The organism is Streptomyces sp. NPDC093795 (genome assembly GCF_044764665.1).
In the GTDB taxonomy this organism is placed as follows: Bacteria; Actinomycetota; Actinomycetes; order Streptomycetales; family Streptomycetaceae; genus Streptomyces.
In genome coordinates this window covers 171,830-228,076 of record NZ_JBIWIO010000007.1, presented here as the reverse complement: position 1 = coordinate 228,076, position 56,247 = coordinate 171,830, and the positions used below count along the sequence as shown (strand labels likewise).

At 72.8% G+C, this 56,247-nt stretch carries 51 protein-coding genes and 5 tRNA genes (2 of these 56 only partly in view); 39 read left to right on the top strand and 17 right to left on the bottom strand.

Annotated features, from left to right (window positions below; all coding sequences use genetic code 11):
• The 8 genes from rplT to ACIRB7_RS20645 all read left to right on the top strand — a co-directional run.
• Positions 1-250 carry the 3' portion of a 50S ribosomal protein L20 gene (gene rplT / locus ACIRB7_RS20680; RefSeq protein ID WP_351220722.1) on the top strand. 137 nt of this gene lie to the left of the window's left edge, so only the last 250 of its 387 coding nucleotides appear in the window; its start codon lies off the left edge, out of view; the stop codon is at positions 248-250.
• 113 nt (positions 251-363) lie between these two features.
• Positions 364-1,203 (top strand): TrmH family RNA methyltransferase, encoded by an 840-nt coding sequence (locus ACIRB7_RS20675; RefSeq protein ID WP_403600476.1) that lies wholly within the window; start codon positions 364-366, stop codon positions 1,201-1,203.
• Positions 1,204-1,284: 81 nt separating this feature from the next.
• The gene (locus ACIRB7_RS20670; RefSeq protein WP_403600473.1) at positions 1,285-2,457 is read left to right on the top strand and encodes an ATP-binding protein; all 1,173 of its coding nucleotides are present in this window, start codon (positions 1,285-1,287) and stop codon (positions 2,455-2,457) included.
• Positions 2,458-2,601: 144 nt separating this feature from the next.
• Positions 2,602-3,729, top strand: coding sequence for a phenylalanine--tRNA ligase subunit alpha (gene pheS, locus ACIRB7_RS20665; protein ID WP_351220719.1), 1,128 nt, complete (start codon positions 2,602-2,604; stop codon positions 3,727-3,729).
• Positions 3,729-6,257, top strand: coding sequence for a phenylalanine--tRNA ligase subunit beta (gene pheT, locus ACIRB7_RS20660; RefSeq protein ID WP_403600469.1), 2,529 nt, complete (start codon positions 3,729-3,731; stop codon positions 6,255-6,257). The genes pheS and pheT overlap by 1 nt, the downstream gene beginning before the upstream one ends.
• Positions 6,258-6,521: 264 nt before the next feature.
• Positions 6,522-7,589, top strand: coding sequence for a PP2C family protein-serine/threonine phosphatase (locus ACIRB7_RS20655; protein WP_403600467.1), 1,068 nt, complete (start codon positions 6,522-6,524; stop codon positions 7,587-7,589).
• Positions 7,590-7,848: 259 nt separating this feature from the next.
• Positions 7,849-9,186, top strand: a complete 1,338-nt coding sequence (locus ACIRB7_RS20650; RefSeq protein WP_403600464.1) for a transcriptional regulator — start codon at positions 7,849-7,851, stop codon at positions 9,184-9,186.
• A 62-nt stretch (positions 9,187-9,248) separates the two neighbouring features.
• Entirely contained in the window at positions 9,249-9,779 is a 531-nt protein-coding gene (locus tag ACIRB7_RS20645; RefSeq protein WP_403600461.1) for an NUDIX hydrolase, read from the top strand.
• A gap of 109 nt (positions 9,780-9,888) precedes the next feature.
• On the opposite strand, the gene ACIRB7_RS20640 is transcribed toward ACIRB7_RS20645, so the two are convergent.
• Positions 9,889-10,749, bottom strand: coding sequence for a 3-hydroxybutyryl-CoA dehydrogenase (locus ACIRB7_RS20640; RefSeq protein WP_351216355.1), 861 nt, complete (start codon positions 10,747-10,749; stop codon positions 9,889-9,891).
• A 196-nt stretch (positions 10,750-10,945) separates the two neighbouring features.
• On the opposite strand from ACIRB7_RS20640, the gene ACIRB7_RS20635 reads away from it, so the two are divergent.
• A complete protein-coding gene (locus ACIRB7_RS20635; RefSeq protein ID WP_403600456.1) occupies positions 10,946-12,199 on the top strand; it encodes a glycoside hydrolase family 10 protein in 1,254 nt (417 codons plus the stop codon).
• Here the strand turns inward: ACIRB7_RS20635 and ACIRB7_RS20630 are convergent.
• Positions 12,175-12,378 carry a DUF1918 domain-containing protein gene (locus ACIRB7_RS20630; protein WP_403600453.1) on the bottom strand — a complete coding sequence of 68 codons (204 nt, stop codon included), beginning with the start codon at positions 12,376-12,378 and terminating at the stop codon, positions 12,175-12,177. The genes ACIRB7_RS20635 and ACIRB7_RS20630 overlap by 25 nt on opposite strands.
• 67 nt (positions 12,379-12,445) lie before the next feature.
• Positions 12,446-13,414 (bottom strand): DMT family transporter, encoded by a 969-nt coding sequence (locus ACIRB7_RS20625; RefSeq protein ID WP_403600450.1) that lies wholly within the window; start codon positions 13,412-13,414, stop codon positions 12,446-12,448.
• Here ACIRB7_RS20625 and ACIRB7_RS20620 point away from each other — a divergent pair.
• The 4 genes from ACIRB7_RS20620 to ACIRB7_RS20605 all read left to right on the top strand — a co-directional run bounded on the left by ACIRB7_RS20620 (position 13,413) and on the right by ACIRB7_RS20605 (position 17,266).
• On the top strand, positions 13,413-14,849 hold the full coding sequence (locus ACIRB7_RS20620; RefSeq protein ID WP_403600448.1) for a PLP-dependent aminotransferase family protein: 1,437 nt from the start codon (positions 13,413-13,415) through the stop codon (positions 14,847-14,849). The genes ACIRB7_RS20625 and ACIRB7_RS20620 overlap by 2 nt on opposite strands.
• 102 nt (positions 14,850-14,951) lie before the next feature.
• On the top strand, positions 14,952-15,404 hold the full coding sequence (locus ACIRB7_RS20615; protein WP_403600445.1) for a GNAT family N-acetyltransferase: 453 nt from the start codon (positions 14,952-14,954) through the stop codon (positions 15,402-15,404).
• Between the two features lie 69 nt (positions 15,405-15,473).
• A complete protein-coding gene (locus tag ACIRB7_RS20610; RefSeq protein ID WP_403600443.1) occupies positions 15,474-16,049 on the top strand; it encodes a histidine phosphatase family protein in 576 nt (191 codons plus the stop codon).
• 53 nt (positions 16,050-16,102) lie between these two features.
• Entirely contained in the window at positions 16,103-17,266 is a 1,164-nt protein-coding gene (locus ACIRB7_RS20605) for a methyltransferase (protein ID WP_403600440.1), read from the top strand.
• Positions 17,267-17,387: 121 nt separating this feature from the next.
• Here ACIRB7_RS20605 and ACIRB7_RS20600 read toward each other — a convergent pair whose 3' ends face one another.
• The 3 genes from ACIRB7_RS20600 to ACIRB7_RS20590 all read right to left on the bottom strand — a co-directional run bounded on the left by ACIRB7_RS20600 (position 17,388) and on the right by ACIRB7_RS20590 (position 21,166).
• Complete coding sequence (locus ACIRB7_RS20600) at positions 17,388-18,281, bottom strand: sigma factor-like helix-turn-helix DNA-binding protein (protein ID WP_403600437.1); 894 nt, start codon at positions 18,279-18,281, stop codon at positions 17,388-17,390.
• 156 nt (positions 18,282-18,437) lie between these two features.
• On the bottom strand, positions 18,438-19,883 hold the full coding sequence (gene argG / locus ACIRB7_RS20595; protein WP_403600434.1) for an argininosuccinate synthase: 1,446 nt from the start codon (positions 19,881-19,883) through the stop codon (positions 18,438-18,440).
• A 14-nt stretch (positions 19,884-19,897) separates the two neighbouring features.
• The gene (locus ACIRB7_RS20590) at positions 19,898-21,166 is read right to left on the bottom strand and encodes an MFS transporter (protein ID WP_403600431.1); all 1,269 of its coding nucleotides are present in this window, start codon (positions 21,164-21,166) and stop codon (positions 19,898-19,900) included.
• 216 nt (positions 21,167-21,382) lie between these two features.
• Here ACIRB7_RS20590 and ACIRB7_RS20585 point away from each other — a divergent pair, with 216 nt between their 5' ends.
• The 6 genes from ACIRB7_RS20585 to ACIRB7_RS20560 are packed head-to-tail and all read left to right on the top strand — an operon-like array spanning position 21,383 to position 27,307.
• Positions 21,383-22,378: a LysR family transcriptional regulator gene (locus tag ACIRB7_RS20585; RefSeq protein ID WP_403600428.1), complete on the top strand. Its 996-nt coding sequence runs from the start codon at positions 21,383-21,385 to the stop codon at positions 22,376-22,378.
• Positions 22,379-22,425: 47 nt separating this feature from the next.
• Positions 22,426-23,454, top strand: a complete 1,029-nt coding sequence (gene argC, locus ACIRB7_RS20580) for an N-acetyl-gamma-glutamyl-phosphate reductase (RefSeq protein ID WP_403600425.1) — start codon at positions 22,426-22,428, stop codon at positions 23,452-23,454.
• Positions 23,451-24,632, top strand: a complete 1,182-nt coding sequence (gene argJ / locus ACIRB7_RS20575; protein ID WP_403600422.1) for a bifunctional glutamate N-acetyltransferase/amino-acid acetyltransferase ArgJ — start codon at positions 23,451-23,453, stop codon at positions 24,630-24,632. The genes argC and argJ overlap by 4 nt, the downstream gene beginning before the upstream one ends.
• Complete coding sequence (gene argB / locus ACIRB7_RS20570; RefSeq protein ID WP_403600419.1) at positions 24,629-25,567, top strand: acetylglutamate kinase; 939 nt, start codon at positions 24,629-24,631, stop codon at positions 25,565-25,567. The genes argJ and argB overlap by 4 nt, the downstream gene beginning before the upstream one ends.
• On the top strand, positions 25,564-26,769 hold the full coding sequence (locus tag ACIRB7_RS20565; protein ID WP_403600416.1) for an acetylornithine transaminase: 1,206 nt from the start codon (positions 25,564-25,566) through the stop codon (positions 26,767-26,769). The genes argB and ACIRB7_RS20565 overlap by 4 nt, the downstream gene beginning before the upstream one ends.
• Positions 26,770-26,776: 7 nt before the next feature.
• Complete coding sequence (locus ACIRB7_RS20560; RefSeq protein WP_351216320.1) at positions 26,777-27,307, top strand: arginine repressor; 531 nt, start codon at positions 26,777-26,779, stop codon at positions 27,305-27,307.
• An 89-nt stretch (positions 27,308-27,396) separates the two neighbouring features.
• Here the strand turns inward: ACIRB7_RS20560 and ACIRB7_RS20555 are convergent, their stop codons facing one another.
• Positions 27,397-28,014, bottom strand: a complete 618-nt coding sequence (locus ACIRB7_RS20555) for a pyridoxamine 5'-phosphate oxidase family protein (RefSeq protein WP_403600412.1) — start codon at positions 28,012-28,014, stop codon at positions 27,397-27,399.
• 70 nt (positions 28,015-28,084) lie between these two features.
• Positions 28,085-29,356 (bottom strand): hypothetical protein, encoded by a 1,272-nt coding sequence (locus ACIRB7_RS20550; protein ID WP_403600409.1) that lies wholly within the window; start codon positions 29,354-29,356, stop codon positions 28,085-28,087.
• 182 nt (positions 29,357-29,538) lie between these two features.
• On the opposite strand from ACIRB7_RS20550, the gene argH reads away from it, so the two are divergent.
• The 3 genes from argH to ACIRB7_RS20535 all read left to right on the top strand — a co-directional run bounded on the left by argH (position 29,539) and on the right by ACIRB7_RS20535 (position 33,167).
• A complete protein-coding gene (argH, locus tag ACIRB7_RS20545; protein WP_403600406.1) occupies positions 29,539-30,966 on the top strand; it encodes an argininosuccinate lyase in 1,428 nt (475 codons plus the stop codon).
• A gap of 108 nt (positions 30,967-31,074) precedes the next feature.
• Positions 31,075-31,626, top strand: a complete 552-nt coding sequence (locus ACIRB7_RS20540) for a TetR/AcrR family transcriptional regulator (RefSeq protein ID WP_403600404.1) — start codon at positions 31,075-31,077, stop codon at positions 31,624-31,626.
• Positions 31,623-33,167 carry an MFS transporter gene (locus ACIRB7_RS20535; protein ID WP_403600401.1) on the top strand — a complete coding sequence of 515 codons (1,545 nt, stop codon included), beginning with the start codon at positions 31,623-31,625 and terminating at the stop codon, positions 33,165-33,167. Before ACIRB7_RS20540 ends, ACIRB7_RS20535 begins: the two co-directional genes overlap by 4 nt.
• Positions 33,168-33,290: 123 nt before the next feature.
• Here ACIRB7_RS20535 and ACIRB7_RS20530 read toward each other — a convergent pair whose 3' ends face one another.
• Entirely contained in the window at positions 33,291-33,962 is a 672-nt protein-coding gene (locus ACIRB7_RS20530; RefSeq protein ID WP_403600399.1) for a lysophospholipid acyltransferase family protein, read from the bottom strand.
• 221 nt (positions 33,963-34,183) lie between these two features.
• On the opposite strand from ACIRB7_RS20530, the gene ACIRB7_RS20525 reads away from it, so the two are divergent.
• From ACIRB7_RS20525 to ACIRB7_RS20515, 3 genes are all read left to right on the top strand, one after another.
• Positions 34,184-35,362 (top strand): glycerophosphodiester phosphodiesterase, encoded by a 1,179-nt coding sequence (locus ACIRB7_RS20525; RefSeq protein WP_403600397.1) that lies wholly within the window; start codon positions 34,184-34,186, stop codon positions 35,360-35,362.
• A gap of 103 nt (positions 35,363-35,465) precedes the next feature.
• Complete coding sequence (locus tag ACIRB7_RS20520) at positions 35,466-36,083, top strand: sigma-70 family RNA polymerase sigma factor (RefSeq protein WP_403600394.1); 618 nt, start codon at positions 35,466-35,468, stop codon at positions 36,081-36,083.
• 37 nt (positions 36,084-36,120) lie between these two features.
• Entirely contained in the window at positions 36,121-36,612 is a 492-nt protein-coding gene (locus ACIRB7_RS20515; protein WP_403601030.1) for a GNAT family N-acetyltransferase, read from the top strand.
• Between the two features lies 1 nt (position 36,613).
• On the opposite strand, the gene ACIRB7_RS20510 is transcribed toward ACIRB7_RS20515, so the two are convergent.
• On the bottom strand, positions 36,614-37,048 hold the full coding sequence (locus ACIRB7_RS20510; RefSeq protein WP_403600392.1) for a hypothetical protein: 435 nt from the start codon (positions 37,046-37,048) through the stop codon (positions 36,614-36,616).
• Positions 37,049-37,050: 2 nt separating this feature from the next.
• Positions 37,051-37,413: a hypothetical protein gene (locus ACIRB7_RS20505; protein ID WP_403600389.1), complete on the bottom strand. Its 363-nt coding sequence runs from the start codon at positions 37,411-37,413 to the stop codon at positions 37,051-37,053.
• A gap of 565 nt (positions 37,414-37,978) precedes the next feature.
• Between ACIRB7_RS20505 and ACIRB7_RS20500 the strand changes: the two genes are divergently transcribed.
• The 8 genes from ACIRB7_RS20500 (at position 37,979) to ACIRB7_RS20465 (ending at position 49,151) form a co-directional block, all read left to right on the top strand.
• Entirely contained in the window at positions 37,979-39,037 is a 1,059-nt protein-coding gene (locus ACIRB7_RS20500; RefSeq protein WP_403600387.1) for a methionine ABC transporter ATP-binding protein, read from the top strand.
• Positions 39,034-39,702 carry a methionine ABC transporter permease gene (locus tag ACIRB7_RS20495; protein WP_403600385.1) on the top strand — a complete coding sequence of 223 codons (669 nt, stop codon included), beginning with the start codon at positions 39,034-39,036 and terminating at the stop codon, positions 39,700-39,702. Before ACIRB7_RS20500 ends, ACIRB7_RS20495 begins: the two co-directional genes overlap by 4 nt.
• Positions 39,703-39,795: 93 nt before the next feature.
• Positions 39,796-40,650, top strand: a complete 855-nt coding sequence (locus ACIRB7_RS20490) for a MetQ/NlpA family ABC transporter substrate-binding protein (RefSeq protein ID WP_403600382.1) — start codon at positions 39,796-39,798, stop codon at positions 40,648-40,650.
• A gap of 208 nt (positions 40,651-40,858) precedes the next feature.
• Complete coding sequence (locus tag ACIRB7_RS20485) at positions 40,859-41,494, top strand: GNAT family N-acetyltransferase (RefSeq protein WP_403600380.1); 636 nt, start codon at positions 40,859-40,861, stop codon at positions 41,492-41,494.
• 70 nt (positions 41,495-41,564) lie between these two features.
• Entirely contained in the window at positions 41,565-42,791 is a 1,227-nt protein-coding gene (cbiE, locus tag ACIRB7_RS20480) for a precorrin-6y C5,15-methyltransferase (decarboxylating) subunit CbiE (RefSeq protein WP_403600377.1), read from the top strand.
• Between the two features lie 330 nt (positions 42,792-43,121).
• Complete coding sequence (gene cobT, locus ACIRB7_RS20475) at positions 43,122-46,721, top strand: nicotinate-nucleotide--dimethylbenzimidazole phosphoribosyltransferase (RefSeq protein WP_403600374.1); 3,600 nt, start codon at positions 43,122-43,124, stop codon at positions 46,719-46,721.
• A 271-nt stretch (positions 46,722-46,992) separates the two neighbouring features.
• Entirely contained in the window at positions 46,993-48,225 is a 1,233-nt protein-coding gene (gene cobA / locus ACIRB7_RS20470; protein ID WP_403600371.1) for a uroporphyrinogen-III C-methyltransferase, read from the top strand.
• A 107-nt stretch (positions 48,226-48,332) separates the two neighbouring features.
• Positions 48,333-49,151, top strand: coding sequence for a TrmH family RNA methyltransferase (locus ACIRB7_RS20465; protein WP_403600368.1), 819 nt, complete (start codon positions 48,333-48,335; stop codon positions 49,149-49,151).
• Between the two features lie 19 nt (positions 49,152-49,170).
• On the opposite strand, the gene ACIRB7_RS20460 is transcribed toward ACIRB7_RS20465, so the two are convergent.
• Positions 49,171-50,376 carry a serine/threonine-protein kinase gene (locus ACIRB7_RS20460; protein WP_403601028.1) on the bottom strand — a complete coding sequence of 402 codons (1,206 nt, stop codon included), beginning with the start codon at positions 50,374-50,376 and terminating at the stop codon, positions 49,171-49,173.
• Between the two features lie 489 nt (positions 50,377-50,865).
• On the opposite strand from ACIRB7_RS20460, the gene ACIRB7_RS20455 reads away from it, so the two are divergent.
• From ACIRB7_RS20455 to ACIRB7_RS20445, 3 genes are all read left to right on the top strand, one after another.
• A complete protein-coding gene (locus ACIRB7_RS20455) occupies positions 50,866-51,033 on the top strand; it encodes a hypothetical protein (RefSeq protein WP_403600365.1) in 168 nt (55 codons plus the stop codon).
• A gap of 417 nt (positions 51,034-51,450) precedes the next feature.
• Complete coding sequence (locus ACIRB7_RS20450; RefSeq protein WP_403600362.1) at positions 51,451-52,461, top strand: phosphotransferase; 1,011 nt, start codon at positions 51,451-51,453, stop codon at positions 52,459-52,461.
• Positions 52,462-52,507: 46 nt separating this feature from the next.
• A complete protein-coding gene (locus ACIRB7_RS20445) occupies positions 52,508-52,801 on the top strand; it encodes a zf-TFIIB domain-containing protein (RefSeq protein ID WP_266889767.1) in 294 nt (97 codons plus the stop codon).
• A 51-nt stretch (positions 52,802-52,852) separates the two neighbouring features.
• Here the strand turns inward: ACIRB7_RS20445 and ACIRB7_RS20440 are convergent.
• From ACIRB7_RS20440 to ACIRB7_RS20420, 5 genes are all read right to left on the bottom strand, one after another.
• A tRNA-Val gene (locus ACIRB7_RS20440) sits at positions 52,853-52,927 on the bottom strand.
• A 39-nt stretch (positions 52,928-52,966) separates the two neighbouring features.
• Positions 52,967-53,038, bottom strand: a tRNA-Val gene (locus ACIRB7_RS20435).
• A 39-nt stretch (positions 53,039-53,077) separates the two neighbouring features.
• Positions 53,078-53,149, bottom strand: a tRNA-Val gene (locus tag ACIRB7_RS20430).
• Between the two features lies 1 nt (position 53,150).
• Positions 53,151-53,224 (bottom strand) — tRNA-Cys (locus tag ACIRB7_RS20425).
• Between the two features lie 38 nt (positions 53,225-53,262).
• Positions 53,263-53,335, bottom strand: a tRNA-Gly gene (locus tag ACIRB7_RS20420).
• Between the two features lie 232 nt (positions 53,336-53,567).
• Between ACIRB7_RS20420 and ACIRB7_RS20415 the strand changes: the two genes are divergently transcribed.
• The 3 genes in view from ACIRB7_RS20415 to ACIRB7_RS20405 are tightly spaced (at most 42 nt apart) and all read left to right on the top strand, a layout consistent with a single transcriptional unit that may run on beyond the window.
• On the top strand, positions 53,568-54,635 hold the full coding sequence (locus ACIRB7_RS20415; RefSeq protein WP_403600359.1) for a chorismate-binding protein: 1,068 nt from the start codon (positions 53,568-53,570) through the stop codon (positions 54,633-54,635).
• Positions 54,632-55,462: an aminotransferase class IV gene (locus ACIRB7_RS20410; protein ID WP_403600357.1), complete on the top strand. Its 831-nt coding sequence runs from the start codon at positions 54,632-54,634 to the stop codon at positions 55,460-55,462. Before ACIRB7_RS20415 ends, ACIRB7_RS20410 begins: the two co-directional genes overlap by 4 nt.
• 42 nt (positions 55,463-55,504) lie before the next feature.
• Positions 55,505-56,247: the 5' portion of a GNAT family N-acetyltransferase gene (locus ACIRB7_RS20405; RefSeq protein ID WP_403600354.1), read on the top strand. 97 nt of this gene lie beyond the right edge of the window; only the first 743 of its 840 coding nucleotides appear in the window; the start codon lies at positions 55,505-55,507; the stop codon falls past the right edge of the window.

Sequence of the window (56,247 nt, the reverse complement as noted above, 5' to 3'; positions counted from 1 at the left end):
CTACAACGACCGCAAGAAGCGCAAGGGCGACTTCCGCCGTCTCTGGATCCAGCGCATCAACGCCGCTGCCCGTGAGAACGGCATGACGTACAACCGCCTCATCCAGGGTCTGAACGCCGCCAACATCGAGGTGGACCGCAAGATCCTCGCCGAGCTGGCCGTCAACGACCCGAACGCGTTCGCCGCGCTGGTCGAGGTCGCGCAGAAGGCTCTGCCGGCCGACGTCAACGCCCCGAAGGCCGCTGCCTGATCTTCCAGGCCGCAGTACCTCTGCCCGGACCCGCAGGCGCGCTCGCGCCTGCGGGTCCGGGTGCGTAAGCCCCCGGCCCGCCCCCGGCCCCGAAGAGAGAACCGCCGCACCTCATGGTCACCCCCGAGCTGATCTCCCCGCGTTCCCCGCGCGTCGTCGCCGCCCGGCGGCTCGCCAAGCGCAACTTCCGGGGCAAGGACCGCCTCTTCATCGCCGAGGGCCCGCAGGCCGTCCGCGAGGCCGTCGAGCACCGCGGCTCCACCGGTGAGCCGACGCTCGTCGAGCTCTTCACCACCGTCGAGGCCGCCGAGCGCTACGCCCCGATCATCGAGGCCGCCCTCGCCGCCGGCGCCCGCGTCCACCACGCCTCCGACGCCGTCCTCGCCGAGGTGTCCCAGACGGTGACCCCGCAGGGGATCGTCGGCGTCTGTCGGTTCCTGGACTCGCCGTTCGAGGAGATCGTCGCGGCCCGGCCCAAACTGGTCGCCGTCCTCGCCCACGTACGCGATCCCGGGAACGCCGGCACCGTGCTGCGCTGCGCCGACGCGGCCGGCGCCGACGCCGTCGTCCTCACCGACGCCTCCGTCGACCTCTACAACCCCAAGTCCGTACGCGCCTCCGTCGGCTCCCTCTTCCACCTGCCGGTCGCCGTCGGCGTCCCCGTCGAGCAGGCGGTCGCGGGACTGAAGGGCGCGGGCGTACGGATCCTCGCCGCCGACGGGGCCGGGCAGGACGACCTCGACGCCGAGCTGGACGCCGGCACCATGGGCGGCCCCACCGCCTGGATCTTCGGCAACGAGGCCTGGGGGCTGCCCGAGGAGACCCGGGCCCTCGCCGACGCCGTCGTCCGCGTACCCATCCACGGCAAGGCCGAGAGCCTCAACCTCGCCACGGCCGCCGCGGTCTGCCTGTACGCCTCCGCCCGCGCCCAGCGCCCCCGAAGCTCGTCCTGAAGGGGCCATTCCGCCCTCCCCGCCCAGTAGAGTGACGCACTCGGGGGCCCACTGCGCTACACGGAGGGGTGGGGAGCGGGGATGACGGTCGGTACGGACAGACCCACACAGGCACGGAGCACCGCACCGCCGCACGCCCCGGAGCCACAGGACCCGACCGGTCCCGCCGGGAGCGAGACTCCCGCCGAGAGCGACGGATTCGTCGGGATCCACCCCGACGACCTGCCCGACGGCCTCGTCGTCGCCGACCGGACCGGCCGGGTCATCTGCTTCAACGCCGCCGCCAGCCGTATCACCGCCGTCCCCGGTGGCCGCGCCCTCGGCCTCCCCCTCGACCAGGCGCTGCCCCTCGAAGACCTCAAGGGACGCCGCTGGTGGACCCTGACCGATCCGTACGGCGGACTCGCCATCCGCCGCGGCCAGCCCGAGCGCAACCTGCTGCTGCCCGGCGGCCGCGAGGTCCTCGTCTCCGCCCGGTACGTCCGTGAGCACCCCACGGGACCGGTCCGCCGGGTCGTCGTCTCGCTGCGCGGCACCGAGGCACGCCGCCGCACCGAGCGCAGCCACGCCGAGCTCATCGCCACCGTCGCCCACGAACTGCGCTCCCCGCTCACCTCCGTCAAGGGCTTCACCGCCACCCTCCTGACCAAATGGGAGCGGTTCAACGACGAGCAGAAGCGGCTGATGCTGGAGACCGTCGACGCCGACGCCGGCCGCATCAAGCGGCTCATCGCCGAACTCCTCGACATCTCCCGGATCGACTCCGGGAGGCTCGAAGTGCGCCGCCAGCCCGTCGACATCGCCGCCGCCATCGGCCGCCACGTCCAGGTCCACATCACCGGCGGCCAGTCCCCCGACCGCTTCTTCGTACGGATCAGGCCCGGTCTTCCCGCGCTCTGGGCCGACCCCGACAAGATCGACCAGATCCTCGGGAACCTCCTGGAAAATGCGGTGCGTCACGGCGACGGAACCGTCACCATCGAGGTGGCACCCGCCAGAACCGGCGACGACGGAGAAGAGGGGACGGAGGTCACCGTGAGCGACGAGGGCCCCGGTATCCCCGAGGAGTCGATGAGCCGCGTCTTCACCCGCTTCTGGCGGGGCAGCAAACGCGGCGGCACCGGACTCGGCCTCTACATCGTCAAGGGCGTCGTCGAGGCCCACGGCGGCACCATCACCGTCGGAAGGGGCCCCCGAGGCGGGGCCGAGTTCCGATTTATCCTGCCCGTCGGCACCCCGGCCCATCTCATCTGACGAGACCAGACGAGATCAGGAGCCGTTCGGCCAGCCCACGGGCTCATTCGCGTCCCCTCACCCCGTTAGACTCGTCCTTTGGCACGTTTGCGCCCTTGACGTCGAGCGGGGCCGCCCAGCCAGCCAACGGAAGCACGGGAAGAGATGTCCGCACCCAATAAGTCGTACGACCCGGTTGAGGTCGAGGCACTGAAACCGGAAGAGATCGAGCGCATGCGGGACGAGGCGCTCGCCGCCTTCGCCGCCGCGGGCGACCTCGACGCGCTCGCGCAGGCGAAGACCGCGCACACCGGTGGCACCTCGCCGCTGGCGCTCGCCAACCGGGAGATCGGCGCCCTGCCCCCGCAGGCCAAGGCCGCCGCCGGAAAGCTCGTGGGCCAGGCCCGCGGCGTCGTCTCCAAGGCGCTCGCCGCCCGCCAGACCGAGCTGGAGGCCGACCGGGACGCCCGCGTCCTCGTCGAGGAGGCCGTCGACGTCACCCTGCCGTACGACCGCGTCCCGGCCGGCGCCCGCCACCCGCTGACCACGCTCATGGAGCGTGTCTCCGACGTCTTCGTCTCCATGGGGTACGAGGTCGCCGAAGGTCCCGAGGTCGAGGCGGAGTGGTTCAACTTCGACGCCCTCAACTTCGTCCCGGACCACCCGGCGCGCCAGATGCAGGACACCTTCTTCGTCGAAGGCCCGGAAGGCACCACGGGCGACGAGTCCGGTGTCGTGCTCCGTACGCACACCTCGCCGGTCCAGGCCCGCACCCTCATCGACCGGGAGCCCCCGGTCTACGTGGTGTGCCCCGGCCGCGTCTACCGCACCGACGAGCTCGACGCCACGCACACCCCGGTCTTCCACCAGATCGAGCTGCTCGCCGTCGACGAGGGCCTGACCATGGCCGACCTCAAGGGCACCCTCGACCACATGGTCCAGGCGCTCTTCGGCCCGGACATGAAGACCCGGCTCCGCCCGAACTTCTTCCCCTTCACCGAGCCGTCCGCCGAGATGGACATGCTCTGCTACGTCTGCCGCGGCGAGTCCGTCGGCAACCCGGACCGCCCCTGCCGCACCTGCGGCAGCGAGGGCTGGATCGAGCTGGGCGGCTGCGGCATGGTCAACCCGAAGGTGCTCGTCGCCTGCGGTGTGGACCCCGAGAAGTACAGCGGATTCGCCTTCGGGTTCGGCATCGAGCGGATGCTGATGTTCCGCCACAACGTCGATGACATGCGAGACATGGTCGAGGGTGACGTCCGGTTCACCCGGCCGTTCGGGATGGAGATCTGATGCGCGTCCCGCTTTCCTGGCTGCGGGAGTACGTCGACCTGCCGGCGACGCAGACCGGCCGAGACGTCCAGGCCAAGCTCATCTCGGCCGGCCTCGAGGTCGAGTCCGTCGAGCGGCTCGGCGCCGGCCTGACCGGCCCGCTGGTGGTCGGCAAGGTCCTCACCATCGAGGAGCTGACGGAGTTCAAGAAGCCCATCCGCTTCTGCACCGTCGACGTCGGCCAGGCCAACGGCACCGGCGAGCCCCAGGAGATCATCTGTGGCGCCCGGAACTTCGCCGCGGGCGACAAGGTCGTCGTGGCCCTGCCCGGCGCCGTGCTCCCCGGTGACTTCCGGATCGCCGAGCGTCAGACGTACGGCCGGGTCTCCCGGGGCATGATCTGCTCCGGCGACGAGCTCGGCATGGGCGACGACGGTACGCACGGCATCATCGTGCTGCCGCCGGAGCACGAGATCGGCACCGACGCCACGGTCCTCCTGGAGCTGTTCGACGAGGTCCTCGACATCGCCGTCACCCCGGACCGCGGCTACTGCCTCTCGATGCGCGGTGTCGCCCGCGAGACCGCCACCGCCTACGGCCTGCCGCTGCGCGACCCGGCGCTCCTCGACGTGCCCGCGCCGAACGCGTACGGCTACCCGGTCCAGATCACCGACCCCATCGGCTGCGACCGCTTCACCGCCCGCACCGTCGTCGGTCTCGACCCCGAGGCCCGCTCGCCGATCTGGCTCCAACGCCGCCTTCAGAAGGCCGGCATGCGCCCGATCTCGCTGGCCGTCGACGTCACGAACTACGTGATGCTGGAGCTCGGCCAGCCGCTGCACGCCTACGACCGCAGCCGGCTCGACGGCCCCATCGGGGTCCGCCGCGCCGAGGCCGGCGAGAAGATCACCACCCTCGACGGCACCGCGCGCGTCCTGGACGCCGCGGACCTGGTCATCACCGACAACCGCGGCCCGATCGGCATCGCGGGCGTCATGGGCGGCGTCAACACCGAGATCGCCGACCCGGTCACCGACCCGGAGACCGGCGTCGTCACCGGCACCACCGAGGTCGTCATCGAGGCGGCGCACTTCGACGCGATCTCGATCGCCCGCACGGCGCGCCGCCACAAGCTGTCCTCCGAGGCGTCCAAGCGCTTCGAGCGCGGCGTCGACCCGCAGGCCGCCGCCGCTGCCGCGCAGCGCACCGTCGACCTGCTCGTGCTGCTCGCGGGCGGCACGGCCGAGGCCGGCGTCACCGAGGTCAGCGCCCCGTCCGCGCCGCGCACGATCACCCTGCCGGCGAACCACCCGGACAAGGTCGCGGGCGTCGACTACGGCCGTGAGACCGTCGTCCGCCGCCTCCAGGAGGTCGGCTGCGACGTCTACGGCCAGGACGAGCTCGTCGTCACCGTGCCCTCGTGGCGCCCCGACCTCGCCGAGCCGAACGACCTCGCCGAAGAGGTCATCCGCCTGGAGGGCTACGAGAACCTGCCCTCCACGCTGCCGAAGCCCCCGGCCGGCCGCGGGCTCACCGAGCGCCAGCGCGTCCACCGCCGGGTGGGCCGCGCCCTGGCCGGCGCCGGCTACGTCGAGGCGCTGAACTACCCGTTCATCGGGGAGCAGGCGCTCGACCACCTCGGTCTCGACGCCGACGACGCACGTCGTCGGCTCGTGAAGCTGGTCAACCCGCTCTCGGACGAGGAGCCCGCGCTCCGTACGACGCTGCTCCCCGGCCTCCTGGGCGCGCTCCGTCGTAACGACAGCCGTGGCAGCCACGACCTGGCGCTCTTCGAGACCGGTCTGGTCTTCCGGCCCGAGGGACAGCCCGGCGTCGCCGTCCGGCTGCCCGTCGACCGCCGCCCCACCGCCGAGGAGATCGCCGAGGTCAACGCCGCGCTGCCCGCGCAGCCGCTCCGCGCCGCCGTCGTCCTCGCCGGGGCGCGCGAGCAGGCCGGCTGGTGGGGCAAGGGCCGTCCGTCCGACTGGGCGGACGCGGTCGAGGCCGGCCGGACCGTGGCCGCCGAGGCCGGGGTCGAGCTGATCATCAGCGCCGACCAGCACGCCCCGTGGCACCCGGGCCGCTGCGCCGCGTTCCACGTCGAGGTGGACGGCGAGAAGATCCTCGTCGGCCACGCCGGCGAACTCCACCCGCGCGTGGTGAAGGCGTTCGGTCTCCCGGCCCGCAGCTGCGCCATGGAGATCGACCTGACCCTGCTCGAGAAGGCGAACGAGGGCCCGCTCAGGGCTCCCCGGATCTCCTCCTTCCCGGTCGCCACCCAGGACGTCGCCCTGGTCGTGGCCGACGGCGTCCCGGCCGCCGAGGTCGAGGCCGCCCTGCGGCAGGGTGCCGGCGAACTCCTGGAGTCCATCCGGCTGTTCGACGTCTACACCGGCGACCAGCTCGGCGAGGGCACCAAGTCCCTGGCGTACGCCCTGAGGTTCCGCGCCACGGACCGCACCCTCACGGTCGACGAGGCCACCGCGGCCCGCGACGCGGCGGTGGCCCTGGCCGCCGACCGCACGGGCGCCGTCCTGCGCGGCGCCTGACCCGCGAGCACGACACCAGGAGGGCCGCCCCGGGATTCCCGGGGCGGCCCTCCGCCGCGTACGTGCGACCGGGATCCGGCCGCACGTACGCGTGGCGAGGCCATGGCGAAGGGCGGCGCGCCGGGGGCGCTCACTCCTTCGGGTGAGATCGTCGGGGGGTGTTCCCCGGTGGGTGGCGCGGTCGGCAGAATCGACGCGGCCGCAGGGGCGGACCTGTGTGCAGCAGGGCCTTCGGGCGCTGTCGGGGCTCGGGAAGGGCCGTGCATGATCCGTACGAGGTCGTTGCTCTCCGCTGGGTCCCGGCTCCGCCGGCTGGCCCCGCTCGCTCTTCCCACCGCGTGGGGTGCGGTGGCCGTGGCGTGGAAGTTCGGCTGTCCGCTGGCCCGGCAGCCGGGACTGCCGATGAGGATCGCCACCAGCGTCGTCTTCCTCACCGCCGGTATCGGCCTGGTGCTCGGCATCCGGCGCGGTCTCGTGCGCGAGCTGGCGCGGGTGCGGGCCGTCGCCGCCGCCACCCAGCAGGTGCTGCTCCGCCCACCGCCCTCCCGGCTCGACGGCCTCGCGCTGGCCGCGGGGCAGTTGTCGGCCACCCGGGGAGCGTCGGTCGGCGGGGACCTGTACGAGGCGGTGGCCACCCCCTACGGGGTGCGGATCGTCATCGGGGACGTCCGGGGTCACGGTCTCGCGGCGCTCGGCGCGGTGGTGGCCGTCCTCGGCAGTTTCCGCGAGGCCGCCCACGACGAGCCCGAACTCGGCGGGGTGCTGCGACGCCTTGAGCGGGCCCTCGAACGGCACCTGAGGGAGCGGGCGCGGGACGAGCACCCGGCGCGGACCGGGAAGGATCCCGAGCATCCGGCGGCGGAGGAGTTCGTGACCCTGCTGCTCCTGGAGGTCGCATCCGACGGGCGGCTCGCCGTCCTCAACTGCGGTCACCCCGGCCCGTACCGCCTCGGCCCGGTGGCGGAGCGGCTGCCGGTCGGCGACCCGCTTCCCCCGCTGGGAGTCCTGCCCCTGCCCGTCGCGCTCGCGCCGTACACGGCGGCCCGGCTGCTGCCCGGCGAGACGCTGGTGCTGCACACCGACGGCGCCGAGGAGGCCAGGGACCACCGGGGGAGGTTCTTCGCGCTCGACACCGCGCTCTCCGGGGTGCCGGGTGAGGCGCCCGCGGCTCTCGTCCGCCGCGTCCACACGGCCCTGCTGCACCACACGGGCAGCCGACTGGCCGACGACGTCGCGCTGCTCGTCGTACGGAACGACCGTGTCCGGGTTCCGGCGCAGCCCGCCGAACCCGGGCTGCGCCGCCCCCGGCCCGCCCCCTCCTCCCACTGCTGAGTGGAGGGGCGGGGGCCGGCGCCGCCCGCCCCGCCACGGAGTGTCGGGCAGATCAGCGGGGCGGGCGACGCGGACCGGGCGGCCGCACTGTTGAGGGGGGAGCCGGCGGCCCGGTCGTCGCCTTGCGGCGAGAAGCACAGTCAACCGGTACGGGGACGAGTGCGGCAGAGTACGCGGACGGGAAGAACGGGTACTTGGTTCACACCCCGTGCGAAATCGGCCACCGCTACGCTGAGTTCACCGATCGACCGGAGCGGTCATGCAGCCCAACACCTTGCTCGACGCCCTGCTCGACGAAGCGGGCGTCTCCAATGCCGGCCTTGCCGCCCATGTGAACCGGGCCGGCCGGGCCAGGGGTCTCGTGCTGCGGTACGAACACACCGCCGTGGCGCGCTGGTTGAAGGGTCAGCGGCCGCGCGGCCAGGTGCCGGACCTGATCTGCGAGGTGCTCGCCGCGCGGCTGCACCGGCAGGTGACCCTGGACGACATCGGGTTCGGCGTACCGGACGGGCCGCTGCCCGCCGGTTCGCCACTCTCCGGGTTCGTGGAGCGGGCGGCCGCCCTGTGGCGCTCCGACGAGCAGCAGCGGCCGCACATAGTCGGCGCGTCGGCCGTGACCGGTACCCCGGCGGTGATGCCGGTGTGGGAGTGGGAGAACCCGCCGGAGGACATGGACGTCTCCCGTACCGGCCGGACCGCGGTCTCGTCCGCCGACATCACCGTGCTGAGCTCGGCCCGCTCCCATTACGAGCAGATGTACCGCAAGGCCGGGGGCATCGCGACCCGCGCCCGGATCGTCGGCTTCCTCACCACCGAGACGGCGCCGCTGCTGCGGGGCTCGTACAGCGACGCCCTCGGACGCCGGTTGCACCGCGCCACCGGAGGGCTCGTGGCGGTGGCGGGCATCTGCGCGTACGACGCGGACGCGCACGGTCTCGCCCAGCGCTACTTCCACCAGGCGCTGCGGCTCGCGAAGGCGAGCGGGGACCGGGGGCTCGGGGCCTATGTGATCGCGCTCCTCGTCAACCAGTCGCTGTTCATGGGGGAGTACCGGCAGGCGGTGGCGTTCGCGGAGGCGGCGCTGCGGGCGGCGGGGCGGCAGATCACCCCGGCGCTCGCGGCCGACCTGACGGCGATGCAGGCGAAGGCGTACGCGCATCTGGGTGACGGGGCAGCGGCGTTGGCCTGTATCGGGCGGGCCGAGGCGGCGGCGGAGCGGATCCGTCCGGGGGACGAGCCGGCCGAGACGGGCTATGTCCAGCCGGGGTTCGTCAACGTGCAGGTCGCCGAGGCCCTGCTCAGTCTGGGTGATCTCACCGCGGCCCACGAGCACGCGTCGATGGCGGTGGGGACGCCCTCGCACGACCGGGGCCGGGTGCACCGGCTCGCCATGCTGTGCCAGATCGAGCTGCGGCAGGGGGAGGCCGACGGGGCGGCGCGTACGGCCGTGGAGATGACCGAGCGGGCGCGGGGGATGGAGTCGCGGCGGCTGCGGGACCGGCTGCGGCAGGTGCGGGAGCATCTCCTCGCGAGCGGCGGTGGCGATGCCCGGGAGGCGGCGGCTCTCATCGACGGAGCCCTACGCGTTCCCCTCTAGGCACCGAACTGCTGCGATATTGCCACCAAACAAGCACCGACCAGTCGGAAGGTGGCAAGAACGTGCAGTGGACGAAACTGAGCGAACGCTCTGTCTATGAGAATCGCTGGTTCCAGGTGAACCTCGCGGACGTCGAACTCCCGGACGGCCGCCACCTCGACCACTATCTGATCCGGCTCCGTCCGGTCGCCGTCGCGACCGCCGTCAACGAGGCCGACGAAGTACTGATGCTCTGGCGCCACCGCTTCATCACCGACAGCTGGGGCTGGGAGCTGGCCGCCGGCGTCGTCGAGGACGGCGAGGACATCGAGACGGCCGCCGCCCGCGAGATGGAGGAGGAGACCGGCTGGCGGCCGGGGCCGCTGCGCCATCTCCTCACCGTCGAACCGTCCAACGGCCTCACCGACGCCCGACACCACCTCTACTGGGCGGAGCGGGCCACGTACACGGGACCGCCCGCGGACGCCTTCGAGTCCTCCCGGCGGGCCTGGGTGCCGCTGAAACAGATCCCCGACATGATCACCCGGGGCGAGATCCCGGCCGCCAACATGGCCGCGGGGCTGCTGATGCTCCACCACCTGCGCCTCGGCTGAGGAACGCGGGAACCCGGGAGCGCGGGGATGCCGGAGCCCGGGAATGCCGGACGGCCCGTACCTGTGCGGGTGTACGGGCCGTCCGGTGATCATGGGGTGGCGCGGGGGATCAGGCGTACGGGTAGAAGCCCGAGCCCGTCTTCCGGCCGAGCCGGCCCGCGTCCACCATGCGCTGGAGCAGCGGGGGAGCGGCGTACAGCGGCTCCTTGAACTCCGCGTACATCGAGTCGGCGATCGAGGCGATCGTGTCCAGACCGATCAGGTCCGAGAGCTTGAGCGGGCCCATCGGGTGGGCGCAGCCGAACTCCATGCCGTTGTCGATGTCGTCGCGGCTCGCGATGCCCGACTCGAACATCCGGATCGCCGAGAGGAGGTACGGCACGAGCAGCGCGTTGACCACGAAACCGGAACGGTCCTGCGCGCGGATCGCGTGCTTGCCGAGCGTCTTCTCCGCGAAGGCCTGCGCCCGGCTGATCGTGCCCTCGGAGGTGGTGAGGGCCGGGATCAGCTCGACGAGCTTCTGCACCGGGGCCGGGTTGAAGAAGTGGATGCCGATGACCTGGTCGGGGCGGGAGGTCGCCACGGCCAGCTTCACCAGTGGGATGGAGGAGGTGTTCGAGGCGAGGATGGCGTCGGGCCGGGTCATCACCTGGTCGAGCACCTGGAAGATCTCGGTCTTGACCTGCTCGTTCTCCACGACCGCCTCGATGACGAGGTCACGGTCGGCGAACTCGCCGAGGTCGGTGGTGAAGCTGAGGCGAGCGAGCGTCGCGTCCCGCTCCTCCTCGCTGAGCTTGCCGCGTTCGGCGGCCTTCGTCAGCGAGTTGTAGAGCCGTGTGCGGCCGATCTCCAGCGCCTCGCCGGTGGTCTCGGCGACCCTCACGTCAAGGCCGCTCCGGGCACACACCTCTGCGATGCCCGCGCCCATCTGGCCGCAGCCCACCACTCCGACGCGCTCAATGTCGGCCATGGAGTCCGTCACCTCGTGCCTTTCGCTGTTCTCTGGCGGCGGGGCCCGTGTGATTCCGATGCGTCCGCCTCGACCCCACGACGTTACCGCTCATTAACCGATGATCGATCGCCCGGGGCGGGCATGCTGTCCGGGTGGGTGTGAGGTATGCGACAGACGAGGGGTACAAGTGCGGCCTATCGGCAGAAGAGGGTTCGTGGCGGGAACGGCCGGGGCGGTGCTGGCCGTGACGGGAACGACGGCGCCGGCGGCGGCCGGGTCCGAGGCGCCGGTACGAGGGAGCGCACCCCGCCGGGACGCGTTCCGTGGTGTGTGGATCGCCACGATCTCCAACCGCGACTGGCCCTCCCGCAGCGGTCTGAGCGCGGCGGAGCAGCGCGCCGAACTCCTCGCCCACCTGGACATGGCGGTCGAGCGCCGGCTCAACGTGGTGGTCCTCCAGGTCCGGCCGAGCGCCGACGCGCTGTGGCCTTCGCCGCACGAGCCGTGGGCGGAGTGCCTCACCGGGACGCAGGGCCGCGACCCCGGCTGGGACCCGCTCGCCACGGCGGTCGAGGAGGCCCATGCGCGGGACCTCGAACTGCACGCCTGGTTCAACCCGTACCGGGTGGCGAATCACACGGATCGGTCCCGGCTCGTCGCCGGCCATCCGGCCCGGGTCCACCCGGAGTGGGTGCTGCCCTTCGGCGGGAAGCTCTACTACAACCCCGGACTGCCCGAGGTCCGCCGCTTCGTGCAGGACGCGATGCTGGACGCCGTGCGGCGCTACGACATCGACGCCGTGCACTGGGACGACTACTTCTATCCGTATCCGGTGGCCGGGCAGGAGTTCGCCGACGACGAGGCGTACGAGCGGTACGGCGGGGACTCTCCCGACAAGGCGTCCTGGCGGCGGCGCAACATCGATCTGCTGGTCTCCGAGATGTCCGTCCGCATCAAGGAGGTGAAGCCGGACGTGGCCTTCGGGATCAGCCCCTTCGCGGTCTGGCGGAACGTCACCACCGACCCGGCGGGCTCCGACACGAGCGGCGGGATCCAGACGTACGACGATCTGTACGCCGACAGCCGGAAGTGGGTCCGGGAGGGGTGGCTCGACCACGTGGTGCCGCAGCTGTACTGGCACATCGGGCAGTCCGCCACGGACTACGCCAAGCTGCTGCCCTGGTGGGACAAGGTGGTCCGGGGCACCGGAGTCGGCCTCTACATCGGTGAGGCGCTCTACAAGGCGGGCGATCCCGCGCAGTCCGAGGCCTGGCAGGACCGGAAGGAGCTGTCACGCCACCTGGAGCTCGCCGCCGGGCACCCGTCGGTCGGCGGCCACTGCTTCTTCGCCGCCAAGGAGGTCGCGGAGGACCCGATCGGGGCGATGGCGACCGTGGTGGCCGACCACTACCCGACCAGGGTCCGTCCGCCGAAGGAGAGGGGTCAGCGGGCCTCCGCCTCCGGGTGATGGCGTACGACGGTGTCGGGGCCCGGTGACATCAGGGCCTCGTGACCGTCGTCGTCGAACTTCACGCGGTACGGGGGAGTGCCGTCCTCCCCCAGTACCTGAAGGACCTCGGCCGTACGGTCGTGATGACCGACGGTCCGGCCGTGCACCAGCAGTTTGTCGCCCACGCTCGCCTGCATCGGGGTGACCTCCTCGCGACGGAGCCTATGACTGCCATTGTGACCCGGGTCACCCCGATCCGTCGCGTCAGCTCTTCGCCCGCTGGGTCACCGCGATGCAGACCAGGACGGCCACCGCCGCCAGCGGGGCGGCGAGCGGCAGGATCTCGTCCAGCAGGAACACCGACCAGAAGAGGGTCAGGAGCGGCTGCGCGAGCTGGAGCTGGCTCGCCTTCGGGATGCCGATCGACGCCATGCCCCGGTACCAGACGTACAGGCCGAAGAAGGTGGAACCGGCGGCGACCCAGACCAGGCCGATCACACCGTGGGCGTTCAGGTGCACCGGCTCCAGGGACAGCCCCACGGCGGAGCCGACCAGCATCAGCGGCAGGCACAGGACCAGGGCCCAGCCGATGACCTGCCAGCCCGGCATGAGTCGGGCGAGGCGCCCGCCCTCGGTGTAGCCGGCCGCGCACACGAGGAGCGCGCCGAAGAGGTACAGGTCGCCCTGCGACACGGCCCCACCGCTCTGCTGGAGCGTGAAGCCGAGGACCACGACCGCGCCCGCCACGGCGGCGAACCAGAAGGTGCGCGACGGTCGCCGGCCGGTCCGCAGCGCGGCGAGGGTCGCCGTGGTGAGGGGGAGGAGGCCCACCACGACGGCGGCGTGCGAGGTGGTGGAGGTCTGCAGGGCCAGGGTCGTCAGGAGCGGGAAGCCGATGACGACACCGCCGGCGACGACGGCGAGACCCACCCAGTGGCGCCGCTCCGGCAGCGGGACCCGGCCGACGAGGAGGAAGGCGCACGCGATGAGGCCGGCGAGCGCGGAGCGCACGGCCACCAGCGACCAGGGGCCGAAGCTCTCCAGGCCCCAGGCGGTCGACGGGAAGGTGAGCGAGAAGCACACGACGCCGAGGACGGCGAGCAGGGTGCCGCGGGGGAGCGGGTCGGCGGCGCCACCAGGAGCGCTACCGGGGGAGGTGCTCGCGGAGGCGCTTCCGTCGGTGGCGGTGGCCGCTATCGTCGTGGAGGCAGTAGCGCTATTCTGTGCTGTCATGAACGAGCGTAGCAGTGTCGCGGAACTGGCGCATTCCTTGAGAGCGGAGCTGAACCGCTACTCACCTGGTGGAAAGCTGCCGTCGAGTCGCGCGCTCGTCGAGCGCTACCGCGTCTCCCCGGTGACCGTCACCCGAGCCCTCGCCCAACTCGCCTCCGAAGGGCTCGTGGTCACCCGCCCCGGCGCCGGGGCCTTCCGCGCCGAGCCCCGTACCGCCGTCCCCGCCACGGGGGACACCTCCTGGCAGGAGGTCGCCCTCAGTGCCGACACCGCGACGGAACTCGTGCCCCGTTCCGTCGACGCCTCCGGCGTCCTCGTCACCCTCTCCGCGCCGCCGCCCGGAGTGATCGAGTTCAACGGCGGTTACCTCCACCCCTCGCTCCAGCCCCAGCGCGCCCTCGCCGCCGCCCTCGCCCGCGCCGGGCGCCGCCCCGGCGCCTGGGGCAGGCCGCCCACCGACGGCCTGCCCGAGCTGCGCGAGTGGTTCGCCCGCGAGATAGGCGGCAGTGTCACCGCCGCCGATCTGCTCATCACCGCCGGCGGCCAGCCCGCCATCACCACCGCCCTGCGCGCCCTCGCCCCGCCCGGCACCCCCGTCCTCGTCGAGTCGCCCACCTACCCGGGCATGCTCGCCGTCGCCCGCGCCGCCGGACTGCGCCCCGTCCCCGTGCCCGCCGACGCCGACGGGGTCCGCCCCGAGCTCCTCGAAGCCGCGTTCCGCGCCACCGGGGCCCGGGTCTTCGTCTGCCAGCCGCTCTTCCAGAACCCGACCGGGGCCGTGCTCGCGCCGGAGCGGCGCCGCGAGGTCGTCCGTATCGCCCGTGCCGCCGGAGCCTTCGTCGTCGAGGACGACTTCGCCCGCCGTCTCGTCCACGGGGACGCGCCGCCGCTCCCCGCCCCGCTCGCCGCCGAGGACCCCGACGGTGTCGTCGTCCACGTCTGCTCGCTCACCAAGGCCACCTCGCCCAGTCTGCGGGTCGGCGCCCTCGCCGCCCGCGGTCCCGTCCTGGAACGGCTGCGCGCCATCCAGGTCGTCGACAGCTTCTTCGTCCCCCGGCCGCTCCAGGAGGCCGCGCTCGAACTCGTCGGATCGCCCGCCTGGCACCGTCATCTGCGGGCCGTCGCCCAGGAGCTCAAGAGCCGCCGGGACCTGCTGGCCGGTGCCGTCGCCCGTCATCTGCCCGAGCTCGCCCTGCCCCATTTCCCCTACGGCGGCTACCACCTCTGGTCCCGCCTCCCCGACACCCTCCCCGAGGCCGCCCTCGTCGCCGGGGCCCTGCGGACCGGCGTCGCCGTGACTCCCGGCCGCCCCTACTTCTGCGCCGAGCCCCCCGCCGGGCACATCCGGCTGAGTTTCGCGGGTGTCGCGGGCCCCACCGAGATCGTGGAGGGCGTGCGCCGGCTGCGGACGGCGGTCGACGAGCTCACCGCCTGACCGCGCGGGAAGGGCCGGGCGGGCCTCCGTGCCCGCCTCCCCCCGACGCCGGTCCGGGCAAATTCACCTGACAAGCCCCGGTGTCACTGGAACCCTGCGGGCATGAGCGACAGCATGACCCCAGCAACCCCCGTCATGCACGGGACGTACGAGATCTCAGCCGACCCCGCACGGATCGACGCCGCCCGCGTCCACCACTGGCTCTCCACGGACGCCTACTGGGCCCTCGGCCGACCTCGGGAGAAGCAGGACGCCGCCATCGCCGGATCCCTCAACCTCGGCGCGTACCACCGCGAGACCGGCGAGATGGCCGCCTACGCGCGCGTCGTCACCGACTACGCCACCTTCGCCTGGCTCTGCGACGTCTACGTCGACCGCCCGGCCCGCGGCACCGGCCTCGGCACCGCGCTCGTCACCGCCGTCCGCGACCACCTCGCACCGCACGGACTCGGCCGCATCATGCTCGCCACCGCCGACGCGCACGGTGTGTACGAAAAGGTCGGTTTCTCGCCACTGCGGAATCCGGACAAGTGGATGGCTCTCGGGCAGCAGTGAGCCGGAGCCCCTCCCGTCCCGGTGAATGACCCCTTGACCTGCGGAGCCTCCGGCCTCACGATCGCGGCCATGAGTCTTCGGGTGACGCTCGTCACGGCGGCACGCAGCTCCTCCCTGCTCGCCGAACGGTTCGACGACGACCGGCCACTGGACGAGGCTGGCTGGTACGAGGTGCAGCTCGCCGCGCCGGCGCTCATCCCGCTCGGCGCGGCCGAACTGCGCTACTGCTCCCCGACCCCGCGCAGCCGTGCCACCGGCACCGCCCTCGGCTACGCGCCGCTCGTCCAGCCCGCGCTGCGCGACTGCGACATGGGCCGCTGGCGGGGCCTCACCCTCGCCGAGGTCGCCGCCCTCGAGCCGGCCGCCGTCGACGCCTGGCTCACCGACGCCCGCACCGCCCCGCACGGCGGCGAACCACTCCTCGCCTTCATCACCCGGATAGGGAGCTGGCTCGACACCCGCCCCGCCGACGACGGCGCCATCGTCGCCGTCGCCGAACCCTCCGTCGTACGGGCCGCCCTCGTGTACGCCCTGAAGGCACCGCCCGCCACCTACTGGAACGTCGATGTGCGCCCCCTCTCCACCATCACCCTGACCGGTCGCCCCGGCCTCTGGCACCTCCAGCTCGCCACCGCCCCGCGCTGATCCGCACGTGCCAGGGGGAGCCGGCGGCCGCGACCGGCTAGCCTGAGAGCACGATGAACCGTTTGACCACGTCCTATGGCGCCTTCACGCTGACCCGCTTTCCCGAGGACCCGCGCGACCAACTGCGTGCCTGGGACGCGGCCGACGAGTACCTCCTGGGCCATCTGGCCGAGAGCGGTACCGACCTGTCCGGCACCGTCGCCGTCCTCGGCGACCGCTGGGGAGCCCTCGTCACCGCTCTACGGGCCGCCGGCACCGGCGAGCTCGTCCAGATCACCGACTCGTACCTCGGCGGGCAGGCCACGCGGGCCAACCTCGCGCGCGCCGGGGCCGCCCCGGACGCCGTCCGGCTGCTCACCACCCAGGACCCGCCGCCCGAGCGGATCGACGTCCTCCTCGTCCGCGTCCCCAAGAGCCTCGCGCTCCTGGAGGACCAGCTGCACCGGCTGGCACCCGCCGTGCACGAGGGCACCGTGATCGTCGGCACCGGCATGGTCAAGGAGATCCACACCTCCACCCTCCGTCTCTTCGAGCGGATCCTCGGACCGACCCGCACCTCGCTCGCGGTGAAGAAGGCCCGGCTGATCCACACCACCCCCGACCCCGCGACCTCTCCGCGCCCCAACCCCTGGCCGCACCGGTACGACCTGCCTGCGGACACCCCCGCGCCCGGTCTCCCCGGGCTGACCGTCACCAACCACGCCGGTGTCTTCTGCGCCGACCGCCTCGACGTCGGCACCCGCTTCTTCCTCGCCAACCTGCCCGGCGGCCTCGGCCGGGCCCGCGTCGCCGACCTCGGCTGCGGCAACGGCGTGGTCGGTCTCGCCATCGCCCTCTCCGAACCCGACGCGGAGCTGATCTTCACCGACGAGTCGTACCCGGCGGTCGCCTCGGCCGAGGAGAACTGGCGCGCCCACGTGGGCGACGGGCGCAAGGCCGAGTTCCTCGTCGGCGACGGGCTCACCGACCTGCCCGCCGGCTCCGTGGACCTCGTCCTCAACAACCCGCCGTTCCACAGCCACCAGGCCACCACCGACCGCACGGCCCGCCGCATGTTCACCGACGCGCGGCGCGCGCTGCGGCCCGGCGGCGAGCTGTGGGTCATCGGCAACCGCCACCTCGGCTACCACGTCACCCTCCGCCGGATCTTCGGCAACAGCGAACTCGTCGCGAGCGACGCCAAGTTCGTGGTCCTGCGAGCGGTGCGGACGGCGTAGGGCGTACCCGAACCCGCGCATGGGTCATCTTTCCCAGGTGCGGGAGCACAGGACCCGTCGGGATCGGCGACGGTGACGCCGTACTCGTCCCAGTACGGCGTACGCGGCGAGTGCCCGCGCGTCAGCGCTCGGGAAAGGCCAGGTCGAGCGTCCGTACCCGGTCCACGCCCGTGGTGACGCAGAGGGCGACGATCCGGTCCTGGCGCAGGGTGAACGCCACCGCCGAGACCGGTCGACCGGCGACGAAGGCGACCGCTCCGACGGCCCCGTCGACCAGCGCCGGCCGCGACACGTCCGCGAACCGCGCGAACTCCGCCGCCCGCTCGGCGACGGCCGGGGCACCGTGGACCGGGCCGCGCTCGGACCAGGCGATCACGTCCGGGTCGAGGACGGCGGCGAGGGTACGGGCGTCACGCGCGCGTGCGGCCGTCAGGAACCGTTCCACGACCGCCCGCTGCCGGCCCACGTCACCCTCGGTACGGGCCGCCGCGCCGCCCCGGACCCGCTCCCGGGCCCGCCGGGCGAGCCGCGTCACCGTCTCGGGGGAATCCCCGGTGATCCGCGCCGTCTCGTGGGGCGGCAGCCCGAACACGTCGTGCAGGACGTAGACGGTCCGCTCGTCCGCCGTGAGGGACTCCATGACGACGAACAGCGCGAGCCACAGGGAGTCGACTCGACTCCCGCCCGACCCGTCACCCAGAACCGGCCCGTCAGCCCTGTCAGCCCCGTCACCGCCGCCTGACCCGTCACCCCCGCCCGGCCCATCGCCCCCGGCCGCCCGTCCGCTCGACCGGCGTTCCTGGAGCCCCCGTACACACTCCCGCCCCACCAACGCCGTCAGCCACGCCGTCACCGATGCCGACCCGTCCTCCCGCTCCAGACCGGCCCGCGCCGCCGTGAGTGCGGCCTCCGCCTCGGCCCGCGAACCCGTCATCCGCAGGGCCACGCGCCGCAGTTCTTCCTCGTGGGCGTGGAAGCGCCCGGTCAGGGCGGTCAGGAAGGTGTCGTCGGGCATGGCGCCTCACTCCTCGTCGGGTCCGTCACCGCGTTGACGCGAGGGGTCACCGGGATGTGACATGCCACGCGGAAAGGCCGGCCCGACGCGAGGAGCGTCGAGCCGGCCTTCCTGGGGTGTCGAGCCTGCCACTCGAAGAGAGCGTCGAGCAGCGGGTCAGTCCGTGCCGAACTCCATCGCGGCGCGGTCCAGCATCTCGTCGTCGTCCGAGACCTCGCCGCGGGAGGCGATGGCCTCGGCGCCGCCCTCCGGCATGGAGCCGATCAGCCCGGTCGCGGCCGCTTGGGCGGCACCGATGGCGGGGTTGGAGGTGCCGATCAGCCCGAGGCCGGCGTACTGCTCCAGCTTGGCGCGGGAGTCGGCGATGTCGAGGTTGCGCATGGTGAGCTGGCCGATCCGGTCCGCCGGGCCGAAGGCCGAGTCCTCGGTGCGCTCCATGGACAGTTTGTCCGGGTGGTAGCTGAACGCCGGGCCCGTGGTGTCGAGGAGCGAGTAGTCCTCGCCGCGCCGCAGCCGCAGCGTCACCTCGCCGGTGACGGCCGCGCCCACCCAGCGCTGGAGGGACTCGCGGACCATCAGCGCCTGCGGGTCCAGCCACCGGCCCTCGTACATGAGCCGGCCGAGGCGCCGTCCCTCGTTGTGGTACTGCGCGAGGGTGTCCTCGTTGTGGATCGCGTTGACGAGGCGCTCGTACGCCGCGTGCAGCAGGGCCATGCCGGGCGCCTCGTAGATGCCGCGGCTCTTGGCCTCGATGATCCGGTTCTCGATCTGGTCCGACATGCCCATGCCGTGGCGGCCGCCGATGGCGTTGGCCTCCATGACGAGGTCGACGGGGGAGGAGAACTCCTTGCCGTTGATGGTCACCGGGCGGCCCTGGTCGAAGCCGATGGTGACGTCCTCGGTGGCGATCTCGACCGAGGGGTCCCAGAAACGGACGCCCATGATCGGCTCGACGGTCTCCACGCCGGTGTTCAGGTGCTCCAGGGTCTTCGCCTCATGGGTGGCGCCCCAGATGTTGGCGTCGGTGGAGTACGCCTTCTCGGTGCTGTCGCGGTAGGGCAGCTCGTGGGCGAGCAGCCACTCCGACATCTCCTTGCGGCCGCCGAGTTCGGTCACGAAGTCCGTGTCCAGCCAGGGCTTGTAGATCCGCAGGTGCGGGTTGGCGAGCAGGCCGTAGCGGTAGAACCGCTCGATGTCGTTGCCCTTGAAGGTCGAGCCGTCGCCCCAGATCTGGACGTCGTCCTCGAGCATCGCCCGGACGAGGAGGGTGCCGGTGACGGCACGGCCGAGCGGTGTGGTGTTGAAGTAGGCGCGGCCGCCGGAGCGGATGTGGAACGCCCCGCAGGTGAGTGCGGCAAGGCCCTCCTCGACCAGCGCCGCACGGCAGTCGACCAGGCGCGCGATCTCGGCACCGTAGGCCTTGGCGCGGCCGGGCACCGAGGCGATGTCGGGCTCGTCGTACTGGCCGATGTCGGCGGTGTAGGTGCACGGGATGGCGCCCTTGTCGCGCATCCATGCGACCGCGACGGAGGTGTCGAGGCCGCCGGAGAAGGCGATGCCGACGCGCTCGCCGGCGGGCAGGGAGGTGAGGACCTTGGACATAGGAAGAGTATGCATCATTGCGCATGGTCATGCAAAGGGGTGTCGATGGAGGATACGGAACCGCCAGGACGCCGGGGGAGCAGCAGTGGGGTCGCGAGAAGCAGTACGCCGGCCAGGCCGATCGCCGTACGCGGGCCGAGCAGGCCGCCCAGCACGCCCCAGACGGCCGTCAGGAGCGCGGTCGAGGCCTTGGTCGTCACCGCCCAGGCGGACAGCGTCCGGGCGGCCCGGGCGGCCGTGGTGCGCTCCAGCCGGTAGGTGGCGGAGACGGGGTTGAAGACCCCGCAGCAGAAGATGAGCCCGAACTCGACGCCCATCACAAGCAGCAGCCCTCCCGTCCCCGGCCCGAGGAAGGCCAGGCCGAGGGGCCACAGCGCGCGCGTGCTCCCGGCCACGAGCAAGACCCGGCGCTGCCCGAACCTGGTGACGAGCGGCCGGGCCAGCCGCGCCCCGAGCAGCCCGCCGATCGACGGCGCGGCGAACGCGAGGCCGTACTGCCACGGCGCGAACCCGAGCCGGCCGAGCATCAGGACGGCCAGCAGCGGCTGCATGGCCATCACCAGGCCGTTGAACACGGCGGTGTTGAGGAACAGTGGACGCAGCATCGCGTCGGCGAGGATGTACCGCCAGCCGTCGAGCAGATCCCCGGCCCGCATGCGCGCGGCCTCCCGACGCTCGGGCGGCGGCTCCTGCCCGCCCATCGCGCGGATGCCCAGCGCGGAGAGCAGGTGGCTGACCGCGTCGGCCACCACCGTCGCCACCGGACCGAGGAGCCCGATCACCGCGCCGCCCAGCGGCGGGCCGATGATCGTGGTCGTCCAGGCCGTGGACTCGAACCGGGCGTTGGCGACGAGCAGGTCCTCGGCCGGCAGCAGCGTCTTCAGGTACGCGCCGGAGGCCGCGCGGAAGGTGATGTCGCCCGCCGCGACGACGACCGAGACCAGCAGGAGCTGGAGGAAGGTGAGCACGCCGAGCGCGAACGCGGCGGGGATCGTCAGCAGCGCCGCGAACCGCGCCAGGTCCATCGCGATCAGCACCGGCCGTTTGCGGCGGAACTCCACCCACGGGCCGAGCGGCACCGCCACGGCCGCCCCCACCGCGGCCCCCACGGAGGCGAGCGCGGCGACCTCGGCCGGCCCGGCGCCCAGCACCTGGACGGCGATCAGCGGGAACGCGCCGAAGGCGAGCCAGGTGCCGAGCGCGCTCGTCCCGTACGCCCCCCAGAGCCACCCGAACCGCGCCCCCAGCCGCCCCCCGAGCAGCCGCCCCCACCCCGCCCCCATCCGGCGCCCCCTCCACATGCCAGGCCCCCTCACCCGCACAACCGATCCGCGACCGGAAGCAGCCCGGCAGCATGTCAAAAAGCGACAACCGGCAGCATCAAAGCGGCCAGAAACCCGTGGATCAAACAACCGCAGGCACCCCCACCCACAACCACAGGTTGTACGCCCACCCACAACCACAGGTTGTACTGCCAGGCTCACGGCTACGCTGTCGACATGGACCTCGACGCCGTCCGGACGTTCGCCGCCGCCGCCGACGCCGGACAGTTCCAGGAGGCCGCCGCCGAGCTGGCGATCACCCAGCAGGCGGTCTCCAAGCGCATCGCCGCACTGGAGCGCGACCTCGGTGTGCGGCTGTTCACCCGCACCGCGCGCGGCGCCGAGCTCACCATCGACGGGCAGGCGTTCCTGCCCCACGCGCGTGAGCTGCTGCGCGTCGCCGAGCGTGCGGTCGCGTCCGTGCGCCCCGGCCACCGTCCGCTGCGCGTGGACGTGATCGCCTCACGCGTCGCGCCGTCGGGCCTGATGCGCGGCTTCCACCGCGCCCACCCCGAGATCGAACTCGACGTGGTGATGCTGTTCGACATCGAGAGGGCCGTCGCCGCGCTCCGGTCCGGTGAGATCGACGCGTCCTTCCGCGCCGTCGCCCCGCCCGGCCGGCCCCTTCCCGACGACATCCGGTCCGTACGGGTCCTCGACGAGCCCCTTCAGCTGCTCACCGGCCCCGCCCACGTCCTCGCGGGCGCCCGGTCGGTGCCCCTCGCCCGCCTCGCCGGGCACCGGATCTGGATGCCCGGCATCGTTCCCGGTACCGAGTGGGCCGCCTACTACGACGACCTCGTCGCCGAGTTCGGTCTCACCATCGAGGCGACAGGCCCCAACTTCGGCTCCGACGCGCTCCTCGACACCGTCGCCGACACCCCGGCCCTGGCCACCTTCATGGGTGAGCAGACCCGCCTGGTCTGGCCCGCCGGCCACGGCCTGCGCCGCATCCCGGTGACCGACCCGACACCCGTGTATCCGCACTCGCTGCTCTGGCACCGCGACAACCCCCACCCGGCCCTCGCCGCCCTCCGCTCCCACCTCGCCTCGACCCCGGCGACACCCACCGGCCCCGGCGCCGCCGGGACCTGGATGCCGGGCTGGGTGATCCCTGATCCCCTCCGCGCGTCCGCCGACAGACCCACGCCCCCAGGAGACCTCGTTGCATAAAAGTGCGGCGAGACGTATAGTCATGCCATCCATGAGGAGGATTTTCGATGACGGTACGCGTAGCAGTGGCGGGTGCGAGCGGATACGCGGGCGGTGAGCTCCTGCGCCTGCTCCTCACCCACCCCCACGTGGAGATCGGCGCCCTGACGGGCCACTCCAACGCCGGTCAGCGGCTCGGGGCGCTCCAGCCCCACCTGCTGCCGCTCGCCGACCGCGTCCTCGTGCCCACGACCGCCGACGAGCTCGCCGGGCACGACGTCGTCTTCCTCGCCCTGCCGCACGGACAGTCCGCCGCCGTCGCCGAGCAGCTCGGACCTGACGTCCTCGTCGTCGACATGGGCGCCGACTTCCGGCTCGTGGAGCCCGCCGACTGGGAGACGTACTACGGCTCCCCGCACGCCGGGACCTGGCCCTACGGGCTCCCCGAACTCCCGGGTGCCCGCGCCGCCCTCGAAGGGTCCAAGCGCGTCGCGGTGCCCGGCTGCTACCCCACCGCCGTCTCGCTCGCGCTCTTCCCGGCGTACGCGAACGGGCTCGCCGAGCCCGAGGCCGTGATCGTCGCCGCCTCCGGTACCTCCGGCGCCGGCAAGGCCGCCAAGCCGCACCTCCTCGGCAGCGAGGTCATGGGCAGCATGTCGCCGTACGGCGTCGGCGGCGGCCACCGGCACACCCCCGAGATGATCCAGAACCTCAGCGGACCGGCGGGGGAGCGGGTCACCGTCTCCTTCACGCCGACCCTGGCGCCGATGCCCCGCGGCATCCTCGCCACCTGCACCGCCGCCGCGAAGCCGGGCGTCACCGCCGAGACCGTACGGGCCGCCTACGAGAAGGCCTTCGCGGACGAGCCCTTCGTCCACCTGCTCCCCGAGGGCCAGTGGCCGGCGACGGCGTCCGTCTACGGTTCCAACGCCGTTCAGGTGCAGGTCACGTACGACGCGGCGGCGAACCGGATCATCGCCATCAGCGCCATCGACAATCTCACCAAGGGCACCGCCGGCGGCGCGGTGCAGAGCATGAACATCGCCCTGGGCCTCCCCGAGGACACCGGACTTTCCACGATTGGAGTTGCGCCGTGAGCGTGACCGCAGCGAAGGGATTCACGGCGGCGGGCATCGCAGCCGGGATCAAGCAGAACGGCAACCCGGACCTGGCCCTCGTGGTCAACACCGGGCCCCGCCGCGCCGCCGCGGGAGTCTTCACCTCCAACCGCGTCAAGGCCGCCCCCGTCGTCTGGTCCCAGCAGGTCCTCGCCGACGGCGAACTGACCGCCGTCGTCCTCAACTCCGGCGGCGCCAACGCCTGCACCGGACCGAAGGGCTTCCAGGACACCCACGCCACCGCCGAGAAGGTCGCCGAGGTCCTGAGCGCGCAGGGCACCGACGTCGGCGCCGGCGAGGTCGCCGTCGCCTCCACCGGCCTCATCGGCCTCCTGCTCCCCATGGACAAGCTCCTCCCCGGCGTCGAGAAGGCCGCGGCCGAACTCTCCGAGCACGGCGGCGAGAAGGCGGCCATCGCCATCAAGACCACCGACACCGTCCACAAGACCTCCGTGGTCACCAAGGAGGACGGGGCGGACGGCGGCTGGACGGTCGGCGGCATGGCGAAGGGCGCCGGCATGCTCGCCCCCGGCCTCGCCACCATGCTCGTCGTCCTCACCACCGACGCCGACGTCGACGCCGAGGGTCTCGACAGCGCGCTCCGGGGCGCCACCCGCGTCACCTTCGACCGGGTCGACTCCGACGGCTGCATGTCCACCAACGACACCGTCCTCCTCCTCGCCTCCGGTGCCTCCGGCGTCACCCCCTCGCAGGACGCGTTCACCGATGCCGTACGGGCCGTCTGCGACGATCTCGCCCGCCAGCTGATCGGCGACGCCGAGGGTGCCAGCAAGGACATCCGTATCGAGGTGGTCAACGCGGCCACCGAGGACGACGCCGTCGAGGTGGGCCGGTCCATCGCCCGCAACAACCTCCTCAAGTGCGCCATCCACGGCGAGGACCCCAACTGGGGCCGGGTGCTCTCCGCCATCGGCACCACGCGGGCGGCCTTCGAGCCCGACGAGCTCAACGTCGCCATCAACGGCGTGTGGGTCTGCAAGAACGGCTCCGTCGGCGAGGACCGCGACCTCGTCGACATGCGCTACCGCGAGGTCACCATCACCGCCGACCTCGCCGCCGGCTCCGAGTCCGCCGTCATCTGGGCGAACGACCTGACCGCCGACTACGTCCACGAGAACAGCGCGTACTCGTCATGAGCGACCCCGAGAACCCCGCGGGCGCGCCGGCCGAGAGCACGACCCGCAAGCACAAGGCCCTCCCCAAGGCGCAGATCCTCATCGAGGCCCTGCCCTGGCTGACCCGCCACAACGGGAAGACCGTCGTCATCAAGTTCGGCGGCAACGCCATGATCGACGAGGAGCTCAAGGCCGCCTTCGCCCAGGACGTCGTCTTCCTGCGCCAGGCCGGTCTCAAGCCGGTCGTCGTGCACGGCGGCGGCCCCCAGATCAGCGCCGCCCTCGACCGGCACGGCATCGTCAGCGAGTTCAAGGCCGGCCTGCGGGTCACCACCGAGGACGCCATGGACGTCGTACGGATGGTCCTCGCCGGCCAGGTCCAGCGTGAGCTCGTCGGGCTCCTCAACCAGCACGGCCCGCTCGCCGTCGGCCTCACCGGCGAGGACGCCCACACCATCAGCGCCACCCGGCACCGGCCGATGGTCGGCGGCGAGCAGATCGACATCGGCCGGGTCGGTGAGATCACCGCCATCGACACCGGCGCCATCCAGGCGCTCCTGGAGGACGGCCGGATCCCGGTCATCTCCTCCATCGCCCGTTCCCAGGACGACGGACATGTCTACAACGTCAATGCTGATACGGCGGCTGCGGCACTCGCTGCGGCGCTTGGCGCCGAGACGCTGATGGTCCTGACCGACGTCGAGGGCCTCTACGAAGACTGGCCGAACAGCGACGAGGTCATCAGCAGGCTCACCGCGAGCCAGCTGGAGAAGCTGCTGCCCGAGCTCTCCAGCGGCATGGTCCCCAAGATGGAGGGCTGCCTGCACGCCGTACGGAACGGGGTCACCACGGCCCGTGTGATCGACGGCCGGGTCCAGCACTCGATCCTGCTGGAGATCTTCACCGACGAGGGCATCGGCACGATGGTCGTGCCGGACGGACAGGGGGACCGATGAGCGGCACCGGGAACGAGCAGCTGACCCAGCGGTGGCAGGGCTCGCTCATGGACAACTACGGCACTCCCCGGCTGCCGCTCGTCCGCGGTGAGGGCGCCACGGTGTGGGACGCCGACGGGAACGCGTACCTGGACTTCGTCGGCGGCATCGCCGTCAACGCCCTCGGCCACGGCCACCCGGCGATCGTCGAGGCCGTCACCCGGCAGATCCAGAGCCTCGGCCACGTCTCCAACCTCTTCGTCGCCGAGCCGCCCGTCGCCCTCGCCGAGAAGCTCCTCGCCCTCTTCGGCCGGCCCGGCAAGGTCTTCTTCTGCAACTCGGGCGCCGAGGCCAACGAGGCCGCGTTCAAGATCGGCCGGCTCACCGGCAGGTCCCACATGGTCGCCACCGAGGGCGGCTTCCACGGCCGGACCATGGGTGCCCTCGCGCTCACCGGCCAGCCCGGCAAGCAGACCCCGTTCCTGCCGCTGCCCGGCGACGTCACCCACGTCCCGTACGGCGACGCGGAGGCGCTGCGCGCCGCGGTCACCGAGGACACCGCCCTCGTGATCATCGAGCCGATCCAGGGCGAGAACGGCGTCGTCGTGCCGCCCCCCGGCTACCTCGAGGCCGCCCGGGAGATCACCCGCGCCACCGGCACCCTCCTCGTCCTCGACGAGGTGCAGACCGGTGTCGGCCGCTGCGGCCACTGGTTCGAGTACCAGGCCCACGAGGGCGTGGAGCCGGATCTCGTCACCCTCGCCAAGGGCCTCGGCGGCGGTCTTCCGCTCGGCGCGACCATCGCGTTCGGCCCCGCCGCCGAACTCTTCGCGCCCGGCCACCACGGCACCACCTTCGGCGGCAACCCGGTCGCCTGCGCCGCCGGCCTCGCCGTCCTCGACACTCTCGGCGCCGACGCGGCCCTCGACCACGTGAAGGCGGTCGGGGAGCGGCTCCGGCAGGGAATCGAGGGTCTGGGGCACCCGCTGGTCTCCCACGTCCGTGGTGCCGGCCTCCTCCTGGGTATCGTGCTCACGGAGTCCCTCGCACCCCAGGTGCAGCAGGCGGCTCAGGACGCCGGCCTCCTGGTGAACGCGCCCGCCCCCGATGTCGTACGGATCATGCCTCCGCTGGTCCTCACCGACGCCGAGGCGGACGCATTCCTCCGGGCCCTGCCCGGGGTTCTCGACGTGGCGAACGGGCAAGGACGAACCGGAGAATGAGACGACGATGACCGACGCGCAGGAAAACGAGCACGGCGGGCCGTCCGTTCCGCAAACCCGTACCGCACGCCACCGCAGGATCGTCGACATCCTCAACCGGCAGCCGGTGCGCTCGCAGAGCCAGCTCGCCAAGCTCCTCAGTGACGACGGGCTGAGCGTCACCCAGGCGACGCTCTCCCGCGACCTCGACGAGCTGGGTGCGGTGAAGATCCGCAACACCGGCGGCGAGTTGATCTACGCGGTGCCGAGCGAGGGCGGATTCCGCACCCCGCAGGCCCCGCTGGGCGAGTCCGCCAAGGAGGAGCGGATGCGGCGTCTCTCCGGCGAACTGCTGATCGCCGCCGAGGCGTCCGCGAACCTGGTGGTCCTGCGGACCCCGCCGGGCGCCGCCCAGTTCCTCGCGTCGGCCATCGACCAGGCCGAACTCCACGCGATCCTCGGCACGATCGCGGGTGACGACACCCTGCTGCTCATCAGCCGTGACCCGGCGGGCGGCCAGGCACTCGCCGACCACCTGCTGAAGCTGGCGCAGAAGTAGCCCGGCGCGACCCCGCCTGAGTAGCCCGGCGCGACCCCGCCTGCCGACGCCGATGTGCGTCCGGCACGCGGGGGCAGCGCCGCGAGGGGCTAACCGGCGGGCAGCGGCGCCGGCTGCGGCTGCGGCGGCAGGGGCAGCGGCAGCGCGGGCAGCCCGTCGAGGCTGGTCGCGATGTGGTCCTTGCGCATGCAGTACGCGTTGAACTCGTCGTCCGTCTTCCGGTTGAAGTACTCGGCGTGCAACGACCGTTCCTCCTGGTACTCCATCAGCGGGACGGCGAATCCGCAGGAGTCGCTGACCCGCCGCGCGTGCACCAGGACGATCGCCCGCGCGCTGCCCTGCCCCTCCACGGCCTCCGCCGGGAACCGCGCGAACAGCTCCCCCCACCGCGGGTCGTCCCGCAGCACGGCCTCCCCGTCCCCGTGCACCCGCACCACGGTCGGAGGCCCGGAGAACGCGGTCCACATGAGAGTGATCCGCCCGTTGCCCGGCTCCCGCAGATGCGCGATCGTCTCGGCGCTGCTCCCGCCGAAGTCCACGTAGGCGAGGGTCAGTTCGTCGAGCACCACGAGGGTGCCTCGTCGCCCCTTGGGAGAGAGATTGACGTGCCCGTCGCCGGAGAGGGGAGCGGTGGCGGTGAAGTACACCGGCTGCTCCTCGATGAAGGCACGGAGCCGTCCGTCAATACGTTCGTATGTTTTTCCCATGCCTCGCATTCTGCTCTCTCCGCCCCCTCCGAAGGTAACCGCGTCTCAAGTCCCGGCCTGTGGCGTGCGGTTACGGACGGCCTGTGAGACCGAGGACGCGCAGCACCCACGCGCGCGCGGAGAGGGTGCGGGCTCCGTCGGCCGCGGGCGGGTCCCGGGGGGCCGGATCGTCGTGCGGGATCGGGCCCCCTGGGGCCGGATCCGCGAGGGGTCGCGGGTGGAGGGCACCGGCCGGGACGTGATCGGCCCAGGGACGCAGCGCCTTCGCGACCTCGCGCACGACCCGCGGTGAACCGTCGTCGAGCAGCGGTACGAGTCGCTCGGGACGAACGGCGTCCAGGAGGCGCAGTCCCGCCACCGCCCCGGCCCGCACCTCGGGCCGCTCGTGCCCGATGAGCGCCCAGAGCGTGGGCGTGTCCGTGGCCCGGTCTCCGCACTCGGCGAGGCCTCGCGGCGCGTGAGGGGGTATCCCGGGTGAGGCGCCGGGCTCTGTCGCGCAGGCCGCCCGGTACAGCGGCAGCGGTTCGGTCGCCGCCTGCCGCAGTACGTATCGGGCGCAGGCGCGTACCAGAGCTGAGCGGTCGTACAGGAACGGTTCTGCCTCCCCGGCGCGGCCCGCCCGCCGCAGCCCCGTGACCCCCGCCGCCCGCACCCGGCCCGGCCGGGCGGCCAGCAAGGAGGCGAGTACGGCCGGGTCGGGTGGGTCCCCGGCGCCGGCGAGGGCCGCGTTCGTACAGAGGTCCTGGACGATGACGTCAGGGTCGCGGGCGGCGATCGTCGCGAGCCGGGCGGGGGAGAGGAGCCCGCGCTCGACGGCGATCCGGTGGGCGAGCCGCCGCACCGCTCGGTCCCCGCTCGCCAGCAGGACGGTGATCCCGGACGCGTGCCCTTCCCGCAGGGCCCGGGTCAGCATCTCGCGCGCGGCGTCGCCGCGCAGCCGGTCTCCCGCCCGGAGGGCGACCGCCATGAGGATGCCGAGAACCTCGGGCGTGACCCCCGGCAGCTCTTCGCGGAGCACGGCGCGTGCCCGCCCCCGAACGGGAGCGGCCCAGTCGGAACAACGGATGACGACGAGGGGGAGGAGGCCGGGGAAGCGGGGAAGGTGTCCGAGCGCGGCCTCCCTGATCCGCCCGTCGGGGCCGCACAGGGCGAGGGCTAGTTCCTCGGAGGTCGGCGCGTGCTCGGCTTCGCCGGAGAGCCACACACGGGTCGGCGGGACGCCGCTGTCCCTGCGGATGAGGGTCCGGATGTCCTCGTCCAGCGCGATCCACGCACGCGCGTCGCCCTCTCCGAGGAGGCAGGTGAGGTCGCGCAGGACTCCGTCGAACGTGCTGCTCGGCATGGCCGGAGCCTAGGCCCGGGCAGGGCCGTCCGCCTCCGAATATCGGCCCGCCCTCGGGTGACGCACACGCGGCGACCCGCGTTGACAAAACATACGGAGGATTGCATAGTTATGCTGTCATCGACATCTTCGCCCTCCCCGCGAAGACGGCGGTATACCCACCCTCCTGAGGAGCAGCAGCTGTGAGCAGCAACAACGGTGACGTCCGGCTCTGGGGCGGACGGTTCGCCGACGGCCCCGCCGAGGCCCTGGCGAAGCTGTCCGCGTCGGTCCACTTCGACTGGCGTCTCGCGCCCTACGACATCGCCGGTTCCCGGGCCCACGCGCGCGTGCTGCACAAGGCCGGGCTGCTCACCGAGGACGAGCTGAGCCGCATGCTCACCGGCCTCGACCTCCTCGAGGCCGACGTCGCCGACGGCTCCTTCGTCGGCACCATCGCCGACGAGGACGTCCACACCGCCCTGGAGCGGGGCCTCCTGGAGCGCCTCGGCCCGGACCTCGGCGGCAAGCTGCGCGCCGGCCGGTCCCGGAACGACCAGGTCGCCACCCTCTTCCGGATGTACCTGCGCGACCACGCCCGGATCATCGGCGGCCTCGTCGCCGACCTCCAGGACGCGCTCGTCGGCCTCGCCGAGGCGCACCCGGACGTCGCCATGCCCGGCCGTACGCACCTCCAGCACGCCCAGCCGGTGCTCTTCGCCCACCATGTCCTCGCCCACGCCCAGTCCCTCTCCCGGGACGCCGAGCGGCTGCGGCAGTGGGACACCCGGACGGCGGTCTCCCCGTACGGCTCCGGCGCCCTCGCGGGTTCCTCGCTCGGGCTCGACCCGGAGGCGGTCGCCAAGGACCTGGGCTTCGAGCGCGGCTCGGTCGGCAACTCGATCGACGGCACGGCCTCCCGTGACTTCGTCGCCGAGTTCGCCTTCATCACCGCGATGATCGGGATCAACCTCTCCCGGATCGCGGAGGAGATCATCATCTGGAACACGAAGGAGTTCTCCTTCGTGACGCTGCACGACGCCTTCTCCACCGGCTCGTCGATCATGCCGCAGAAGAAGAACCCGGACATCGCCGAGCTGGCCCGGGGCAAGTCGGGCCGTCTCATCGGCAACCTCAGCGGCCTCCTCGCCACCCTCAAGGCCCTCCCGCTCGCCTACAACCGGGACCTCCAGGAGGACAAGGAGCCGGTCTTCGACTCCTGCGACCAGCTGGAGGTCCTGCTGCCCGCCTTCACCGGCATGATGGCCACGCTCACCGTCCACCGGGAGCGCATGGAGGAGCTGGCCCCGGCCGGCTTCTCGCTCGCGACGGACATCGCGGAGTGGCTGGTCAGGCAGGGCGTGCCGTTCCGGGTGGCGCACGAGGTGGCCGGCGAGTGCGTGAAGGTCGCCGAGTCGGAGGGCAAGGAGCTGGACGAGCTCACGGACGAGCAGTTCGCCAAGATCTCCGAGCACCTCACCCCGGAGGTCCGCACGGTCCTCGACGTCCCGGGCGCCCTCGCCTCCCGAAACGGCCGCGGCGGCACCGCCCCCTCGGCGGTCGCCACCCAGCTGGTGGAGGTCAAGGCGGACCTGGTCATCCAGCACGCCTGGGCCGAGGCCAAGAAGTAGGTCGTACGACCCTCGCGGCGCCGCCGCCCTCCTTCACGGGAGGGCGGCGGCGCCCTTTTCGGTCCCAAGGATGAGACATTCATGTCTCATCCGGTGTATGGTTGTCTCATGTCAGTCGATCGCACCCAGGTGCTCCGCGCCGCCGCCGCCCTGCTCACCCGCAAGGCGACCGCCACCATGGACGAGGTCGCGCGGGCCGCCGGGATCGGGCGGGCCACCCTGCACCGGCAGTTCGCCGGGCGGGACGCCCTGGTGCGGGCGCTCGAGGAGCTCGGGCTCCAGGAGCTCGAGGCGGCCCTCGACCGGGCCGGGCTCGACGAAGGGCCCGAGGACGCGGCCGTACGCCGGCTCGTCGCCGAGGTGGAGCCCGTCGGACCCCTGCTGTCGTTCCTCGTCACCGAGAACCAGCTCTTCGAGGGCGACCAGGTCAACGAAGGCTGGGCCCGCCTCGACGCCCGGGTCTCCGCGCTGTTCCGGCGCGGCCAGGAGAACGGCGTCTTCCGGATCGATCTGACCCCCGCCTGGCTCACCGAGGCCTTCTACGGGCTCGTCGGTTCCGGCGCCTGGGCCGTGCAGGACGGCCGGGTCGCCGCCAAGGATTTCCAGTACATGATCGCCGAGCTGATGCTCGGCGGAGCGCGCAGGAGCGTGGAGAAGTGACCACCAGTACCTTCAGGACCGCGGGCCATACCGAGGGCGTGCGCCGCCCCGGCCGGTGGCTCGCCCTCTCCGTACTCGTCCTGGCCGTCCTCCTCGTGGCGGTCGACGCCACCGTGCTCGGACTCGCCACCCCCTTCCTCTCCGAGGACCTGGAGCCCTCGGGCAACCAGCTCCTCTGGATCGGTGACGTCTACTCCTTCGTCATCGCCGGACTCCTGGTCTCCATGGGCAGCCTCGGCGACCGCATCGGCCGCAAGAAGCTGCTCCTGATCGGCGCCACCGCCTTCGGCGCGGTCTCCGTGCTGAACGCCTACGCGACCAGCCCCGAGATGATGATCGTGGCCCGCGCGCTGCTCGGCGTCGCCGGCGCGACCCTGATGCCGTCCACCCTGGCGCTCATCCGCAACCTCTTCCACGACCCGCGCGAGCGCAGCCTCGCCATCGGCATCTGGGGTGCCATGGCCTCGGCCGGCGCCGCCGTCGGACCGGTCGTCGGAGGGTTCCTCCTGGAGCACTTCTGGTGGGGTTCGGTCTTCCTCATCAACCTGCCCGTCATGGCCGTCCTCGTCCTCGTCGGGATCAAGCTGATCCCCGAGTCGAAGAACCCGAACCCCGGCCCCTGGGACCTGCCCAGCGTCGCGCTCTCCCTCGTCGGCATGATCGGCCTGGTCTACGCGATCAAGGAACTGGCCTCCCACGGCCCGTCCCTCGACGCGGGCCTCGCCGCCCTCGCCGGCGCCGCCGCCCTGACCTGGTTCGTCCGCAGGCAGCTGACCCTGCCCGCGCCGGTCCTGGACATGCGCCTCTTCCGCCACCGTGGCTTCTCCGGCGCCGTCCTCGCCGACCTGCTGACCATCCTCGGCCTCTCCGGCCTGGTGTTCTTCCTGTCGCAGTTCTTCCAGCTGGTCCAGGGACGGCAGCCGCTGGAGGCCGGACTCGCCGAGCTGCCCGCCGCCGTCGGCGCCGTCACGGCCGGTCTGATCGCGGGCACGGTGGCCCGCCGCTTCTCCGTGCGGGCCGTGGTGGCCGGCGGGCTCGCGGCGGTCGGCCTCTCCCTCGCCGTACTGACGACGCTCGACCAGCACACCGGCTACCCGCTGCTCGGAGCGGCCCTGCTCGTCGTCGGCGTGGGCGCCGGATTCGCCTTCACCGTCACCGCCGACGTGATCCTCTCCAGCGTCCCGAAGGAACAGGCCGGATCCGCCTCCGCCGTCTCCGAGACCGCGTACGAACTGGGCGCCGCGCTCGGCATCGCCGTCCTCGGCTCCATCGTGACCGGTGTCTACCGGGGCTTCGCCACCCCCGCCGGTGTCCCCTCCGGCGTCGCGTCCGCCGCCCACGAGTCGCTCGGCGGCGCGGTCGAGGCCTCCGGCGCCCTCGCCCCGGACACGGCGACGGCCCTGGTGTCGGCCGCGCAGGAGGCGTTCGTCGAGGGCCTGCGGATCGCGGCCGGCGTCGGCGCGGCGGTCCTCCTCGCGACGGCGGTCGCGGCCTGGTTCCTGCTCAGGGGCCAGAAGCTGGAGGACGGCGTCGAGCACTGACGACCCGCCAGGACGACCGTGCCCCGTACAGCTCGGCTGTACGGGGCACGGTCACGATCTGTCCGTACGACGCGACCACGCGACGGCGGGGTTGCGCGACTACGGGACTACGGAACTACGGAACTACGCAGCCTTCGCCTTGGTGGCGTACATGTCCACGTACTCCTGCCCCGAGAGCCGCATCACCTCGGCCATCACCGAGTCCGTCACCGCCCGCAGCACATACCGGTCGCGGTCCATCCCGTCGTACCGCGAGAACTCCATCGCCTCGCCGAAGCGGACCGTCACCCGGCCCGGACGGGGGAAGCCCGCCCCGCCCGGCTGGATCTTGTCGGTGCCGATCATCGCGAACGGCACCACCGGCGCGCCCGTCATCAGGGTGAGCCGCGCGATGCCCGTACGGCCCCGGTAGAGACGGCCGTCGGGGGAGCGGGTGCCCTCCGGGTAGATCGAGAAGACGTTGCCCTCCTCAAGGACCCGGCGGCCGGTCATCAGCGCCGCCACACCGCCACGGCCGCCGTCCCGGTCCACCGGGATCATGCCGACGCTGGTGAAGAACCAGGCCATCGCCCGGCCCTTGACGCCCTTGCCCGTCACGTACTCGTCCTTGCCGATGAAGTAGACCGGACGGTCCAGGCAGATCGGCATGATCATCGAGTCGATGAAGGTCAGGTGGTTCCCCGCGAGGATGACGGGGCCGGTCCCCGGAATGTTCTCGACGCCCTCCACGCGGGGGCGGAACATCAGGCGCATGAGCGGCCCGAGCACTGCCTTGATGATCGCGAGACGGGACAACGGTTCCTCCGGTGGGATGCGGGTCAGTCGAGCTGACGGTGCAGCTGGCGACGATACTCGCGGGTCACCTCCGCGCGCACATCGGGTTCACCGAGTGGATACGCAGTGTTGACGTGTGTTTCCGCCATGTTCGGCCGAGGTCTGCCGGATGGAGGCGGTTGATGCCTAGCGTCGTGGGCATCCCGTCGACACGTGCGGGACATGACACAGGAGGACACCTCATGACCCAGGGCGAACGCCGGATCCCGGCCCGGCGCACGGTTCTCGGAGCGGCGGGCGCCACCGTCCTCGGCGCCTCGGCCCTCGCGGCCGGCCCGGGCGTGGCGCAGGCGGCCGAGTCGGGGACCGCCGGTGCGGCGTACGGCCACGGCCGCGGCTACCGCTCCCTCCCGGTCCCCACCGTCATCGCCCACCGCGGCGCCAGCGGCTACCGCCCCGAGCACACCCTCGGCTCCTACCAGCTGGCTCTCGACCTCGGCGCCCACGTCATCGAGCAGGACCTCGTCCCCACCAAGGACGGGCACCTCGTCTGCCGCCACGAGAACGACATCACCGGCACCACCGACGTCGCCGACCACCCCGAGTTCGCGTCCCGGAAGACCACCAGGAGCGTCGACGGCACCTCCTACACCGGCTGGTTCACCGAGGACTTCACGCTCGCCGAGCTCAAGACCCTCCGGGCCAAGGAGCGCATCCCGGGCACCCGCCAGGAGAACACCGTCTACGACGGCCGCTGGACGGTGCCCACCTTCGAGGAGGTGCTGCGCTGGGCCGAGGACGAGGGCCGCCGCCGGGGCCGCGAGATCTGGCTCCACGTCGAGACCAAGCACCCCACGTACTTCCGCTCGCTCGGCCTCGGCCTCGAAGAGCGCCTCGCCAGGCTCCTGCGCCGGTACGGCCGCCACCGCGCGAACTCCCCGGTCTTCCTCCAGTCCTTCGAGCCGACCAGCATCCAGCGGCTCGCGAAGCTGGTGGACTCGCCCGGCGTCGTCCTGCTCTCCGGCGCCGCAAGGCGCCCCTGGGACTTCGTCCAGGCCGGGGACCCGCGCACCGTCGCCGACCTGGTCACCCCCGAGGGCCTGCGCTGGATCGCCTCGTACGCGAAGGGCATCGGCCCCACGCTCGACCTGGTGATCCCCAAGGACGCGAGCGGCCGCCTCGGCGACCCGACCACCCTGGTCCGCGACGCGCACGCCGAAGGCCTGATCCTCCACCCGTACACCCACCGCAACGAGAACGCCTTCCTGCCCGCGGACTTCCGCCGGGGTACGGACCCGGCGGCGTACGGCGACTCCTTCGGGGCCCTCAAGCGGTACCTGGAGACGGGGATCGACGGGATCTTCTCTGACAACCCGGACACCGCGCTGCTCGGCGCCGCGGACCTCACCGGCCGCGACTGAGCCCCGACCCGAACCGCGTGCGGGCCCGGCGACCGGGCCCGCACGACCTCCTCCCGGGTGGTTTACGCCCCGTACCGCAACCACGCCCGCGTACGTCGGCATCGTGCGGAACATGACCACCCCCGAAACCCACCCCGAGACCCGCTCGGAGCCCCGCCCCCAGGGCCGTCCCGCGGCCCCCTCCGAGTCCCACCCCGAACTCCTCGCCGCCCTCGCCCCGCTGCTCGCCGCCGAGTCGGACGCCGAGGCGCCGGCCGCCGGTGTCGAACCGAGCGACCTCGAACAGGCCGTCTGGCTCCGTCTCCTGGAGCAGCTCCAGGAGACGGGGACCGCCCCCGAGCGCCCCGCCGAGTGGCTGCGCCGGGCCGTCCGCGCCGAGGCCCGCCGCGCCCGCAGGACCAGCGAGCGCGAACGCCCCTATCGCGACGAGCCCGCCCACGATCCCGGCGGCTCGGGGTCCGAAGGCTCCCCGGAACACTCCCTGCTCGACGCCGAGGGCCGCCGTACGCTGCGCGCCGCCGTCACCCGGACGCCCGGCCACTGCCCCCGCGTACTGACCGCGATGCTCGCCCCCGAGGACCTCACCTACCGGGAAATCGCAGGAGAGTTGGGTATCTCACAGGGCAGCCTGGGGCCGATGCGTTCCCGTTGCCTGGGATGCCTGCGCAGAATGCTGGCTGCGGAGGTTCCCGGCCCCGGCCGAAGGGGAAGGGTGCGGTAAACCGATGATCGACCAGATGAGCGGGAGGCGTGCACACATGGGCCTGAGCGTGACCATCTCAGCAGCGGACGCGCGGGACGCGGAGCACATCCTGAAGCTGCAGTACCTCTGCTACCAGAGCGAGGCGGAGCTGTACGGCGACTGGTCCATCGAACCGCTCACCCAGTCGCTCGACGAGCTGCGCGCCGAACTGGACGAGGGGTACGGCCTGGTGGCCCGGCTCGGTGACGAGATCGTCGCCTCCGTACGGGCCCGCCTCGACGAGGACGGCACGGTACGGATCGCCAAGCTGATCGTCCACCCGCGCATGCGGCGGCACGGACTCGGCGGGCGGCTCCTCGACGGCATCGAGCGCCACTTCGCCGAGACCGCCGTCCAGCCGGCTCCGTCGCCCAAGCGCTTCCAGCTCTTCACCGGCCACCGCAGCGAGGGCAATCTGCGCCTCTACCGCAGCAAGGGGTACGCGCAGGTCGCCACCCGCGAAGTCGGCCCCAGGCTCACCCTGGTGACCCTGGAGAAGGCCGCCTGACTCAGGCGGTCGGCAGGGCGCGCGACCGGCGCAGCCACCAGATGCCGGTCAGCGGCAGCAGAACCGGGATGAACAGGTAGCCGTAGCCGTAGTCCGACCAGACCGTCGCGTCCGGGAAGGCGGACGGCTCGACCAGCGTCCAGGTCCCGACGATCAGTACGCCCGCGAGCTCGGCGGCGCAGCACACCAGCGCCGCCCTGCGGGCCGTCTCCCCACCGCGTACCAGCGTGTAGGTGATGAAGGCGTAGACGACGGCCGCCACCGCCGACAGTGCGTACGCGAGCGGCGCACGGTCGAACTCCGTGGCGATCTGGTAGATCGAGCGGGAGACCGCGCCGACCGACATCACGCCGTACAGCCAGACGAGCAGGATGCCGGGCCCCGTGACGAGCCGGGTCCTCGCGCCCTGTCCCGCCTTCTCCTGTGTCGCGGTCATGGTCAGCCCACCGTCCAGATGTCGTGGAGACGCACTTCGAGCACGGCCAGGACGACCGCGCCCGCGGCCACCGTGGCCGAACCCCACCGGCTGCGCTCCGCGAGCGACATGAAACCGGCGATGGGCACCGCGCACAGCGCTCCGACGAGATAGGCGACGAAGATCGTCGCGCCCTCCTCGGCCTTCTCGCCGCGCACCAGCTGCACGATCCCGACGATCAGCTGGACCAGGACGAGGAAGGTCACCACGGCCATGCCGATGAAGTGCCAGTCCTTGGTCGGCTGGTCGCGGAAGGCGGCGAAGCCGCACCAGGCGGCGAGGGCGAGCGCGGCCACGGAGACCGCGACCGTCAGGACGTCAAGCATGCGCCCGAGGGTATTACGGTCGATAAGGCCCGAGGCGCTCGCCCCCCGGACCGGTGGCGCACCGGTGGGCGGCCGGACCGTGGCCTTGGCCACAACCCGACCCGGGCGGGCCCTCACCGAGGCCGCCATGTCAGGTCCTTCCCGCAGGCCACGGCGGTGACAGCGATGCGGAAGGAGGGAGTCCGTACTGTCCGCATGATGTCTCAGTGACGTCCGCTATTCGGACAGCCCCCATTCGTTCGCGACTGCGCATGCTTTACTTGCAGACATGACCACGACGAGCAGCCGCACCCTTGCGACCGAGGCGATCACGACGCCCGGTGCTCGTTGTATGTGTCGAATGTGCGCCTTCTGAGGGCCCCCGCCTGCGTCTCGCGCCCCGAAGCGAGACTCGACGGCCGTGCCGTTCCTCCCGCCGAAAGGCGGCGGACCGTGCCCGCCCCGCGCACCCGCCGACGCCCGGCCACCCGCCGGAACCGGCTCCCGTGCGCCCGACTGTCCGAAGACGAATGCCCCGTGCGTGACGGACCCCGCGTCGCGCACTCGACAGTGACGGAAAACCCCTGTGATCACCACTTCGGGCCTGACCAAGGTCTACGAGTCGCGCGGCCGACAGGTCACCGCTCTGGACGGCGTCGACCTCCACGTCCGTGAGGGCGAGGTGTTCGGCGTGATCGGCCAGAGCGGCGCCGGCAAGTCCTCGCTCATCCGCTGCGTCAACCTCCTGGAGCGCCCCACCTCCGGCACCGTGACCGTCGACGGCGTCGACCTCACCGCCCTCGCCGGCAAGAGCCGCCGCGCGGGCAAGGACCTGCGCCGGGCACGCAGCAGCATCGGCATGGTCTTCCAGCACTTCAACCTGCTGTCCTCCCGCACGGTCAAGGACAACATCGAACTGCCCCTGGAGATCCTCGGCATATCCGGCGCCGAGCGCTCCCGCCGCGCCCTCGAACTCCTCGACCTGGTCGGCCTCGCCGACAAGGCCAAGGCCTTCCCCGGCCAGCTCTCCGGCGGCCAGAAGCAGCGCGTCGGCATCGCCCGCGCCCTGGCCGGCAAGCCCAAGGTCCTCCTCTCCGACGAGGCCACCAGCGCCCTCGACCCGGAGACGACCCGCTCCATCCTCCAGCTGCTCCGCGACCTCAACCAGCAGCTCGGCCTGACCGTCCTGCTCATCACGCACGAGATGGACGTCGTGAAGACGATCTGCGACTCCGCCGCGCTGATGCAGCACGGCCGCGTCGTCGAGTCCGGCACGGTCGCCGAACTGCTCGCCACCCCCGGCTCCCAGCTGGCGGCCGAACTCTTCCCGGTCAGCGGCGCCCCCACCGGCCCCGACCGCACGGTCATCGACGTCACCTTCCACGGCGAGTCCGCGACCCGGCCGGTCATCTCGCAGCTCTCCCGTACGTACAACATCGACATCTCGATCCTCGGCGCAGCGATGGACACCATCGGCGGCCGGCAGATCGGCCGGATGCGGATCGAACTGCCCGGACGGTACGAGGACAACGTCGTCCCGGTCGGCTTCCTGCGCGAACAGGGCCTCCAGGTCGAGGTCGTGGAAGAAGACGCGGCGGCGCCGGCCGCGGCCGCGACCGCACTGGCCGAGGAAGGTGCCAAGTGACCTGGTCCGAGATGCAGCCCCTGCTGGAGCAGGGCACCGTCGACACGCTCTACATGGTCCTCTGGGCCACCGTCGTCACCGTGCTCGGCGGCCTGCCGCTCGGCATCCTCCTCGTCCTCACGGACAAGGGCGGACTGCTGCAGAACACGCCGGTGAACAAGATCGTCGGTGCGATCGTGAACGTGGGGCGTTCGCTGCCCTTCATCATCCTGCTCATCGCCCTGATCCCCTTCACCACCCTCGTCGTCGGCACCTTCATCGGCCCGACCGCGATGATCGTGCCGCTCGCCATCGGCGCCATCCCCTTCTTCGCGCGTCTCGTCGAGACCTCGATCCGCGAGGTCGACCACGGGCTCGTCGAAGCCGTCCAGGCCATGGGCGGCGGCATCCCCACCATCGTCCGCAAGGTGCTGCTCCCGCAGGCCCTGCCCTCGCTGGTCTCGGGCGTCACCACCACGGTCATCGTCCTCATCGGCTACTCGGCGATGGCCGGCGCGGTCGGCGGCGAAGGCCTCGGCTCCAAGGCCGTCACCTACGGATACCAGCGCTTCGACACCACGTTCATGCTGGTCACCGTCGTCGTTCTGGTCCTGATCGTGACCGTCGTCCAGCTCATCGGCGACGGAGTCGTACGACTCCTCGCCCGCCGGGGCCGTACCGCGTAACGGCTCCCCGGCCACCACAGACTTCGTCCTTCGAAGAACAGCCCGGACTTGTTGTCCAGGCGACCACCGCACCACCGGAAAGAGGCACTCTTCGTGCGTAAGAACATCAAGCTCACCGCCGGTATCGCCGCCACCGCCGCGCTCGCCCTCGGCCTCAGCGCCTGCGGCACCTCCTCGGACCCGTCCTCCTCCAAGGACACGGCCGGCGCCGCCGACAAGCCCCTCGTCGTCGCCGCGTCCCCGACGCCGCACGCCGACATCCTCAACTACGTCAAGGACAACCTGGCCGAGAAGGCCGGCCTGAAGCTGGAGGTGAAGGAGTTCACGGACTACGTCCTGCCGAACACCGCCACCCAGTCCGGCCAGGTCGACGCCAACTTCTTCCAGCACAAGCCGTACCTCGACGACTTCAACCAGAAGAACAAGACCACCATCGTCCCCGTGGTCGACGTCCACCTGGAGCCCCTGGGCCTCTACTCCAAGAGCCAGAAGTCGGTGAAGGACATCAAGGCCGGCCAGACCATCGCCGTCCCGAACGACACCACCAACGGCGGCCGCGCCCTCCAGCTGCTCGCCGAGAACGGCCTGATCACCATCAAGCCGGGCGTCGGCACCAACGCCAAGCTCTCCGACATCACCGACAAGAAGGGCCTGGAGTTCAAGGAGCTGGAGGCCGCCACCGTGCCCCGCGCCCTGAACGACGTGGACGCCGCCGTCATCAACGGCAACTACGCCATCGAGGCCAAGCTGTCGCCCGCGAAGGACGCCCTCGTCCTGGAGAAGGCGGACGGCAACCCGTACGCCAACTTCCTCGCCGTCAAGGAGGGCAACGAGAAGGACGCCCGCGTGCAGAAGCTCGCGAAGCTCCTCAACTCGCCCGAGGTGAAGAAGTACATCGAGGACACCTACAAGGGCTCGGTCATCCCGGCCTTCGGCCCCGCCAAGTAAGGTCCGGCGCCCGAGGGACCGTCAGACCGGTTCCCTCGTACAGTCCTTGAGCAGAAGGCCCCCGCACCCCGTCCGGTGCGCGGGGCCTTCGCCGCACCCCCGCCCGACCGCCCGTCCGACCACCCACCCGGCCATGCGTACCGGCGGGCGCATGCTGCATGCTGTGCGTTCACGGTCGATTCGGACGGTCCTCGGCATGGAGCTGCGCATGACTACCACCTTTCCGGACATCTCCATCAACACGGACCGGTTGGTGCTGCGCGCGCTGGAGGAGGCGGACGCCCCCGCCCTCGCCGAGATGATGAACGACGAACTCGTCGCCGCCTGGACCGCGGTGCCCCAGCCGTACACCGAGGCCGCCGCCCGCACCTGGATCACCGAGTACGCGCCGACCGAACGCGCCGCCGGCCGCGGCATCGACCTCGCCGTCACCGAGTTCCTCACCCAGCGCCTGGTCGGCATCATCCGACTGGGCAACACCGACTGGCACGTCCGCTCCACCGAGATCTCGTACATCGTCGCCCCCTGGGCCCGCGGCGAGGGTTACGCCTCCGAGGCCGCGCTCGCCACCGCCCAATGGCTCTTCGGCGACCAGAAGTTCGAACGCCTGGAGCTGCGCACCGCCGCCGGCAACACCGCCTCTCAGCAGGTCGCCCAGAAGATCGGCTGCATCAGCGAAGGCGTCTTGCGCAACGCCTGCATAGCCCGCACCCGCACCGAGGACGGCGAGTGGACCGAACTGCGCACCGACTTCATCGTCTGGGGGCTCCTCCCCGAGGACCTCGACGGCGTCGCCGACCAGATGGCCGAGGCCGGATACTCCTCGTACACCGAATGGAACTGAGCCCGGGCAGCCGACCCGGGGTACGCTCGGCACGCCCCCGACCTGCGACGACACCAGGAGACAGACGACGATGGCCGACCGCGTCACGGTGATCGGCTGGGACGGTTCACCTCTCACCGCGGCGGCCCGGTCCGCGCTCTCCGCCGCCACCCTGGTGGCCGGAGCCGCTCACCACCTGGCCCTGCCCGAGGTGCCGCCCGGCGCCGAACGCATCCGCCTCGGCAGCGTCGACCTCGCCGCCCGCCGGATCGCCGGCCACCGCGGCACCGCCGTCGTCCTCGCCGACGGCGACCCCGGCTTCTTCGGCGTCGTCCGCACCCTGCGCGCCCCCGAGCACGGCCTGGAGGTCGAGGTCGTCCCCGCCGTCTCCTCCGTCGCCGCCGCCTTCGCACGGGCCGGAATGCCCTGGGAGGACGCCCGGATCGTCGTCGCCCACCAGCGCACCCTGCGCCGCGCGGTCAACGTCTGCCGCGCCCACCCCAAGGTCGCCGTCCTCACCTCGCCCGGCGCGGGACCCGCCGAACTCGCCCTCCTCCTCGACGGCGTCCACCGCACCTTCGTGGTCTGCGAGGAACTCGGCACCGCCCGCGAACAGGTCTCCGTCCTCACCTCCGACAAGGCCGCCGACCACAGCTGGCGCGACCCGAACGTCGTCCTCGTCATCGGCGGCACCTCGGGCGGCGCTCCCGGGGCCCCCTGGCTGATGGGCCAGGACACGAGCGCGCTTCCCGTACGCGGCTGGGGCCTGCCCACGGAGGAGTACGCCCCCGCCGCACGCGGCACCGGCGCCGGCGAGGACCCCACCCTGCGCGCCGCCCAGCTCGCCCGCCTCGGCCCCCGCACCGGCGACCTCGTCTGGGACATCGGCTGCGCGGGCGGCGCCTTCTCCGTCGAGGCCGCCCGCTTCGGCGCCGCCGTCATCGCCGTGGACATCGACCCGGCGGCCTGCGCCCGCACCGCGCAGGTCGCCCGCCGCCACGGCGTACCCCTCCAGACCGTCCCGGGACGCGCCCCGCACGTCCTGGAGAGCCTGCCCGAACCCGATGTCGTACGGATCGCGGCCGGCGGGGTGCAGGTCGTCACCGCCTGCACCGACCGGCGTCCGGAACGGATCGTCGCCCACGCCTCCACCCGCGACGAGGCCGAGGCGATCGGCGCCGCCCTCGCCGACGGCGGTTACACCGTGGAGAGCCTCCTCCTGCAGACCGTCGGACTCGACCCGGCCGACTGGTCGGAACGCGAGCGTTCGGTCGTCTTCCTGCTGTCCGGCCGCAGGACCGACGCCGCCCACCCGTGACGGTGCCGCCCGCGGGGCCAGGTAGGCTGGCCGATTGTTGTACCGCATCCGGATGTTCGGCGATCCTCCCCCTGGCTACGCCGGGGGGACCCCCAGCCAATGTCCTGAACAAGTGGCCGCATTGCGCCGCTGACGTGGTACGTGACAAGGGGGGACCGCGCGACGTGGCGCAGTCCACAGCGCACCGTGGCGAATCTCCCTGCCACGACGGCCGGGGGCGGCGACAATGTGTGAGTGCCCGCGCGTCCTTCGTGCCGCGCGGCGCGTGCGCTCGTTCTTGTCGACGGGCGCAGGTCTGAACGAAGCACAAGCGATGGGCGAGGGGTACGCATGACGGACACCGGCCAGGTCCCGGGCGAGGGGCTGCCGGAGAACGCAGGCATGGTCGAGCAGCCGGGCATCCCCGCACCGGGCGCGTACACCTTCCTGGACCCCTCCGAGCACACCACCGAGGACGACGACCTGCTTCTCATGCCGGGCGCCCAGGGCGCCTGGAGCGAGCATCCGCCGGGCGTCGCGCCCGCGCCGCCGGTCGCCGTGCCCCCGCCGCCGACACCCGTCGTCCCGCACCAGGCGGCGCCCCAGCAGGGCCTGCCGCACCAGGCGACCCCGGACGCGCAGGCCATGGAGGCGCAGGTCCCGATGAGCGACCCGCTGACCGACCCGCTCACGGCCCCGCTGGACGCGGTCGCCCTCGGCGACGTGCTGACGGCCCCGCAGAACCAGACCCCGCCGCAGGGCGTCCCGGTCGCCGGCACGCCCGCCCACGGCGTCCCGCTGGACCAGCTCACCGGCACCCCGGCGCACGGCGTCCCGCTCGCCGGTACCCCTGCCCACGGCATCCCGCTGGACCAGCTGACGGGCACCCCGGCCCACGGAGTCCCGTCCGGCACCCCGGCCCACGGCGTCCCGCTCGACCAGCCGTCCGGCACTCCGGCCCACGGCGTGCCCGCCGCGCCGCAGGAGCCGGTCTCCACCGACCACGGCTACCAGCCCGGCGTCCTCGACACCGGTGCCCACGAGGCCGCCGGCCGTGACTCCGGCTCCGTGGACCTCGGCGGCGTCCGGGTGCCCCCGCCCGCCGCGGTCCCGACCCCGCAGCCCGCGCGCCGGCCGCTGCACATGGGCCCGCCCGTGCCCGAGGCCGGCGGTGTCGTGCTCTCGCTGGCCGACCGGGGCCCGGCCGCCGCGCCCGCCCCGGCCCCGCAGCCCGCGCCGGCCCCCGCTCCCGAGACTCTCGTGGCCACCGGCCCCGCGCCGGTTCCGGTACGGAACCCGGGCCCGCCCACCACGGGCCCCGAGTACTTCGACATCGCGCAGGACCAGCAGCTCGCGCCGCAGGGCGCCGAGCCGTGGGCCGCTCAGCCGCAGGAGCCGGTGGCACCGCAGGCCGACGCCCCCGCAGAAACGGTCGTGCCGGGGACGGGCCAGTTCGTCCAGGTCGAGGGCAGCATTCCGACGACCCCGCACCTGGCCCCGGTCCCCGCGACCGAGCAGGCCCCGGCGGCCGAGCAGGCGACCGAGCCGACCCCGGCGACCGAGCCGGAGGAGCCGTCCGAGCCGCTGGCGCCCGCCGAGGCGGAAACGCCCGTCGAGCCCGTGGCGCCCGTCGAGGCAGAGGCCCCCGCCGAGGCCGAGGCCCCCGTCGCGGAGGCCGCCCCGGAGACGACCGAACCCCAGGTGACGGTCCCCGCCCCCCGCGAGGCCGAGCCCGCGACAGCGGCCGCCGAGGAGCCCGCCGCGCCGGCGGCGCAGGAGCCCGAGGCCGAGCAGGCGCCGGAGCCCGAGGCGCAGCCCGTCGCGGAAGCCGCCCCGGCCCCGGCGGAGGAGCAGGCTCCCGAGGAACCCGCCGTGGAGGCGGTCGCCGACGAGATCCCGTTCGTCCAGGAGGAAGCCCCGGAGGCTCAGCCCGAGCCGACCCCGGCGCCCGAAGGCGCGGTCACTGAGCAGCCGGCCACCGAGCAGCAGGCCCCCGACGAGGCCCCCCTGCCCGAGCCGGTGGAAACGCTCCCCGAGGCAGAAGAGGCAGCCGCCCCCGAGGCACTCCCGCAGGAGGCCGAGGCTCCCGGGGAACTCCCCGACGACGCGGCACCCGAGCCGCTGCCGCAGGAGGCCGCAGCCCCCGAAGCCGCTCCGGCACAGGAGCCGACCCCGCACGACACGGAAACGGACGAGGCCTCCCAGCCGCTCGTGGAGTCGGCCCCCGCTCCGGGCTACGACGACGCCGAGCGCGAGGCCGTCCTCCGCGTGATGCGCGAGCGCCGCGACATCCGCAACGGCTTCCGCTCCGACCCGATCCCGCACGAGGTTCTGCTCCGCGTCCTGGAGGCCGCCCACACGGCCCCCAGCGTCGGCCACTCGCAGCCCTGGGACTTCGTCGTCATCCGCTCCGCCGAGACCCGGCAGACGATGCACGAGCTGGCCCAGCGGCAGCGCGAGGCGTACGCCAAGTCCCTCCCCAAGGCGCGGGCCAAGCAGTTCAAGGAACTGAAGATCGAGGCCATCCTCGACACCCCGGTGAACATCGTCGTGACCGCGGACCCCACCCGGGGCGGCCGGCACACCCTGGGCCGCTACACGCAGCCGCAGATGGCCCCGTACTCCTCGGCGCTCGCCGTCGAGAACCTCTGGCTCGCCGCCCGCGCCGAGGGCCTCGGCGTCGGCTGGGTCAGCTTCTTCGACGAGCGCGAGATGGTCCGCACCCTGGGCCTGCCCGAGCACCTCGAAGTCGTCGCGTACCTCTGCGTGGGGTACGTCGACGAGTTCCCCGAGGAGCCCGAGCTGATGCAGGCGGGCTGGTCCAAGCGCCGCCCGCTGGCCTGGGTCGTCCACGAGGAGACGTACGGCCGCCGCGCCCTGCCCGGCGAGGAGCCGCACGACCTGCTCCAGGAGACCGTCGCCAACATCCGCCCGCTGGACGCCAAGGCGCTCGGCGAGGCGTGGGAGCGCCAGAAGCGCATGACCAAGCCCGCGGGGGCCCTGGGCATGCTGGAGATCATCTCCGCCCAGCTCTCCGGTCTCTCCCGGGTCTGCCCGCCGCCGATCCCGGAGCCCGCCGCCGTCGCGATCTTCGCGGGCGACCACGGCGTGCACGCCCAGGGCGTCACGCCCTGGCCGCAGGAGGTCACCGGGCAGATGGTGGCCAACTTCCTCGGCGGGGGAGCGGTCTGCAACGCCTTCGCGAACCAGGTCGGCGCCGAGGTCTGCGTCATCGACGTGGGCGTCGCCTCCGAACTCCCGGCCACCCCGGGCCTCCTCCCGCGCAAGGTCCGCCCCGGCACCGGCGACTTCACCACGGGTCTCGCGATGACCCGCGAAGAAGTCCTCGCCGCGATCGAGGTGGGCATCGAGACGGCCCGCGACCTGGTCTCCGCCGGCAACAAGGCACTCCTCACGGGCGAGATGGGCATCGCGAACACCACCGCGTCCGCCGCCCTGATCTCGGTGTACACCGGGGTGGACGCCGCCGAGGTCACGGGCCGCGGCACGGGCATCAACGACGAGACGCACGCCCGCAAGGTGGACGTGGTCCGCCGCGCCCTCGACCTCCACAACCCGGACCCGGCGGACCCGATCGGCGTCCTCTCGGCGGTCGGCGGCCTGGAGCACGCGGCCCTCGTCGGCCTGATCCTGGGCGCGGCCTCCCTCCGTACCCCGGTCATCCTCGACGGCGTGTCCACCGGCGCGGCGGCGCTGGTGGCCCGGGCCATCGCGCCCGAGGCGCTGGCGGCCTGCATCGCGGGCCACCGCAGCGCCGAGCCGGGCCACGTGGCCGCCCTCAACAAGCTGGGCCTGCGCCCCCTGGTGGACCTGGACCTCCGCCTGGGCGAGGGCACGGGCGCCCTGCTCGCCCTCCCGCTGGTGCAGAGCGCGGCCCGCGCGATGCACGAGGTGGCCACGTTCGACTCGGCGGGCGTCACCGAGAAGTAGCACCAGAACGCGTCCCCCACCCACACACGGGAGTGGGGGACGCGCTCATGCAGTCCCGCACACGGCCCCGGAGCGTCCCCCACGCCACGAGGCACCGGGGGAACCACCCCGGCCCAGCACGGCCCCACCGGTGGGCGGAACATCCGCCGGGACATCCATCACACCGTGCAAACCCCAGGTCACAGATATCGTGACTCCGTACGAGCCGCTCCACAGCCGCAGCGGCGCCCCCTCGTTCGCACCGCCACGCTCTCCGAGGAGCCGCTCACCCATGGCCGACACCGCCGACCACCCCGCCTACCCCGTCGGCCTGCGCCTGGCCGGCCGCCGCGTCGTCGTTCTCGGCGGCGGCCAGGTCGCCCAGCGCCGGCTGCCCGCCCTGATCGCCGCGGGCGCCGACATCACGCTGATCTCCCCGTCCGCGACCCCCTCCGTGGAGGCCATGGCCGAGGCCGGCGAGATCACCTGGACCAAGCGGCGGTACGAGGACGGCGACCTCGCCGACGCCTGGTACGCCCTGGTCGCCACCACGGACCCCGCCTCGAACGCCGCCGCCTCCGCAGAGGCCGAGCGCACCAGGACCTGGTGCGTGCGCGCCGACGACGCCGAGGCGGCCACCGCGTGGACCCCGGCGACCGGCCGCGACGCGGGCGTCACGGTGGCCGTGCTCACGGGCCACGACCCCCGCCGCTCGGCCGCGGTCCGCGACGCGATCGTCGAGGGCCTCCGCGACGGCTCGATCGCCGCGCCGGCGCACCGCTCGCGCACCCCCTTCGTCGCCCTGGTCGGCGGCGGCCCGGGCGACCCGGACCTGATCACGGTGCGCGGCCGCCGGCTGCTCGCGGAGGCTGACGTGGTCATCGCGGACCGCCTGGGCCCGCGAGACCTCCTGGACGAGCTGCCGCCGCACGTCGAGGTGATCGACGCGGCGAAGATCCCGTACGGCCGGTTCATGGCCCAGGAGGCCATCAACAACGCGCTGATCGAGCACGCGAAGGCGGGCAGGTCCGTCGTGCGGCTCAAGGGCGGCGACCCGTTCGTCTTCGGCCGCGGCATGGAGGAGGCGCAGGCGCTCGCCGCCGAGGGGATCGCCTGCACGGTGGTCCCGGGCATCTCCAGCTCGATCTCGGTCCCGGGCGCGGCCGGCATCCCGGTGACGCACCGCGGGGTGGCGCACGAGTTCACGGTGGTCAGCGGTCACGTCGCTCCCGACGACCCGCGTTCCCTCGTCGACTGGGCGTCGCTCGCGAAGCTCACGGGCACCCTCGTCATCCTCATGGGCGTCGACAAGATCGGGAAGATCGCCGAGGCGCTCATCGCCCACGGCAAGAACCCGGAGACGCCGCTGGCCCTGGTCCAGGAAGGCACGACCGCGTCCCAGCGCCGGGTGGACGCCACCCTCGCGACGGTCGCGGAGACCGTCAGGGCCGAGGAGGTCCGCCCGCCCGCCGTCATCGTCATCGGCGACGTGGTGGCCGAGGGCCCCGACCGCCGGGCGAAGTAACCGGCCGGGCCCCAGGCCCGCTGACGGGGGGCGACCGAGGGCGACCGCCCCCGCGCCCCCCCGTCCCACACATTGGCACCACACCCCGGACAAGGCAGTATCACCTCGTGGCCGAACTCATCACGATCGACGACCCCGACGACCCGCGCCTGAGCGACTACACCGGCCTGACCGATGTGGAGCTGCGCCGCAGACGGGAGCCGGCCGAGGGCCTGTTCATCGCGGAGGGCGAGAAGGTCATCCGCCGGGCCAGGCAGGCCGGGTACGAGATGCGGTCGATGCTGCTGTCCGCCAAGTGGGTCGATGTCATGCGGGACGTCATCGACGAGGTCCCGGCGCCGGTGTACGCGATCCAGCCGGACCTCGCGGAGCGCGTCACCGGCTATCACGTGCACCGGGGCGCCCTCGCCTCCATGCAGCGCAAGCCGCTCCCGGACGCGGCCGAACTACTGGTGGACGCCCGCCGGGTGGTCGTCATGGAGTCGGTCAACGACCACACCAACATCGGTGCGATCTTCCGCAGCGCGGCGGCCCTGGGCATGGACGCGGTGCTGCTCTCGCCGGACTGCGCGGACCCGCTGTACCGGCGTTCCGTGAAGGTGTCCATGGGCGCGGTGTTCTCGGTGCCGTACGCACGGCTCGACACCTGGCCGCGCGGCCTGGAGGCCGTACGGGAGGCGGGCTTCAAGCTTCTGGCGCTCACCCCGGCGGAGAAGGCGACCGCGATCGACGAGGCCGCCCCGCACCGCCTTGAGCGGGTGGCCCTCATGCTGGGGGCGGAGGGCGACGGCCTGTCGACGCAGGCCCTGCGGGCCGCGGACGAGTGGGTCCGCATCCCGATGGCCCATGGCGTCGACTCGCTGAACGTGGGCGCGGCGGCGGCGGTCGCCTTCTACGCGGTGGCGACGGGCCGCCCGGAATCCTGACGGCGCCGGAACCCGGGCCCTATCCCTGAAGGGCCTGGGCGGCGGCGATGCCCAGGGCCACCACCAGGGTCACGACGACGAAGACGAAGAGCCGCTGACGCAGCAGCCGGGGGTTGGCGGGGCGGCGCCCCGTCGACGTCGTACGGCTGCCCGGCCGCGTCGCGGGACGCCCTCCGGTCCGCGGCCCGGCGGACGGCCGGGACGACGGCCCTGGCCCACGCCCCTGGCCACGGTCGGCACCACGCTCCGGACCACGATCCGACGACCGCTCAGAACCCCGCTCCGCACCCCGCTCCGATCCTCGACCGGGCAGGTCCCGATCGGTGTACCGCTCGGTCGGCCGTACGGCGTGCCGCTCCTCGGCCCGCTCCCGCTGCACGGGCGGCCGGGAGGCCGGCAGCCCCTGCGCCTCGCGCGCCGCGATCTCCTTGAGCCGCATCGACAGCTGGAGCGTGCTGGGGCGGTCCTCGGGGTCCTTCGCGAGACAGGCCCGGATCAGCGGCGCGAGCGCGTCGGGCACTCCGTGCAGCTGCGGCTCCTCGTGCACCACCCGGTAGAGCATGACCTCGGAACTGCCGTGCCCGAAGGGGGAGTCGGCCATCGCCGCGTACGCCAGGGTCGCACCGAGCGAGAACACGTCGGTGGCGGGGGTGACGGCCGCTCCGCGCACCTGCTCGGGCGCGAGGAAACCGGGCGAGCCGACGGCCGTGCCCACGTGGGTCAGGGTGCTGGCGCCGGTGGCCCAGGCGATGCCGAAGTCGATGATGCGGGGGCCCTTGGGGGAGAGCAGGATGTTCGAGGGCTTGAGGTCCCGGTGCACCACGCCGGCCTCGTGGACGGCGACGAGGCCCTCCGAGAGGGCCGCCCCGATCGTGGCGACGTCGGCGGCGCGCAGCGCGCCCTCCTCGGCGACGCGGTCGTGCAGCGAGGGGCCGGGTACGTACTGGGTGGCGAACCAGGGGCGCTCGGCCTCCAGATCGGCGGCGACGAGCCGGGCCGTGCAGCCGCCGCGGATCCGCCGGGCGGCCGACACCTCGCGGGCGAACCGCGACCGGAACTCCTGGTCCTCGGCGAGATCCGGCCGGATCACCTTCAGTGCCACCCGCTGGCCGCGCCGGTCGGACCCCAGGTACACGACGCCCATCCCGCCGGCCCCCAGCCTGCGGTGGAGCCGGAACGACCCGACGATCCGCGGATCCTCGCGCCGGAGCCGCATCATCGCCATGTCCGTCCCCTCGTCCGTTCGACGTGGCACAGCTTACGTAGTGGCGCCCGCGCGTGCTCATAGGCCGCGCCCTCGCAGCGGGATCGATTGTCAGTGCTGAGGGGGAGAAGACGCGGAGGTACGCGCCCACTCGCCGCCCCCAACCCCCCTGCCGGACGCCACACTTGACGCAGGGTCGGGATTCCCGCGAGGGCCCCCGAAGGCGCCGACGAGGGGCCTCGGACCAGGGCGTTCGCGGGACGTCCCACGAAGTGAGCCATGTCACGCCCCCGGGCCCCCTCCGGGAAGACCCCGGGATCGGAGCCTCCGTCTCCACCCAGGGGAGTACGCCGCGCGGGCGGCCCTCATCCTCCGGGAGGCCCGCAAGTCGGTACGAGGGCATGACGTCCCGGCGCTTCCCGCTCCCTAATGTTGAGGTCAAGCGGCGGGTGCAGCACTCGTCCCCCGAGGTCACGCACCCGCCGCGCCAGACACGACAGGAGAGGTCCCATGGCTTTCACGGCACCGAGGACGAGCACCCGGCCTTCGGGCCAGCGCCACCCCCTGGTGGCCACGGCCATGGTCCTCCCTCTCGCGGCCCTGCTCGTGGTCGTCTTCGGCGGCTGGGAGGCAGTGGTCACACAGGCGTCGTCCGTGGGCGTGATGCTGGGGCGCTGAACAGCGCCCCGGACCCGGGAGAGCGGCCCGGGTCGGGACATCCGGCCATCAACCCCGTGGGGACGGGGGTGCGGCGGACGGCAGCGTGGGGCCGGTCAGCTGGGGAGCTGACCGGCCCTCGCGCATTCCACCCGCCGACGGAGGCCGCCCCGCCCGACGAGGGCCCGAGGCCCCCCGGCCCTGCCCAGTTACGGGCTTGCCCCCGGCGACTGCCGCAGGCCGAGGGAACCGCCCCGCCCCGCACGGGCAGCCCCGGCCCGCCCGGCGACCGGCGCAGGTCGAGGGAACCGCCACGGCTCGCCCCGTACGGGCCGCCCCGGCCCGCCCGGCGACCGGCGCAGGCGAAAGGGCCCGCCCCCGCCCGGCGCACCCCACCCGTGCACCCCACCCGTACAACCCTCCCCGTACGCTCCCACCGTGGACTCCACCGACCGGCCTCCCCTCCACCGGCTTCCGCTCGACCGGCCTCCTCTCGACCGGCTCGCCGACCTCGCGTACGCCGCCGCCCACCGTCCCGGTGCGCCCTGCCGGTGTGCGAGTGGTCTCGTCGGGGTGCTCGCCGACCGGGACGACGGGACCGTCGTACGGCACGGGCGGCTCGTCGCCAAGGCGCACGCCCCCGGCACCGACCCCGAGGCGCACCGCGCGCGGGTCGCGCTGGCCGCGCACCCGGATGTCGCCGGCGTCCTCCTCCCGCCCCTCCCGATGCCCGCGCCCGCGCCGGACGAACTCGACGGCCGCCCCGTCACCGTCTGGCCCTACGGCCCGCCCGTCGACCCGGCGGACCCCGATGCCGCCCCCTGGGAGGAGGCGGCGCGGCTGCTCGCCCTGCTCCACCGCACCCCGCCCCCGCCAGGGCCGGCGGGCCGGCTTCCGGCGATGCGCGCGCCCGTCAAGGCGGCCCTCGCCGTGGACCGGATGCGCCGGGAGGCACCGGCCCACCCGGCCACCGCGACGGTCCTCGCCGCCTGGCGGACGATGCCCGCCCCCGCCGCCTCCGAGCCCACCGCCCACGGCCCCCGCCGTCTCTGCCACGGCGACTTCCACCTCGGCCAACTGGTCCGCGACACCGGGGCGGAGCCCGCCCCGGCCTGGCGGCTCATCGACATCGACGACCTCGGCCTCGGCGACCCGGCCTGGGATCTGGCCCGCCCCGCCGCCTGGTTCGCCGCCGGCATCCTGCCCCCGGAGATCTGGGCCCGCTTCCTCGGCGCCTACCAGGAGGCGGAGGGCCCCGCCGTGGGCGCCGATCCGTGGGTCCAACTCGACGTGCCCGCCCGCGCCCTGACCGTCCAGACCGCCGCTCTGGCCCTGGCCAAGTCGACGGCCGAGCGCAGACCGCTCGACGAGGTCGAGGACGTGATGATCGACACCTGCGCCCGGATCGCCGGGCACCGAACCGACGAGGCCCCTCGGGCGTCCACGTAAAGTGAAGCCACCATACGAACGGCGACGTCAGGGAGTTGAGCCGACCATGCAGTGCCCCAAGTGCCACGCGGCGATGCACACGTACAACCGCAACGGTGTCCAGATCGAGCAGTGCAGCGGCTGCCGCGGCATATTCCTGGACTACGGCGAGCTGGAGTCCCTGACCCGCCTGGAGTCCCAGTGGGTCCAGCAGGCCCCGCCCGCCCCTCCGGCCCCGCAGGCGTACCCGGCGCAGCCCGCCCCCGCCGCTCCGGCCTGGGGTGCCCCGCACCACGGCGGTCACCACGGTGGCGGCCACTACCGTCAGCGCGGTTTCGGCCGGATGCTCTTCTCCTCCTGACCGGAGTACGAAGAAGCCCCCGGCCGCGAGATGCGGCCGGGGGCTTCTTGGTGGTGCGCGATACTGGGATTGAACCAGTGACCTCTTCCGTGTCAGGGAAGCGCTCTCCCGCTGAGCTAATCGCGCGGGTTGCACACGTCGTACCCGAAGGAACTGCGTACTGCGTGCGCGATACTGGGATTGAACCAGTGACCTCTTCCGTGTCAGGGAAGCGCTCTCCCGCTGAGCTAATCGCGCGGGACGGTCCGTACGGACCGGATCTTCGGTTGTTCTGCGTGCGCGATACTGGGATTGAACCAGTGACCTCTTCCGTGTCAGGGAAGCGCTCTCCCGCTGAGCTAATCGCGCTTGGAGGTGGAGACGGGATTTGAACCCGTGTAGACGGCTTTGCAGGCCGTTGCCTCGCCTCTCGGCCACTCCACCAGGAGTGAATACAGGGGTCGGGAAGATCCCCCACATCGAGCGGACGACGAGATTCGAACTCGCGACCCTCACCTTGGCAAGGTGATGCTCTACCAACTGAGCCACGTCCGCTTGTCGTTTCCGTTTCGCTTGCGCGTCCCGGCGACGTGTTGAACTCTAGCGGATTCCTGGGCCAGCACAAAAACGCGTTTCCGCAGCGTGCTGACCTGCGGGCCGACCCGGGCGCCGGGCCGGGCGTCCCGGAGGGTTCCCGACGCGTTCACTCGCCGTGTTTCCCGGGTGGCAGGGAGACGCCACCTCCCGCGGTCCGGTGTCCCTCCGTCGGCCGACCTAGACTCGATGCGTGTACGACCTTGCTTCTCTGGCCCGCTTCGGCGGCCTCGTCGCGACCGACCTCCGTGATGTCACCCACGACCCCGAAGCCCTGGACTCCACCGGCTTCTGGGCCGTCTGTGCCGACTTCGAGGGGCGTCTGACCTGCGCCCGCTTCGGAGATGTACGGCCCGACCGCGTTCCCGCGCCCGTCCCTGGCGCCTGGCGCGGTCCCGCCGCCGGTGACTGGACGTCGTCCCTCGACCGCGCCGCGTACATCGCGGGCGTCCGGCGCGTGCGGGAGCACATCGCGCGCGGTGAGGTCTACCAGGCGAACCTCTGCCGGGTGCTGACCGCGCCGCTGCCGGACCCGGCCGCCGCCGACGTCGACGCGCTCACCGCACTGCTCGCCGAGGGGAACCCCGCTCCTTACGCCGGAACGATCCGCCTGCCCGCCCACGGCGTGGAGGTCGCCACCGCCTCTCCCGAGCTGTACCTCCGCAGGGAAGGGGCCCTGATCACCTCCGGCCCCATCAAGGGGACCGGCCGCACCGCCGCCGACCTCCTCCCCAAGGACCACGCGGAGAACGTGATGATCGTCGACCTGGTCCGCAACGACCTGGGGCGCGTCAGCGAGACCGGCTCCGTCGCCGTCCCCGCCCTCTGCGCGACCGAGGAGCACCCCGGCCTCGTCCACCTCGTCTCCACCGTCACCGGCCTGCTGCGGGAGGACGCCGGCTGGCCCGAGCTCCTCGCCGCCACCTTCCCGCCCGGCTCCGTCACCGGCGCCCCCAAGTCCAGCGCCCTGCGGATCATCGAGGCCCTGGAGACCGCCCCGCGCGGCCCCTACTGCGGGGGTGTCGGCTGGGTCGACGCCGACGCGGGCACCGCCGAGCTGGCCGTCGGCATACGCACCTTCTGGATCGACCGCCCCGAGGGCGTGCTCCGCTTCGGCACCGGCGCCGGGATCACCTGGGGCTCCGACCCGGAGCGGGAGTGGGAGGAGACCGAACTCAAGGCCGCCCGGCTCGTCGCGATAGCGTCGGGCGCCTACGAGTCAGGCGCCCTTGAGGCGAGCGGAAAGGCCATTTCTCGATGAAACTCTGGGTCAACGGCGGGCTGCACGAACCGGAGACCGCCCTGGTCTCCGTACTGGACCACGGACTGACCGTCGGCGACGGCGTCTTCGAGACGGTCAAGGCCGAGCGTGGAGAAACGTTTGCTCTGACGCTCCACCTGGAGCGGCTCGCCCGCTCCGCCCGTGGCCTCGGGCTGCCCGACCCGGACCTCGACGAGGTCCGTCGCGCCTGCGCCGCCGTCCTCGAAGCGAACCCGATGGAGCTGGGCCGGCTCCGCATCACGTACACCGGCGGTATCTCCCCGCTCGGCTCGGAGCGCGGCGACGCCGGGGCCGGCCTCGTCGTCGCCCTCGGGGAGACCGGCCGCCGCGCCGACTCCACCGCCGTGATCACCGTGCCCTGGACCCGCAACGAGCGCGGCGCCCTCACCGGCCTCAAGACCACCTCGTACGCCGAGAACGTCGTCGCCCTCGCCAGGGCTCGCGAGCGGGGGGCGACCGAGGCGCTCTTCGCCAACACCGTGGGGCAGCTCTGCGAGGGCACAGGATCCAACGTCTTCGTCGTGGTCGACGGCCGGATCCTCACCCCGCCCGTCTCCTCCGGCTGCCTCGCGGGCATCACCCGCGCCCTGGCGGTCGAGTGGACCGGAGCGCGGGAGACCGACCTGCCGCTGGACGTCCTGGAGAGCGCCGAGGAGATCTTCCTGACCTCGACCCTCCGTGACGTGCAGGCCGTGCACCGGGTCGACGGCCGCGAGCTGTCGCCGGCGCCCGGCCCGGTCACCGCGAAGGCGATGCGGATCTTCGACGAGCGGGCCGCCGGGGACCGGGACCCGCGCCTCGGGTAAAACCTGATGACGGACGGCCCCGGGGTGGGTAGAACACCTCTGATGACCACCACCCTGCGGCCGGCCGAGCCGCTTCAGCAGACGCCCGACGGCGGCCGTTCGCGTACCTACGACGTGTGTGTGAACAGCCGCCGCGTCGGCTCCGTGCACCTCTCCACCGCTCCCGGCTTCGGAGCCGGGGCAGGCGTGATCAGCCGCCTCGCGGTCGACGAGCCCGACCGCGGCCGGGGCAGGGGCATGGTTGCCGCGCTCGCCTCCGAGGAGGTGCTGCGGGGCTGGGGCTGTGTCCAGGTGCAGATATCGGTGCCCGCAGACGCCGTGGCCGCGCAGCGGATGGCCGGCTCCCTCGGCTACACCGAGCGCAGCCGGAACATGCTCAAGGAGCTGCCCGCCGAGCCTCCGGCGCTGCCGGAGGGCGTCGAGATCCGGCCGATGACCGAGGCCGAGTACGCCGGCTGGCAGACGCGCGCCAAGGAGGGCTTCGCGCAGAGCTGGATCGACCGGGGCGTCCCCGAGGAGCAGGCCCGCGCCAAGGCCGAGAGCAGCCATCGGACCCTGCTCCCGGACGGCCTGGCCACGCCCGGCACCGCGATCCACGTGGTCGTACGGGACGGCCGGCCCGCCGGTCATCTGTGGACCGGCCGGATCGAGCTGGAACCGGGTCGGTGGGCGGCCTTCGTCTACGACATCGAGGTCGACGAGGAGCAGCGCGGCCACGGCTACGGGCGGGCGCTCATGCTGCTCGCCGAGCGGGTCGCCCGGGAGGCCGGGGAGACCCTGCTCGG

Bases quoted from the DNA above. Each gene is read 5' to 3' on its own strand.
- ACIRB7_RS20560 (WP_351216320.1), top strand. From the start codon at position 26,777: ATGACCGACGCGCAGGAAAACGAGCACGGCGGGCCGTCCGTTCCGCAA.
- ACIRB7_RS20675 (WP_403600476.1), top strand. From the start codon at position 364: ATGGTCACCCCCGAGCTGATCTCCCCGCGTTCCCCGCGCGTCGTCGCC.
- pheS (WP_351220719.1), top strand. From the start codon at position 2,602: ATGTCCGCACCCAATAAGTCGTACGACCCGGTTGAGGTCGAGGCACTG.
- ACIRB7_RS20410 (WP_403600357.1), top strand. From the start codon at position 54,632: ATGAAACTCTGGGTCAACGGCGGGCTGCACGAACCGGAGACCGCCCTG.
- ACIRB7_RS20585 (WP_403600428.1), top strand. From the start codon at position 21,383: ATGGACCTCGACGCCGTCCGGACGTTCGCCGCCGCCGCCGACGCCGGA.
- ACIRB7_RS20485 (WP_403600380.1), top strand. From the start codon at position 40,859: ATGACTACCACCTTTCCGGACATCTCCATCAACACGGACCGGTTGGTG.
- ACIRB7_RS20460 (WP_403601028.1), bottom strand. From the start codon at position 50,376: ATGGCGATGATGCGGCTCCGGCGCGAGGATCCGCGGATCGTCGGGTCG.
- ACIRB7_RS20655 (WP_403600467.1), top strand. From the start codon at position 6,522: ATGATCCGTACGAGGTCGTTGCTCTCCGCTGGGTCCCGGCTCCGCCGG.
- cobT (WP_403600374.1), top strand. From the start codon at position 43,122: ATGACGGACACCGGCCAGGTCCCGGGCGAGGGGCTGCCGGAGAACGCA.
- argB (WP_403600419.1), top strand. From the start codon at position 24,629: ATGAGCGACCCCGAGAACCCCGCGGGCGCGCCGGCCGAGAGCACGACC.
- argG (WP_403600434.1), bottom strand. From the start codon at position 19,883: ATGTCCAAGGTCCTCACCTCCCTGCCCGCCGGCGAGCGCGTCGGCATC.
- ACIRB7_RS20625 (WP_403600450.1), bottom strand. From the start codon at position 13,414: ATGACAGCACAGAATAGCGCTACTGCCTCCACGACGATAGCGGCCACC.
- ACIRB7_RS20670 (WP_403600473.1), top strand. From the start codon at position 1,285: ATGACGGTCGGTACGGACAGACCCACACAGGCACGGAGCACCGCACCG.
- ACIRB7_RS20455 (WP_403600365.1), top strand. From the start codon at position 50,866: ATGGCTTTCACGGCACCGAGGACGAGCACCCGGCCTTCGGGCCAGCGC.
- ACIRB7_RS20510 (WP_403600392.1), bottom strand. From the start codon at position 37,048: ATGACCGCGACACAGGAGAAGGCGGGACAGGGCGCGAGGACCCGGCTC.
- ACIRB7_RS20565 (WP_403600416.1), top strand. From the start codon at position 25,564: ATGAGCGGCACCGGGAACGAGCAGCTGACCCAGCGGTGGCAGGGCTCG.
- ACIRB7_RS20590 (WP_403600431.1), bottom strand. From the start codon at position 21,166: ATGGGGGCGGGGTGGGGGCGGCTGCTCGGGGGGCGGCTGGGGGCGCGG.
- ACIRB7_RS20640 (WP_351216355.1), bottom strand. From the start codon at position 10,749: ATGGCCGACATTGAGCGCGTCGGAGTGGTGGGCTGCGGCCAGATGGGC.
- cbiE (WP_403600377.1), top strand. From the start codon at position 41,565: ATGGCCGACCGCGTCACGGTGATCGGCTGGGACGGTTCACCTCTCACC.
- ACIRB7_RS20600 (WP_403600437.1), bottom strand. From the start codon at position 18,281: ATGCCCGACGACACCTTCCTGACCGCCCTGACCGGGCGCTTCCACGCC.
- ACIRB7_RS20525 (WP_403600397.1), top strand. From the start codon at position 34,184: ATGACCCAGGGCGAACGCCGGATCCCGGCCCGGCGCACGGTTCTCGGA.
- argC (WP_403600425.1), top strand. From the start codon at position 22,426: ATGACGGTACGCGTAGCAGTGGCGGGTGCGAGCGGATACGCGGGCGGT.
- ACIRB7_RS20605 (WP_403600440.1), top strand. From the start codon at position 16,103: ATGAACCGTTTGACCACGTCCTATGGCGCCTTCACGCTGACCCGCTTT.
- ACIRB7_RS20515 (WP_403601030.1), top strand. From the start codon at position 36,121: ATGGGCCTGAGCGTGACCATCTCAGCAGCGGACGCGCGGGACGCGGAG.
- ACIRB7_RS20630 (WP_403600453.1), bottom strand. From the start codon at position 12,378: ATGCAGGCGAGCGTGGGCGACAAACTGCTGGTGCACGGCCGGACCGTC.
- ACIRB7_RS20615 (WP_403600445.1), top strand. From the start codon at position 14,952: ATGAGCGACAGCATGACCCCAGCAACCCCCGTCATGCACGGGACGTAC.
- ACIRB7_RS20505 (WP_403600389.1), bottom strand. From the start codon at position 37,413: ATGCTTGACGTCCTGACGGTCGCGGTCTCCGTGGCCGCGCTCGCCCTC.
- ACIRB7_RS20445 (WP_266889767.1), top strand. From the start codon at position 52,508: ATGCAGTGCCCCAAGTGCCACGCGGCGATGCACACGTACAACCGCAAC.
- ACIRB7_RS20650 (WP_403600464.1), top strand. From the start codon at position 7,849: ATGCAGCCCAACACCTTGCTCGACGCCCTGCTCGACGAAGCGGGCGTC.
- ACIRB7_RS20555 (WP_403600412.1), bottom strand. From the start codon at position 28,014: ATGGGAAAAACATACGAACGTATTGACGGACGGCTCCGTGCCTTCATC.
- ACIRB7_RS20620 (WP_403600448.1), top strand. From the start codon at position 13,413: ATGAACGAGCGTAGCAGTGTCGCGGAACTGGCGCATTCCTTGAGAGCG.
- ACIRB7_RS20540 (WP_403600404.1), top strand. From the start codon at position 31,075: ATGTCAGTCGATCGCACCCAGGTGCTCCGCGCCGCCGCCGCCCTGCTC.
- ACIRB7_RS20550 (WP_403600409.1), bottom strand. From the start codon at position 29,356: ATGCCGAGCAGCACGTTCGACGGAGTCCTGCGCGACCTCACCTGCCTC.
- cobA (WP_403600371.1), top strand. From the start codon at position 46,993: ATGGCCGACACCGCCGACCACCCCGCCTACCCCGTCGGCCTGCGCCTG.
- ACIRB7_RS20610 (WP_403600443.1), top strand. From the start codon at position 15,474: ATGAGTCTTCGGGTGACGCTCGTCACGGCGGCACGCAGCTCCTCCCTG.
- pheT (WP_403600469.1), top strand. From the start codon at position 3,729: ATGCGCGTCCCGCTTTCCTGGCTGCGGGAGTACGTCGACCTGCCGGCG.